The following is a 56,714-nucleotide window of genomic DNA, read 5'->3' as shown; positions in this document are numbered from 1 at the left end:
TGATTCAGGTGTCCGGATTTAACATTCTCAACGGCACTAGCGCCTCAAACGGCGGATTTATCTCCATCATGCTGAAGGACTGGAGCGAGCGCCCGCCGCTGGATGAGGTGATGGGCATGCTGCAGCGGCAGCTGCTGGCCCTGCCGGAAGCGACGATTATGGCCTTCGCGCCGCCGACGCTGCCGGGGCTGGGCAACGCCTCCGGCTTCGACCTGCGCATTCAGGCGCAGGCGGGGCAAAGCCCGGCGGAGCTGGAGCGCGTCACGCGCGAGGTGCTGGCAAAAGCCAACCAGCATCCGCAGCTGAGCCGCGTCTTCACCACCTGGAGCAGCAGCGTGCCGCAGCTGACGCTGACGGTCGATCGCGAGCGCGCGGCCCGGCTTGACGTGCCCGTCTCGCGCATCTTCAGCAGCCTGCAGACTGCCTTCGGCGGCACGCGCGCCGGGGATTTCAGCGTCAACAACCGCGTCTACCACGTGGTAATGCAAAACGAGATGCAGTGGCGCGAGCGCGCGGAGCAAATCAGCGAGCTGTTCGTGCGCAGCCGCGGCGGCGAGCGGGTGCGCCTGAGCAACCTCGTCACCATCACGCCAACCGTCGGCGCGCCGTTCCTGCAGCAGTACAACCAGTTCCCGTCCGTGTCGGTGAGCGGCTCGGCGGCGGCAGGGGTGAGCAGCAGCGCTGCGATGGCGGCAATGGGCGAGCTTCTGGAAGAGAACCTGCCTGCCGGGTACGACTACGCCTGGAGCGGCATCTCGTATCAGGAGCAGCAGACCGGCAATCAGGCCCTGTGGATTATGCTGGCGGCGATAGTGATGGCGTGGCTGTTCCTCGTCGCGCAGTACGAGAGCTGGACGCTCCCGGCGAGCGTGATGCTCTCGGTGCTGTTCGCCCTCGGCGGGGCGCTGGTGTGGCTATGGATCGGCGGATACGCCAACGACGTGTACGTGCAGATTGGCCTGGTGCTACTGATTGCCCTTGCCGCCAAGAACGCGATCCTGATCGTCGAGTTCGCCCGCGCGCGGCGTATGGACGGGATGACGATTGTCGATGCGGCGCGGGAAGGGGCGTCGCGCCGCTTCCGCGCGGTCATGATGACCGCCGTGTCGTTTATTATCGGCGTCCTGCCGATGATGCTGGCGACCGGAGCGGGCGCCCAGAGCCGACGCATCATCGGCACCACGGTGTTCAGCGGGATGCTGGTGGCGACCGTGGTTGGCATTCTGTTTATCCCGGCGCTGTTCGTGCTGTTTCAGCGCCTGCGCGAGTGGGTCCACGGCCTTACGGACTCGTCGCCCACAGCTCGCAGTGCTTCTGAACCAGAGAAATAAGCGAGCCGCCGTCGGCGATAAAGTCCCGCATGCGCTGCGCCTCGCTCTTGCCCTGTTTTAACAGCAGGGCGATTTCCTGTATCGCGCTCGTCGCGCCGAGCTTTTCGGCCGAGGGCGCAACCTGCTCCAGCAGCCACGCGCAGTCTTCCGCCACGGTTTTATGCTCCCCGGTATGCACGTCCGTCAGAATGCCCTCCAGCCCGTAGCGACACGCCTGAAAGCGGTTAAAGCGGTACAGCAGAAAATCTTTTTCCTGGTGCTTATAGGGCCGCGCGGTCAGCAGCCAGTGGGACGTCGCCTGGATCAGCCCGGCGATATTAATGGCGTGGCCGAGCGTCAGCGGCGTATCCATCACCCGCACCTCGACGGTGCCAAAGTGCGGGCTGGGGCGAATATCCCAGTGCAGATCTTTGATGCTGTCGATCATGCTGGTGGAGCTGAGCCGACGGAACAGCCCTTCAAACTCCTGCCAGCTGTTGACCCACGGCATCTGGCCGTTGTCCGGGAAGCCGGAGAAAATATTGAGCCGCGACGAGGCGAACTTCGTGTCGGTGCCCTGCATATACGGCGACGCCGCCGCCAGCGCGATAAAGTGCGGCACGAAGCGCGACAGGCCGTGAAGGAGGTAAATGGCGTCATCCCCGGTGCGGCAGCCGACGTGGACGTGCTGGCCGAACACCGTGGCCTGTAAAATCAGATAGCCAAAGCGTTCAAGGGTGACGTTATAGCGCTCGTTGTCGCAGACCTCCTGCCGCTGCCACTTCTGAAACGGATGCGTGCCGCCGCCGCAGATCTGGATATGCTGTTCCGCCGCCGCGCGCAGGATGCTCTGCTGCATCACCGAGAACTGCGCTGCCGCCTGGTCGATGTTCTGGCACACGCCCGTCGCAATCTCGAGCATGCTTTCGGTGATGTCGTGTTTGACTTCACCGCCTTTGATGTCATCTTTTACGGCGGCGATAAGGGCGGAGGAGTCCTGGCTCAGGTCATAGCCCGGCGGGTTAACCACCTGAAGCTCAAGTTCGATGCCCAGGGTAAAGGGTTCAGAAGCGTGGAAGTCGGGTAAGGGCATGGTGAGCTCCGTTGTCGGGTATGGAGAGAGTATAGACAACGGGTCATTCTGTTCGGAACAATCCCCTCGCCGTTTTGGGAAGAGGGGGAGGGGCAACCGCAGGCGGCGTGGCGTTACGTCAGTCAATCACCAACAAACGTGCTGACCGGTATGTTAAAACGCTTCGCCAGAGCCCGCATATGGTCAAGCGTCAGCGAGCGCTGGCCGCTCAGGATGCGGCTCACCAGCGACTTCTTACCAATCTCATTTTCCAGGTCGCTTTGCGTCAGCTTATGCTGGTCCATCAGCGTTCGCAGCAGCGCCACGCCTGAGGGTATGCTGGCTACCCTCGCGTTAAACTCCGCAAACTCCGGCGACGCGTTTTCGTACCTGTCGATCTTTGCCGTTAGCATATCGATGAGTGGATTATCAGGATCGTGCTCGATCAGGTATTCCACCAGATCCAGCGCGTCTTGATAGTCTTCTTTTGTTGGGTTTACGCTCAGGAAAGGCAGCAGCTTAGTCAGCGCGTTTGCTGCTTTGATAGTTTCTGCGTAGTTCATTCTTTCGTTCTCCGATACACATCTAAAAGCTTGTCGTATTCTGCATGCGTGCTGATGTGCTTAATGAAAATCTTTCCACGAGCGAAATCAGCAAAAAACATTACCCTCAGATGCCCACCGCCAACATCAATGACCCACCATTTATCCCGGTATTTCATTTTATCGAGGCTAGGGAAGCGCAATTTCATGTCGTTTGGAGTTGGGAAGTTATCCTTGCGCAGTACCCGGTAAAGATCTTCAAGCGCGATAGCCTGATTGGGGAATAGTCTACTCGCCTTTTCAAATGGCGCTCTGGAGACGACATGCATCCTTGCCTCTTATTTCCAGATTGGAAACATTATAGTCAATGCGTATTGAGTTGACAATGTGGAAACTTTGAATAGATGCGCCTTTATTTAAGATTGCTAAAAGTGCACCCGTCCGAAGAACGTTGGTACTGTAGGAGGAGAGGACAGGTGATGTGAAGGAGGAATTTTTCGTTTTGCGTGTAGCGTTCAGGCGATTTACGTATGATGGATGGTTGGCTAGCAGTTAAGTCTCGAAAAGGGAATGAGAGTGGTGTCCGCTTTGTGCCAGAAGCGGACCTCCGTTACCAGTCTGAAGAGGAAGTACAGAAATATTTAGGTCTGTTGGGTAATAATTACGATTTATAATAAAAACTTCTCTATTTCAGAATCCAGAAGTATAGGCATACGCAAGGATGCAATTATGAAATCCAAGAGTGCGTTAGTTTTAGAAGAACTCAGATCCAAATTACGTACTGCCTCTGTGGCACAAGTCGGTGGTTTCCGCCCTACAGCAAACCCAATTACATCCTGGTTTTTAAAAGGAGTCGCTCTTCCAGGTGAAGGGTTGCCAGTTTGGAAGGGGCAGCCGATGTTTCCGCTTCTCCAGATTCGCGTAGATGAGCTTCCCGTGATTCCTGAACAACTGAAGGGGATCGCGCTCTTAGTGCTTTATCATAATATGGAAAGCCATCCATTTGATAAACCTCATGGCGAGGGGTGGTTAATACGAGAATACGCCACCCTTGATGGGCTTGAGTTATTGCCTGCAATTAACACTCCATATCGCGCATTTCCGGTTCGGTGGGTGAGTGTCAATGATGATGCTCCGGGATGGGAGGATGCTTGGGATATTATTGACTTGTCTGACGTAAACGATGATGAGGATGCAAGTGATAGATTCTATGATGGTTTTAACCGGTACAGGGGAACCAAGGTTGGAGGATATCCAACGGAGATACAACATGGTGTGGGGATTCAAGATTTTGTCTTTCAAGTGGGGTCAGAAGAAAAAGTCAACTGGATGTGGGCGGACAATGGTATCGACTACTTTCACAAATCCCCAGAGGGATTCTGGACGTTTTCATGTCAGTTTTACTAGAAACTCAACGTCCTCTCATCGCTCACAGCAGACCTTGCGGCACTTCATGCGGTCCGCTCCGTGCCATTAACTAACTCATTCCTCCCATCGGCCTGTTGATTCTCAGATTTTCCGTCAGGTCACAGCTTGTCATACATAAAAAAAACGAGCCTATTGAGGATGTATATAACCACTTATTCGAGGTGCTTTTCCATATTTGTTATATGGTGGCAGGAAACTTATATGGCATAAGAGATCAAACGAACATCAAAAGGAATGACGTGATGTCGCTTTATGACCTCAGAACCGAAGCGCATGCATTACCGGAGGCCTGGCGCTCTCAGATATTAGGCCGCGTAGACACTGCAAATCTCAAAGTTTTACGAATGGATGAATGCCCGGTAATTGAAGAGGTACATGAATATGATGAGGGGTTACTGGTTATTGATGGACGGCTGGAGTTGAGCGTGAAAGGAAAAAAATTCTCCGTAACGTCTGGCCAGCTATATGTCGCCAAAGCGGGCGTTCCTCATACTGTGGAAGCGGGCAGTTTTGGCATACTGGTTATTATTGATTTACCCGAATCGTAGGCTGCATAAAGAAAGTTGGTCCGCTTTTTGGGCAGAGCAACTACCAAAAAAGAGAATTCAGTGTACTTTACCAGGCCGAAATTCTGATTCCCGTAGGCTAATTCCGGCTTGTCGTTTTCTTCGTTAGTGCGCCGAACTATACGACTCCTTCACATATTCGGCCAGCATCCACACCATGTCGTGCAGCAGCCCGGTCAGCTCTTTTGCCACGCTGGGCTGCAGCGTTCCGCCCATCACCGCCTGCGTTAACGCCAGCGCATAGTCCACCTGCGTTGCCGCTTCCAGCCAGCAGTCCGGCACGCAGGAGCCGCTCTTTTCCCCCGCAATCAGCTGCTCGACAAGGTACGGTGGAAGGTCGTCATCGCACCGTTCGCGAAGCAGCTTGAGGGCGACGAACAGTCGTTTATACAGCGTGGCGTTATTTTCATCGTGGTCTGATTCAACCAGTACGCTAACGTAAGCGGTACAGGCGTTGGCCAGTTCAAAAATGTCCGCGGACTGAGAAACGGGCTGTGTGAGGAGAGGGTGAACCACGCTTTCTTCTGAAAGCACGTATTTTGGGGATGAAATTGTTGTCATGTGTTTTTCCTTTTTAAACTAACTCCAGACCATCTCACGAGTTCCTACGCTAATGAGTGGTTACGCTGACGGAGGTAGGAATACCGCACACGACACAACGGCCAACCTTTCGGCTGCTCCGCCAGCGCAACCGTATCTTAACGGGTTGAGCGCTGCCGAGACATAAAAATGTCGTGTCTTGATATACGGGTTCCTACGCCCGGTTACGGGTGTGTCGTAACGCAGGCACTTTACGGCGATGTAGAAGGGAAGAAAAGAGATAACCTTGAATTACACAAGGTTACTTTTCAGGTTTGCGAGGCGCCTTCCAGAAAGTGCTCACCGTCAACGACCTCGAAACCAGAAAAGAACAATTTTTTAATATAACTAATTGTTTTAAATCGACAACGTTAAGCGTGCTGCAGCAAATCCCACCGGTTGCCATAGAGGTCCTCGAACACCACCACGGTGCCATACTCTTCTTCTCTTGGCGCTTCGCAAAAATGTACGCCAGCTGACTTCATGGCGTTGTAATCGCGCCAGAAATCATCGGTTTGCAGAAATAAAAATACGCGCCCGCCGCACTGGTTACCGATAAAGGCCTGCTGCGTCTCATTTGAGGCTTGCGCCAGCAGCAGGCTGCAGTCGCTGTCCGGGTCAGGCGATACCACCACCCAGCGTTTGCCCGGCTGCGGCGTATCTTCAACCAGCGTGAAGCCGAGCGTGTTGGTGTAGTAATCGATCGCTCTGTCGTAATCATCGACAACAATCGACACATAGCCCAGACGTTTTTTGGTCGTGCTCAAGGGACCTCCCCAATATGGCATTAATGGCATTGCCCTATTTTATCAAAGAACCCCGCGGACATCGCAGAATGTAAAAGCGGGGGAGGGATGATTGCCGATGTAACGAATAAACCCTCCGGCATTGCGCTCATTTCGCCGGGCCGCGTAGTGTATAATGCGGGCATAACACACCTATTCCATTGCCGTACTTAACCTTATGAATCTTAATCGCTTTTGCTATGCCCTCCTGATCATTGCGGCGTTCGCCAGCCTGCTGGCGCCGCATCCCATTCCCACGTGGCTGCTGCTGGCGAACGTCCTGACGCTGCTGATTTACGGCGGCGATAAGCTGGCGGCGCGCAGGGCGTGGCGCAGGGTGCCGGAGTCCACGCTGCTGGCGTTTGGCGTTGTCGGCGGCTGGCCCGGCGCGATTGTGGGCCAGCAGCTTTTTCGCCATAAAACGCAGAAGCAGCCGTTCAAAACCTACTTCATTATCAGCGTCATCGTGAGCGTCGCCGCGATGGCGGCGGCTTACACGTTCTACCCCTTTACCGCATAGCCCCTTTCCGCTTTCCCCCCTCTCCCGAGCCCTCTCCCTTGAGGGAGAGGAGGGCTGTGCCAGCCCAGGCGAGCAATAAGTAACCTGTTAATAAATCAGCACAATAAAAAATACTTCACGCAAAACTTAGACAAACCGATCGTATTGTCTAAGTTTTAAGTATGCAATAACGCTACGTTACTAACGGTCAGGATGTGACCCATGAGCACGCTGCCATCCGTCATCACTCGGTTTATTGATTACTACGCCATGCTCGACGCTCAGCCGCCGTCGGCGCTGGCCGGGATTTACCATCAGAATGCGGTGCTCGTCGATCCCTTCGGCGAACACGCGGGCCTTTTCGCCATTCAGCGCTACTTCACCCACCTGCTCGCTAACGTTGAAACCTGCCGCTTTCTCATCGATCCGCCCCTGCGCGACGAGCAGCGCGTCGTCGTGACCTGGACCATGCGCTGGTCGCATCCGCGCATTGCTGGAGGAGAGGTTCTGGATCTACCGGGCTGCTCGGTCGTGGACGTCCAGGACGAGCGCATCGTTCGTCAGCGCGATTATTACGACGCCGGAGAGATGATTTATGAACACCTGCCGCTGCTCGGCTGGGCGGTACGGGGCGTGAAGCGGAGGGTGCGCGCATGAAGACGGTGCTGATCACCGGGGCCAGCTCCGGCATTGGGGAAGGGCTTGCGAAGTCTTTTGCCGAGGACGGCTGGCACGTCATCGCCTGCGGGCGCGATGCGGCTCGCCTTGAGGCCCTGCATCAGCACAGCCCAAACGTGACGATACGCCTGTTTGACATGACGGACAGGGACGCCTGTCGCCAGGCGCTCGCGGGCATCGGTGCCGATCTGGTTATCCTCTGCGCCGGGACCTGCGAATACCTCGATCGCGGCGTGGTCGACGCGGCGCTCGTCGAGCGGGTCATGACCACCAACTTCCTCGGCCCGGTGAACTGCCTTGCCGCGCTTCAGCCGCAGATGCGGGCGGGTAGCCGCGTGGCGCTGGTCAGCTCCATGGCGCACTGGCTGCCGTTCCCCCGGGCGGAGGCGTACGGCGCCTCGAAGGCCGCGCTGAGCTGGTTTGCGCAGAGCCTGCGCCTGGACTGGGAGCCGAAGGGCATCGCCGTTACGGTGGTCTCGCCGGGCTTCGTTGATACGCCGCTGACGCGCAAGAATGATTTTGCAATGCCCGGACGGGTGAGCGTCGAGCAGGCCGTCGCGGCCATCCGGCGGGGGCTGGAACGGGGCAAAAACCACATCGCCTTTCCCGGCGGCTTTGGCCTGATCGTGCGCCTGCTGTCGGCGCTGCCTGCGTTTCTTCAGCGCGCGCTGCTGCGCAGGATGGTGCGCTCATGAACATCGCCATTATCGGCAGCGGGATCGCCGGGCTGACCTGCGCATGGCGGCTGGCCGGACATCATCAGGTCACGCTCTTCGAGGCGGGAGCTACGCCGGGCGGGCACACCGCCACGGTTGACGTCGAGACGCCCGAGGGGCGCTTCGCCATCGATACCGGCTTTATCGTCTACAACAACAGAACCTACCCGCGCTTTATGGGGCTGCTGAGCGAGCTGGGCATTGAGGGGCAAAAAACGCAGATGAGCTTCTCGGTGCACAACCCGCAAAGCGGTCTGGAATATAACGGCCACACGCTGGCCTCGCTGTTTGCCCAGCGCCGGAACCTGGTTAACCCGCGCTTCTGGGGGCTGCTGAAGGAGATCGTACGCTTCAACGCCCAGGCCAAACGGGCGCTTGGAGAGCCGATCGACCCCGGCGCGACGCTGGAAACGTTTCTGGAGACGCACCGTTTTTCCGCCTTTTTTGCGCGGCACTATATTTTGCCGATGGGGGCCGCCATCTGGTCCTCGTCGCTGCAGGAGATGCGCCGCTTCCCGCTGCCGCTGTTCCTGCGCTTCTTTGCGCACCACGGCCTGCTGGATATCACCCATCGTCCGCAGTGGTACGTGGTGCCGGGCGGCTCGCGGGAGTACGTCCGCGCAATGCTGGCTGCGCTCGGTGACCGCCTGACCCTGCACCTTAACGCGCCGGTTCAGCAGGTGTTCCGCCACGCGCGCGGCGTAAATATTCAGCTAGAGCATGAACGGCACGCGTTTGACGCGGTGATTTTTGCCTGCCACTCCGCGCAGGCGCTGGCCATGCTGGACGAGCCGACCGCCGCCGAACGCGAGGTGCTGGGCGATATCGGCTGGCAGCGCAACGAGGTAGTGCTGCACGGCGACCGGCGCTGGCTGCCGGATCGCGAGCGCGCCTGGGCAAGCTGGAACTACCGCCTGAGCGTGCGCGACCAGGCCAGCGCCTGCGTCACCTATAACATGAATATCCTGCAGGGGCTGCCCGAAGGAAGCCCGCTGTTCTGCGTCACCCTCAACCCGGACGCGCCCGTCGACGCGCGTTTCGTCTGGAAGCGCTTCGTGTATGAACATCCGCTGTTTAACCCCAAAAGCTGGCGCGCCCAGGCCCGGCGCGGCGAGATAAACGGCCACAACCGGAGCTGGTTCTGCGGCGCATACTGGTACAACGGCTTTCACGAGGACGGCGTGCGCAGCGCGCTTGACGTGGTCAACGCGATGGCCGGCGGGGAGGGCAACTAGCATGAACAGCTGCCTCTATCACGGCGTCCTGCGCCACCGCCGCCTGCAGCCAAAGCCGCACGCGTTTACCTACCGCGTGTTCATGGCATGGCTAGACCTGGACGAGCTTGATCACCTTCCTTCGGTCGGCATTGGGCGAAACCGCTTCGCCGCCGCGGCGTTTTATGATGCGGACTATCCGCTCGGCGCGCCGCTGAAGGAAAACGCGCTGAGCCGCCTGGCGAGCCTGACCGGCGAGCGCCCGGCGGGGCGCGTCATGCTTCTGACCCAGCTGCGCTATTGGGGCTTCCACTTCAATCCGGTCAACTTCTACTACTGCTACGACCCGGCGGGCGAGCTGCGCTGGGTGCTGGCCGAGGTGCGCAACACGCCCTGGAACGAGCGACACTACTATGCGGTTGAGGGGCAGGACGCGCGGCCCACGCAGAAAGCCTTTCACGTGTCGCCCTTTAACCCGATGGACATGGTCTACCGCTGGCGCTTTAACCACCCGGATGCCACGCTGCACATGCACATTGAGAACCATCAGCAGACGAAGGTGTTTGACGCCTCGCTGATGCTGGCGCGGGAGCCGCTCACGCGCCGCGCCCTGCGCTCGCTGCTGCTGCGCATTCCCCTTATGACGCTCAAAACCGTTTTTGCGATTTACTGGCAGGCGCTTCGGCTATGGCTCAAGCGCGTGCCGCTGTATAACCATCCCGCCCGCAGGAGTGAACGCTCATGACCGATCCCGTCTTTGCGCTTGAACCCGACGTCCCGCGCAACGCTCGCCTCGCGCGCTGGCTGCTTTTTCGCCTGCTGAGCGGGCTGCGCGGCGGCTCCATTACCGTGCGCGAAGGGGCGCAGACCTTCCACTTTGGCGACAGTGCCTCCGCCCTTCGCGCGCAGGTGCAGATCGTATCGCCGCGCGTTTACTCACGCCTGCTGGCCGGAGGCAGCCTCGCGGCCGCCGAGGCGTGGATGGACGGCGACTGGGAAACGGACGAGCTGACCGCGCTGCTGCACATCCTTGCCCTGAACGGCGACGTGCTCGGGCGGCTGGAAAAGGGCTTTCGCCTGCTGGGCAGGCCCGTCGAGCGGCTGCGCCACTGGACGCGACGCAACTCGCGCGCCCAGGCGCGTGAAAATATTGCCGCCCATTACGATCTCGGCAACGACTTCTACGCCCGCTTTCTCGACGGCGAGCTGCTCTATTCCAGCGCGCTGTTTACCGACGATAAGCAGGATCTGACCGCCGCCCAGCGGGCCAAAATGGCGCGGCTGTGCGACCAGCTGGCGCTTGCGCCCGGCGATAGGCTGCTGGAAATTGGCACCGGCTGGGGGGCGATGGCCGAATTTGCTGCCCGCCACTACGGCTGCCGCGTGACCACTACCACGCTGTCCCAGGAGCAGTACGCGTGGGCGAAAGCGCGGATTGCGCGCGCGGGGCTGGACGACCGCGTTGAGGTGCTGCTGTGCGACTATCGCGATCTCACCGGCGAGTACGACAAGCTGGTGTCGATCGAAATGATTGAGGCGGTGGGGCAGCGCTACCTGCCCGCGTTCTTCCGCACCTGTCAGGCGCGGCTGCGCCCCGGCGGCAGAATGGCGATTCAGGCCATTACCATTCGGGATCAGCGCTACCGCGACTACAGCAAAAGCGTCGACTTCATCCAGCGCTATATATTCCCCGGCGGATTCTTGCCGAGCGTCACGGCGATGAGCGAGCTGATGACCCGCCACACCGACTTTGTGGTCCGCAACCTGTTCGACATGGGGCCGGACTATGCCCGCACCCTGGCGCACTGGCGGCAGCGTTTTGTCCACGCCTGGCAGGAGATCGAGGCGCTCGGCTTTGACGAGCGCTTCCGCCGCATGTGGCTTTACTATTTTGGCTACTGCGAGGCGGGGTTCAACGCCCGCACCATCAGCGTGGTGCAGCTCACCGCGGACCGCGTATGAGGCGATACGGGCAGGTGATTCTGCTGGCGATCGGCTTCGATCTCTACTGGACGCTGGTGGTGCTGTTTCGCGAGCGCGGGCTGATCCTCTGGCTGGCGCTGGCGATCCTCGCGTGGCTGATGCTGCCGCCGCCCCATCGGCTTAACGCCGCGCTGCTGGCGGCGGTGGGCTGCGCGCTGGATTCCCTCTGGGCGCTGACCGGGCTGATTGCCTTTGCCGGGAAGGCGCTCATGCCGCTGTGGATGATCGCGCTGTGGCTGATGTTTGCCTCGGTCTGGACCGGACTGACGCGTGCGACGACGCTGCCGGGCTGGCTGCTTATTCTGTTGGCCACGGCAGGGGGGCCGGTCGCCTACCTGGTTGGCGAGCGTCTGGGCGGGATCGTTTTCCTGCAGCCCGCGGTTATCGTCATCGGCTGGATGGTGCCCGGCTGGCTGGTGCTGATGCTCTTTTTCCACTTCATGATGGGGCGACAACGATGAGGCTCGCATGGCTGTTGCTGCTGGCCCTGACGGTGACGGCTCCCGCGACGCGGGCGGCCGACTGGCTGAGCTGGCGCAAGGTGGGGGACGCCACGCTGACGTGGGGGCCGTTTACCGTATATACCTCCCAGCTGCTGACCCCTGATGGACGCTACGACGGGGCGACGCGCGACCGGGCGCTGGTCATTACCTACCGGCGCGACATCGATCGCGACGAGCTTGTCGAGGCCACCCGCGACCAGTGGGCGGCGATGGGCATTCTCCGGCAGGAGCCGCAGAGCGAGGCCTGGCTAGGCGCGCTGCGCGCGATCTGGCCCGACGTAACGCCCGGCGCGCAGCTGGCGTTTGTGCAAAAGGACGGGCAGGGGCAGTTCTGGTACCGCGCCGCCGGTTCGCAGCGCGGCTTTTCGGCGCTGGGGCCGCCGCAGCCGGAAACCTTCAGTACGCGGTTCCTGGCGATCTGGCTCTCCCCGCAAACGCAATATCCAACGCTGCGTCAGCAGCTGATCGGAGGTCAACCATGAAACGTTTCCTGATGTTTGGCGCGGCGCTGCTGATGCTGCTGGCGGGGTGTAGCACCGAGGTGGCCGACTACCGCCAGCAGCAGCCCGCCCTCGATATATTCAGCTATTTCAAGGGGAAAACCGAAGCGTGGGGGATGGTACAAGACCGCAGCGGCAGGCAGATCCGCCGCTTTCACGTGGAGATTACCGGCGACGTCGTGGGCGACACCCTCACGCTTAACGAGCAGTTTGTCTACGACGACGGCGAGAAGCAGCAGCGCGTCTGGCATATTCGCCGCCTGGGGAGCAATCGCTTCGAGGGCACGGCGGGCGATATTGACGGCGTCGCGAAGGGCGAGGCGGCGGGCAACGCGTTTCACTGGCGCTACAGCATGAACGTGAAGGCCGACGGCAAAACCTGGCTGCTGCACTTTGATGACTGGATGTACCTGCAGGACGACACGCGGCTGTTTAACAAAACGGAGATGACGAAGTTCGGCTTCCGCGTGGGCACGGTGACGCTGTTCTTCACGCGAAAACCGTAGGCATATTACGCAGGCCCTTTATCCAGCATCGCCAGAAAGCGCTTCACCGTGCGCGAGCGCTCGAAGCGCCGCCAGCAGATCGCAATGTCCGTATACAGCTCGGGCGAGGTGAGGGCGTGGTAGGTTACGTTCGGCGGGGAAATAGACGTCATCGACTGCGGCACCAGCGCGAACCCGCCTCCCGCCGAGACCATGCTCAGGGATGAGGAGAGCTGGGACGCCTGCAGCCTGTTGTGCATATTAATGCCCGCCCGCTCGCAGCAGCCATAGACGCGGTCGTACAAACCCGGCGCGACCTCCTGCGGGAACATAATCAGCGGCGTATCGCTAAGCTGTTGCAGCGCCAGCGCGCCGCTATCCGCCAGCGGGTGCGAACCGTGCAGCGCCACGACCATCGCCTCGCGATCGAGTATTTTCAGATCGAACGCCTTGCTGCTTTCGCACGGCAGCCGCACGAACGCTAAATCCAGCTCGCCTTCGCCCAGCCTGTGCATCAGCGTCGCCATGTTCGCCTCAACCTGATTGACCGTCACCGCCGGGTTCTGCTGCTGAAACTGGCGGATGAGGGTAAAGATCTGGGGATGAAAGGCGTCCGAGCTGGTGATCCCAATCGACAGGCTGCCGATCAGGCCGCGCGCAATGCCGCGCGTTTTCTCCAGCGCGGCGTCGCTCATCGCCAGAATTTTGCAGGCATCCTCGTAAAAGGCCTCTCCCGCTTCGGTCAGCTCTACGCCCCGCGTCAGGCGACGGAACAGCGGCGTGCCGACCTCATCTTCCAGGCGTTTGATTTGCTGACTGAGCGGCGGCTGGGAAATACCCAGCGCTTTGGCCGCTTTGGTGAAGTGTCGCTCGCGGGCTACCGCAACGAAATAGCGCAGGTAACGAAGTTCCATATCAAAAACGTCTCAAACCAGCAGGATTTCTATATTGGAACTCTGTGCTGAATCGGGTCAACATTTATTTAACCTTTCTAAAAAAGTTGAAGAGGACGCATGATGACCCATTCACCTGTATGTGACTGTGAGGAAAGCCTTTGCGAGACCCTGCGCGGGTTTTCAGCGCAACATCCTGACAGTGTGATATATCAAACATCGCTCATGAGCGCCCTGCTAAGCGGCGTTTATGAAGGGGAAACCACCATCGCCGACCTGCTCGCGCACGGTGATTTTGGCCTCGGCACGTTCAACGAGCTGGACGGTGAAATGATCGCCTTCAGCAGCCAGGTCTATCAGCTGCGCGCCGACGGCAGCGCCCGCGCCGCGAAGCCGGAGCAAAAAACGCCGTTCGCGGTGATGACCTGGTTCCAGCCGCAGTACCGCAAGGTCTTCGACGCGCCGGTCAGCCGCCAGCAGATCCACGACGTTATCGACCAGCAGATCCCCTCGGATAACCTCTTTTGCGCCCTGCGCATCGACGGCCATTTCCGCCACGCGCACACCCGCACCGTGCCGCGCCAGACGCCGCCGTACCGCGCGATGACCGACGTGCTCGACGACCAGCCGGTGTTCCGCTTCAGCGCGCGCGAGGGCGTGCTGGTGGGGTTCCGCACGCCGCAGCATATGCAGGGCATCAACGTGGCGGGCTATCACGAGCATTTCATCACCGACGATCGCCAGGGCGGCGGCCACCTGCTGGACTACCAGCTGGAGAGCGGCGTGCTGACCTTTGGCGAAATTCACAAGCTGATGATCGACCTTCCCGCCGACAGCGCGTTTTTACAGGCCAATCTTCACCCCAGCGATCTCGATGCGGCAATCCGCTCCGTCGAAAACTAACAGGAGAACAACCGTGAACAGTGAAAAACATTCTCGCCAGTGGGCGCACGGCGCCGACCTGGTCGTCAGCCAGCTGGAAGCGCAGGGCGTGAAGCACGTGTTTGGTATTCCCGGTGCGAAAATCGACAAGGTGTTTGATTCCCTCCTCGATTCGCCGATTGAACTGATCCCGGTACGCCACGAGGCGAACGCCGCGTTTATGGCGGCGGCGGTCGGGCGGCTGACCGGTAAGGCCGGGGTGGCATTAGTCACGTCGGGGCCGGGCTGCTCAAACCTGATCACCGGCATGGCGACCGCCAACAGCGAGGGGGACCCGGTAGTGGCGCTGGGCGGCGCGGTGAAGCGGGCGGATAAAGCCAAGCAGGTTCACCAGAGCATGGACACCGTCGCCATGTTTAGCCCGGTGACCAAATATTCCGTGGAGGTCAACGCGCCGGACGCCCTCGCCGAGGTGGTGTCGAACGCGTTTCGCGTTGCCGAGCAGGGCAGGCCGGGCAGCGCCTTCGTCAGCCTGCCGCAGGATATCGTTGACCAGCCCGTCACGGGCGCCGTCCTGCCTGCCAGCACCGCGACGCTGATGGGCCCCGCGCCGGAGGCGGCGATTAACGACGTCGCGAAGCTTATTCAAAGGGCGAAAAACCCGGTGATTTTGCTGGGCCTGATGGCGAGCCAGCCTGCCAACAGCGCCGCGCTGCGCAAGCTGCTGGAGAAAAGCCGCATCCCGGTCACCAGCACCTATCAGGCCGCCGGGGCGGTGAATCAGGAACACTTCACCCGCTTTGCCGGACGCGTCGGGCTGTTTAATAACCAGGCGGGAGATCGGCTGCTGCACCTGGCGGATCTGATTATCTGCATCGGCTACAGCCCGGTCGAATACGAGCCGTCCATGTGGAACCGCGGCGACGCGACTCTGGTGCACGTTGACGTGCTGCCCGCCTATGAAGAGCGTAACTACGTGCCCGACGTCGAGCTGGTGGGCGACATCGCGGCGACGCTTGACGCGCTGGCGGGGCGTCTCGACCACACGCTTGCGCTGAGCCCGCAGGCCACCGAAATCCTCGTCGATCGCCAGCACCAGCGCGATCTCCTCGACCGACGCGGTGCGTCGCTCAACCAGTTTGCCCTGCATCCGCTGCGCATCGTGCGCGCCATGCAGGACATCGTGAACAATGACGTGACGCTCACCGTCGATATGGGCAGTTTCCACATCTGGATCGCCCGCTACCTTTACAGCTTCCGCGCGCGCCAGGTGATGATCTCTAACGGCCAGCAGACGATGGGCGTGGCCCTGCCGTGGGCGATCGGCGCGTGGCTGGTCAACCCGGGCCGCAAGGTGGTCTCCGTCTCCGGCGACGGCGGATTCCTGCAGTCGAGCATGGAGCTGGAAACCGCCGTGCGCCTTAACGCCAACGTGCTGCACATCATCTGGGTGGATAACGGCTACAACATGGTGGCGATTCAGGAACAGAAAAAATACCAGCGCCTCTCCGGCGTTGAGTTCGGCCCGATCGACTTCAAAGCCTACGCGGACGCCTTCGGCGCAAAAGGCTTTGCGGTTGAAAGCGCCGATGCGCTGGAGCCGACGCTGCGTGCGGCGATGGACGTTGACGGCCCGGCCGTGGTGGCCATTCCCGTCGACTATAGCGATAACCCGCTGCTGATGGGCCAGCTCCATCTCAGCCAGATTTTGTGACTCAATATAAGGACAGAACGATGCAAAAGGTTGCTCTCGTAACAGGCTCCGGCCAGGGGATCGGTAAGGCAATTGCGCTGCGCCTGGTGAAGGACGGTTTTGCCGTGGCGATTGCCGATTACAACGAAGAGACCGCCAAAGCGGTTGCCGATGAGATCGAACGCAGCGGCGGCAGGGCCGTTGCCGTGAAGGTGGACGTATCCGACCGCGAGCAGGTGTTTGCGGCGGTAGAAAAAGCCCGCACCGCGCTGGGCGGCTTCAACGTGATCGTCAACAACGCGGGCGTGGCGCCGTCCACGCCGATCGAATCCATCACGCCGGAGATCGTCGACAAGGTATACAACATCAACGTCAAAGGGGTGATCTGGGGGATCCAGGCGGCGATTGACGCGTTTCGCAAGGAAGGGCACGGCGGCAAGATCATCAACGCCTGCTCCCAGGCGGGCCATACCGGCAACCCGGAACTGGCGGTCTACAGCTCCAGCAAGTTCGCGGTGCGCGGCCTGACCCAGACCGCCGCGCGGGATCTCGCCCCGCTGGGGATCACCGTTAACGCCTACTGCCCCGGTATCGTGAAAACGCCGATGTGGGCCGAAATCGACCGTCAGGTTTCCGAGGCGGCGGGTAAACCGCTTGGCTACGGAACGGAAACCTTCGCCAAACGCATCACGCTTGGCAGGCTTTCTGAACCGGAAGACGTGGCGGCCTGCGTCTCCTATCTTGCCGGCCCGGACTCCGACTACATGACCGGCCAGTCGCTGCTGATTGACGGCGGAATGGTATTCAACTAATAAAAAAATAAGCTCTGACATGATTTTCCCCTGCACCCGTGCAGGGGTTTTTTTTGTCTGTACGGACATTGTGCATTACACTGCGCGCTGCAAAAATTGAGTTAACGATCGACAGACGGGCGGAAGCAGCATGAACGGTACAATCACAACGTGGTTTAAAGATAAAGGCTTTGGATTTATCAAAGATGAAAACGGCGACAACCGCTATTTTCACGTGATTAAGGTCGCCAACCCCGATCTGATTAAGAAAGACGCGGCGGTGACCTTCGAGCCGACAACCAACAATAAAGGCCTTTCCGCGTACGCGGTGAAGGTGATCCCGGAAAGCAAACACCTCTACATCGCGGGCGAGCGCGTGAAGCTCACCTCGATCAAGTCCTTCGTGGTGTTCAGCGAAGAAGAGCCGGTCGATACCAAAATCGACAAGGAAAATGCGGTGCTGTCGGTGGGGCTGCTGATGAACAGCATCAAGCCAAAATCCGACAAAAAGCCGGGCGAAATGCGCACGGTGAAGAAGCTCGCGATTACCACCTTCCAGAATTCGACGCTGATCTTCACCGAAGATGAAATCGACATTGATGCCACGGTGAAACTGCTGAAGTAACCTTTTGCCGGGTGGCGGCTGCGCCTAACCCGGCCTGCCTTTTCCGGTCTTTTCGTTCTCTTTTTAACCTGCTATAACAAACTCCTTACCTTTCAGGGAGTCACCGCCGTGCCCGAACTCAACCAATTTGGTCAAACCGTTAACGATATCGTGCCCGGCTGGACGGGCGCGCGCGTCTTAACCCGCTCGCCGCTGTTCGGCCAGTACTGCCGTCTGGAGCCGCTGGACGTTAAGCGTCATGCTGCCGATCTCTATGAGGCTTATGCGCTGGGGGATGACGGCGACTGGACCTGGCTTGCCAGCACGAAGCCAGCAAACGTTGAGGCAACCGCCCACTGGGTGTTGGGAAAGGTCATGGACGATGCGCTGGTGCCCTACGCCGTGATTGATTTGCACACCGAGCGCGCGGTGGGGCTGGTGAGCTATATGGCCAACGAGCGGCTGCTCGGGTCGGTGGAGATCGGCCACGTCACCTGGTCACGGAAGATGAAAGGTTCCCGAATTGGCACCGAAACGGTATGGCTGCTGCTGAAAAATGCCTTCGAGCATGGCTACCGGCGGCTGGAGTGGCGGTGCGATTCCATGAACACCGCGTCGCGACGCGCCGCCGAACGGCTGGGTTTTGTTTGGGAAGGGCGTCTGCGCCAGAAGATGGTGCGCAAAGGGCGCAACCGCGATAGCGATATACATTCCATTATTGATGGTGAATGGCCTGAGCGCGATGCGGCGCTGCGCGCCTGGCTGGCCGCGGACAATTTTGACGGGGACGGGCGGCAGGTTAAGCGGCTGGAGGCATTTCGGAAATAAAAGGCTTGGCCCTCACCCCTGTGGGGAGCGATCGTCCCCTCTCCCCTATGGGGAGAGGGTTAGGGTGAGGGGGAACCCTCAGCGGCGAACCGGTGCGCCGTTTGCCACGTAATACGCCGCGGTGCTCTTCGCCAGCGGCTCGCGCCCGCGGATCGCATCGGCAATTTTCTCGCCGATCATAATGGTGGTGGCGTTCAGGTTGCCGGTGATGATTTGCGGCATAATCGACGCATCCACCACGCGCAGCCCTTCCAGCCCGTGAACGCGGCCTTCGCCGTCGACCACCGCCATCTCGTCGTAGCCCATCTTGCAGGTGCCGCACGGGTGGAAGGCGGTTTCGGCATGGTTGCGCACGAACTCATCCAGCTGCTCGTCGGTCTGGCACTCCACGCCCGGGCTGATTTCCCGGCCACGGTACTTGTCCAGCGCGGGCTGGTGCATGATCTCGCGGGTGATGCGGATCGCGTCGCGGAACTCCTGCCAGTCCTGCTCGTGGGACATGTAGTTAAACAGGATCGCCGGATGCTGGTGCGGGTCGCGCGACTTAATTCGCACGTGGCCGCGGCTCGGCGAGCGCATGGAGCCAACGTGGCACTGGAAGCCATGCTCTTTCACCGCGTTCGAGCCGTTGTAGTTAATGGCGACCGGCAGGAAGTGGTACTGAATGTTCGGCCATTCGAACTCTTCGCGGCTGCGGATAAACCCGCCCGCCTCGAAGTGGTTGCTCGCGCCCACGCCGGTGCCGCCAAACAGCCATTCGGCGCCAATCTTCGGCTGGTTCCACCACTGCAGGGCAGGGTAGAGGGAGACCGGCTCCTTGCACTCGTACTGGAGGTACATCTCCAGGTGATCCTGCAGGTTTTCGCCCACGCCGGGCAGGTCGTGCACCAGCGGGATATCGAACTGCTTCAGCAGCTCAGCATTGCCCACGCCGGAGCGCTGGAGGATCTGCGGAGACGCGATGGCGCCCGCGCACAGCAGCACCTCTTTCTTCGCCGTCGCTTTCGACGGGATAGTGCTTTCGCCTTCGAGCCACTCGACGCCCACCGCGCGCTTGCCTTCAAAGAGGATGCGGTCGGTCATGGCATGGGTGCGGATGGTCAGGTTCGGGCGTTGCTTTGCCTGGTCCAGATAGCCGCGCGCGGTGCTGGCGCGTCGGCCCTTCGGCGTGACCGTGCGGTCCATCGGGCCGAAGCCTTCCTGCTGGTAGCCGTTAAGATCCTCGGTGCGCGGATAGCCCGCCTGCACGCCCGCTTCCACCATCGCCTCAAACAGCGGATTCACGCCCGGCTTCGAGGTGGTGACGCTCACCGGACCGTCGCCGCCGTGGTAGTCGTTTGGCCCCACGTCGCGGGTTTCGGCCTTGCGGTAGTAGGGCAGGCAGTTGAGATAGCTCCAGTGCGCCAGGCCATCTTCCTTCGCCCAGTTATCGAGATCCATGGCGTTGCCGCGGATGTAGCACATGCCGTTGATCAGCGACGAGCCGCCCAGCCCCTTTCCGCGTCCGCACTCCATGCGGCGGTTGTTCATGTACGGCTCTGGCTCAGTTTCGTACGCCCAGTTGTAGCGCTTGCCCTGCAGCGGAAACGCCAGCGCGGCGGGCATCTGGGTGCGGAAGTCAAAGCGATAGTCCGGCCCACCCGCCTCAAGCAGCAGCACGGTGGTGTTTGGATCTTCGGTCAGACGCGTTGCCAGCACGTTGCCGGCAGAGCCGGCGCCGATAATGATGTAGTCAAATTGCAAATAAACCTCCCGGTTAAAATATGGACTGGAATTTACCCATCTCAACCTGGATGGACTTCACCTGGGTGTAGCTCTGGAGCGTCATCACGCCGTTCTCGCGGCCAATGCCGGAATGCTTGTAGCCGCCAACCGGCATCTCCGCGGCGGATTCGCCCCAGGTGTTGATCCAGCAGATGCCCGCTTCGAGCTGATGAATAGCGCCGTGGGCGCGGTTCAGATCGGCGGTGACGATGCCTGCCGCCAGCCCATAGTCGGTGTCGTTGGCGCGACGAATCGCTTCTTCGTCGGTTTCGTAGGTGAGGATGGACATCACCGGCCCGAAGATCTCCTCGCGCACGATGGTCATCTCGTCGGTGCAGTCGGTGAACACCGTCGGGGCCACCCACGCGCCGTTATCAAACCCTTCGCCCTTCAGCACGCCGCCGCCGCACAGCACGCGCGCGCCTTCCTCTTTACCTTTGGCGATGTAGCGCAGCACGCTGTCGCGGTGCGGGAAGCTGACCATCGGGCCAAAGTTGGTTTTTTCATCGAACAGATCGCCCGCGCGGATGCGGCCCACGCGCTCGATGATTTTCTGCTCAAACGCGGCCTTGCACTTCGCGGGCACGAACACGCGGGTGCCGTTGGTGCAGACCTGGCCGGAGCTGAAGAAATTGGCCATCATGGCAATGTCCGCCGCGAGATCGAGGTCGGCGTCGTCGAAAATAATCAGCGGCGATTTGCCGCCCAGCTCCATCGTCACCTCCTTCAGGGACGAGGCCGCCGAGTTCGCCATGACCTTTTTGCCGCTGGCGACGCCGCCGGTGAAGGAAACTTTGGCAATGCCAGGATGTTCGGTGAGGAACTGCCCGGTCTCCGCGCCCACGCCCGGCAGAACGTTAAACACGCCGTCCGGAACGCCCGCTTCGGTGTAAATTTCGGCCAGCTTCAGCGCGGTAAGCGGCGTCACTTCGCTCGGCTTGAAGATCATCGCGTTGCCTGCCGCCAGCGCCGGGGCTGATTTCCACAGGGCGATCTGGATCGGGTAGTTCCACGCGCCGATGCCCGCCACCACGCCCAGCGGCTCGCGGCGGGTGTAGACGAACGAGGTGTCGCGCAGCGGGATCTGGCTGCCCTCCAGCGCCGGGATCAGCCCCGCGTAGTACTCCAGCACGTCCGCGCCGGTGACGATATCGACGGTTGAGGTTTCGGAAAACGCTTTACCGGTATCGAGGGTTTCGAGCTTCGCCAGCGCGTCGTTGCGCTCGCGCAGGATATCCACGGCGCGGCGCAGGATGCGCGAGCGCTCCATGGCGGTCATCGCCGCCCAGATTTTTTGCCCGCGCTGTGCGCTTTCTACCGCGCGATCGACGTCCTCGCGCCCGGCGGCCTGTACGGTCGCCAGGACGTCACCGTTGGCCGGGTTGATGGTCTCGAAGGTGCGACCGCTGGTGGCCGATGTATAACCACCATTGATGTAAAGCTGCTGTTCTGCCATTCGGGACATAATTTCTCCTCGGTTAATCGGTCGGTAAATGCTGGCTGATAAAGTGGCCGGTAAGCGACTGGGCCAGGGTCTTATCCAGCGGTTTGCCGCTCAGGGCGGCGCGCAGCCACAGCCCGTCAATCAGCGCGGCGAGCCCGTAGCCCGCTTCCTGCGCCTGTTCGCGCGGCAGCTCGCGGCGAAACTCGCTGACCAGGTTCGACAGCAGGCGGCGGCTGCTGACCTGCTGTAAGCGGTAGAGCATCGGCTGGTGCATACTGCTCGCCCAGAAGGCCAGCCAGGCCTTCATCGCCGCGCTGCTGATCTGGGTTTCGTCAAAATTGCCGGCAACGATTGCCTGTAGCCGCTGCTCCGCGCTGCCGCCCGGCAGGGCGCGTAAACGGTTGAGTACCGCGTCGCGAAGCTGGCCGGTAATGTCGCGCATGGTCGCTTCCAGCAGGCCGTTTTTGTCCTTGAAGTAGTGACTGATGATCCCCGTGGAAACGCCCGCCCGACGGGCGATCTGCGCGATCGTCGCGTCGTGCATTCCCACTTCATTTATTGCTTCCAGCGTGGCGTTAATAAGCTGCCTGCGCCGGATCGGCTGCATCCCCACTTTGGGCATTTTTGCCACTCCATTCATCAGCGTTGGTAATACATTAAAGCGGTTTTTGATTGGACGTTCAATATAAAATGTGTCTTAATTGTTGCGGATTTGGATTTTAATAGTTACAAAAACAGTGGGGATACTGGATGACAGACCTTTCACAAGACAGAGAAAAAGACAAAATCAACCCGGTCGTTTTTTACACCTCCGCCGGGCTGATTTTGTTGTTTTCCCTGACGACGATCTTTTTTAGCGATTTTTCCGCCGAGTGGATTGGGCGTGCCCTGAACTGGGTGTCGAAGACCTTCGGCTGGTACTATCTGCTGGCGGCGACGCTCTATATCGTTTTCGTGGTGTGCATTGCCTGTTCGCGCTTCGGCTCCGTCAAGCTCGGGCCGGAGCAGTCTAAGCCTGAGTTCAGCCTGCTGAGCTGGGCGGCGATGCTGTTTGCCGCGGGCATCGGCATCGACCTGATGTTCTTCTCCGTGGCCGAGCCGGTCACGCAGTATATGCAGCCGCCGGAAGGGGCAGGGCAGACGATGGAGGCCGCGCGGCAGGCGATGGTCTGGACGCTGTTCCACTACGGTCTGACGGGCTGGTCAATGTACGCGCTGATGGGCATGGCGCTGGGATACTTTAGCTATCGTTATAATTTGCCCCTCACCATCCGCTCCGCGCTCTATCCGATTTTCGGCAAAAAAATTAACGGACCGATTGGCCACACGGTAGATATCGCGGCGGTGATCGGCACCATCTTTGGTATCGCCACCACGCTCGGCATCGGCGTGGTGCAGCTCAACTACGGGCTGAGCGTGCTGTTTGATATCCCGGATTCGATGGCCGCCAAGGCGGCGCTGATTGCGCTATCGGTGATTATTGCCACCATTTCGGTGACCTCCGGCGTGGACAAGGGCATCCGCGTGCTCTCCGAGCTGAACGTCGCGCTGGCGCTGGGCCTGATCCTGTTCGTGCTGTTTATGGGCGACACCTCCTTCCTCCTCAATGCGTTAGTCCTGAACGTGGGCGACTACGTGAACCGCTTTATGGGGATGACGCTAAACAGCTTCGCCTTCGATCGTCCGGTGGAGTGGATGAACAACTGGACGCTGTTCTTCTGGGCGTGGTGGGTGGCATGGTCGCCGTTTGTCGGCCTGTTCCTGGCGCGTATTTCGCGCGGGCGCACCATTCGCCAGTTCGTGATGGGCACCCTGATTATCCCGTTCACCTTTACGCTGCTGTGGCTCTCGGTGTTCGGCAACAGCGCGCTGCACGAGATCATTCACGGCAATGCGGGGTTTGCTCAGGAAGCGATGGCGCACCCGGAGCGCGGCTTCTACAGCCTGCTGGCGCAGTACCCGGCGTTCACCTTTAGCGCCTCCGTGGCGACCATCACCGGCCTGCTGTTCTACGTCACCTCAGCGGACTCCGGCGCGCTGGTGCTGGGCAACTTCACCTCGAAGCTGAAGGACATCAACAGCGACGCGCCGAACTGGCTGCGCATCTTCTGGTCGGTCGCCATCGGCCTGCTGACGCTCGGCATGCTGATGACCAACGGTATCTCTGCGCTGCAAAACACCACGGTGATTATGGGGCTGCCGTTCAGCTTCGTGATCTTCTTCGTGATGGCCGGGCTGTATAAATCGCTCAAGGTGGAAGACTACCGCCGCGTCAGCGCCAGCCGCGATACCGCGCCGCGTCCGCTGGGCGCGCAGGACCGCCTGAGCTGGAAAAAGCGCCTGTCGCGCCTGATGAATTACCCCGGTACGCGCTACACCAGGCAGATGATGGAAACGGTGTGCTTCCCGGCAATGGAGGAAGTGGCGCAGGAGCTGAAGCTGCGCGGTGCATACGTGGAGCTGAAAAACCTGCCGCCGGACGAGGGCGAGAACCTGGGGCACCTGGATCTGCTGGTGCACATGGGGGACGAGCAGAACTTTGTCTACCAGATTTGGCCGCAGCAGTATTCGGTGCCCGGATTTACCTACCGCGCGCGCAGCGGGAAATCGACCTATTACCGGCTGGAGACCTTCCTGCTTGAGGGAAGCCAGGGCAACGACCTGATGGACTACAGCAAAGAGCAGGTGATCACGGACATTCTGGACCAGTACGAGCGCCACCTGAACTTTATTCACCTCCACAGAGAAGCACCGGGCAATAGCGTGATGTTCCCGGATACCTGATTTCCTTCAAACGTCTTCCGTTGATCTGCGGGCAAGGTTGTTAGCAAACCTTGCCTTTTTTTTGCCTGCATAAAGCCGTGACCATTATTGTTAATTTGCGACGAGAAAATTGATCTGGGAACGACTATTAACTCAACTTATTGATTTTATTTATTTAAGTACGATTTTGGGAACTGACTGGAATGTTTTGAATGTAAAGAATGTTCAGTGTTTGTCAGCTTTCATTTAGGAAAATCGCAAAAGATGTCATGAAAAATCCTAATTTAACCCTATTAAGACTAGGTTTAACAGGGGCAGGATATCTTTGTAACTTATTGATTATAAAATCATGTTTATTTTTTGTAGGTTTTATTGCTAAGTATTCGTTAAATTTAGATAAATATATTGATGTGAAATTTTTGTTTCGAGATGCGGCAATAAAAAACATAAATGAAACATTTGTGTTTTTAAACTTAAAAAATCAAATAAAGTGGTTTTTTGTATCGCATTGAATGCATTTTGTGGTGTTTTGCTTTAATAAATTAGTCTCATTGTCACATTTTCTTCATTTTAATAACATTTCAGTGCATCAGATGAACACCGAAATCCTTTCGAATGGAGAAGACGCCGACATGGAAATGAGAATGATAAACTTCTAAGGAGTCTTTGTGCCTTTTGTCTCTGACGAGCTTCTGTATGGATACACGATTTTTCATCATCTTGAGTACCGGCTTTCAACAAGAACGCTTATCAATATCAAGAATGGACGTATTAAAAGATTCGGCATGACGAAAGCAAGACTGTTCGAGTATCTCCTGGCGGGGATGGATAACGAAATTGTCTACGATAATGACATCATCATACACGTGTTTGATGATTATGGACTACGGTGCTCGAAATCCTATTTGTTGTCCATGATGAAGAAAATCCAGAACGCATTTAATACCGTGGGATTTGAACGTTATCCTTTTACAAGAATCTATGGGAAAGCGTACAAAATCGACTGCGGTTCGTTAGAACGGATATATGTTGTAAAACCTTCTTCACATTGACGATGATAAATTTCATAAGGAATGAGTTTTGACGGCGCTATTAGTTTTTTCAAGAAGCTTTGCCATGAGGCAGGCAATTAAAACACTGAACTCAGCCAATAGAGAAATATTTTATTTTGACAATCGGCTGGAGTTCTTAGTAAGCGCGACCATTCTGGATAAATCTTACATTCTCATCGATACAATAGGAGAAAGTAGCGAGAATATCCGATGGCTCTATTATCGCCTTGCGGCGAGGGGGTTAATGCGCCTTACCTATTTTATTGCGCCCGAGGACAATGCGGAGAACGGCTTTTTAAAATTCTTCCGCCTTGTTACTACGCTTAAGGATCTCAAGCAGCTGTGCGAGCGCGCCTCTAAACATCGGGCGAATGAGAACCCCTGCGTATTAAAAGACGTGCTGTATCAGAGGCTGTCGACGCGACTGTCGGACGACCATTTGAACTTTCTCCTGAAAGTTTATGATAAATCGACGAGCCAGTGCCGAATTAAAAATAAATACGAAATTAACAAAAATTACTATGTTAGAAATCGACTGGCGTTAGGCAATGGTCTGGAGATGAAACAACTTATTTTACTTTTATCATCGCAAAGCCTGAGATGCTCATAACGATATAACGTCTATTTATTGGCTTAAACGAACATAAATTTAGCGGTCCAGTTCCGCTCTTCCTGCGCAACAGTGAACGTTGCGCAGATACCTTCAATCCTAAGGATATATAGCTATGCAAATGAAGTTAAACAGTGTCATTCGAAATATGGTTATGGCAGCAGCGGTTTCTGGAATAACCTTTGCCGCCAGCGCAGCCGATGGACAGATCAATTTTACAGGCACCATTCTGGATTCTGCCTGTACGATTGATACCAATACGGCGAACCAGACCGTTAACCTTGGCAAAATTCCAAAGAGCTCGTTCAACGCGGCCGGGGCCGTTGCTGCCGCAACCCGCTTTAGCATTGTGTTGAATAACTGCCCTGCGGCCGTCACCTCTGCCTCCGTTAAGTTTGACGGCACGGCGGACAGCAGCGACACCAATATTCTTGCGCTGAACAGCGGTCAAACGGCGAAAGGCGTCGGCGTGGCGTTCTATGAAGAAGATGGCATCACCGCAATCCCGCTGGCGACCCAGTCTAAGAGCATCACGCTTGACACCAGCACAGGCGAAGACCCTGCTAACAGCAACAAAATGACCTTCGTGGCGAAATATAAGGCAACGCAGGCTGCCGTGGTTGCGGGTACGGCAAACGCAACGTCAGATTTTACCATTACCTATCAGTAATAAGCCGGGCGTACCCAGGGTACGCCCCATTTTTTCCTGCCGGAATAACGGGGAAGTATGATGAGTCAACTTATTCGAACGATTGTATTATTAGGCGCTTGCCTGCTCTCCCTGCCAGGCCAGGCCAGCATAACCGTTGGCGGAACGCGCTTAGTTTATAATGGAGCTGAAAACGAAGCCTCACTCCCTGTGAGTAACAGTAAGGATGCTGTCCCCTATTTAATTCAGTCATGGATTGAATTAAGCGAAAACTCGAAGGAGCAGGTTCCTTTTATCGTCACGCCGCCGCTGTTCCGCCTCGACGGTGGTCATGAAAATACGCTGCGGGTCATTTATACCGGCGAGACGTCGCTGCCTGAAAACCGAGAGTCTGTATTTTGGCTTAACGTAAAATCAATTCCCTCAATGACCCGGTCAGATGAGAACAGGCTGCTTATTGCCGTTAAGACGCGCATGAAGCTTTTCTACCGGCCTGCGGCTCTGGCGTCGGAAAATGCGGGTGAGGCATGGACGCGATTAACGTTTGAACCGCGCGGCGAACGCCTGGTGATTAATAATCCGACGCCGTTCTACGTTTCTCTTTATTCATTAACGGTTGGCAATAAAACGATCGCGCCGCCGCCAATGATTTCCCCCTTGAGTTCCGTAACGGTCGCCGGCAGTGGAAAGCAGGTGGCGTGGAAAGCCATAAATGATTTTGGTGGCGTAACGACAGAAAAGCGCCAGATGCTGAAATAAAAAATATTAACAACACGCTATGTCACTCGCGCAGGTAAGCAAAGTGAATATTGTTTCTTATTCTCGATATGGTTTTTTCTCTGGCTCGTGGCCTCACCGCGTAAGTCGACTCTCGACGATAGCGCTTTTTATTTCGGGCGTTTTTCCCGCAGGCGCGGGCGAACTCTATTTTATGGCCGATGCGCTTGAAAAAATACACTCGACTTCCCAGGGCATCGATCTGGGCCGCTTCGAGCGCGGAGAGCAGTTACCCGGCACCTACAGGGTAGAAATTTGGCTTAATGAAAATTATATCCGAACGGAAAATATCTCTTTTGTTCCTGTAAACGGCATCGGGCTGGCGCCGGAACTTAACCGCAGAGAGCTTGAGTCGCTCGGCGTCAGGGTTAAAGCATTTCCTGAATTAGCCATGCTGCCGGTCGAGACGATTATTACCGATCCCGGCGCATTCATACCGGACGCTACCGCCCGGCTGGATTTTGACAGGCAAAGGCTGGACATCTCTATCCCGCAATCGGCGCTCAACGCGCGCGCGCGCGGCACCGTTGATCCGTCGCTCTGGAACCAGGGCATTTCTGCGCTGCTGGTCAATTACAGCATCAACGGGTCGCGCAGCTGGAGCCGGGACGGTGAGGCGCAGGATCAGCTTTATACCAACCTGCAAAGCGGTATTAACGCGGGGCCGTGGCGCCTGCGCAACTACAGCACCGTGACCAAGAACAACGGAAAACAGTCGTTTTCGTCGCTGAATACGACCCTGAGCCGCGACGTCCAGTTTTTGAGGGGGCAGTTCCAGGTGGGGGAAACCAGTACCCCAGGCGACGTGTTTGACAGCGTGATGTTTCGCGGTGCGCAGATTTTTTCCGATGACACCATGCTGCCGGAGAGCATGCGCGGCTTCGCTCCTATCATTCGAGGGATCGCCCGCACCAACGCCACGGTCACCGTGAAGCAAAACGGCTATACGGTCTATCAAACCTACGTGGCGCCCGGCAGCTTTGAAATTCGGGATCTCTATCCTACCTCGGCGAGCGGCGATTTGGACATTGTCGTCACCGAAGCCGACGGCAGCGTCCAGCATTTCGTACAGCCATTCTCGGCGGTTCCCGTCATGCTGCGGGAAGGCCGCGTGAAGTATGCGCTGAGCGCAGGGGAGTATCGAACAACGAAGCATGGCGCGGAAACCCCCTCATTTGGCCTGGGCACGCTGGCCTATGGCCTCTCCAACCATCTCACGCTGTACGGCGGCGTTTTGGGGGCGAGCAACTATGCGTCCGGCGTGCTCGGTACCGGCCTCAGCTTTGGCGACATTGGCTCGCTGTCGGCGGACGTTACCGTTGCCGACAGCCAGCTTGATGATGAGAAAAAACGCCGCAGCCGCGGGCAGTCCTATCGCGTGCAGTATTCGAAAACGGTGGCGACGACCGATACCACCGTGACGCTCGCCAGCTATCGCTACTCTACGGAAGGGTTTTATACCTTCCAGGAAGTGAATGAATTTAGCAGCCAGCGCTACAACAAGCGAAGCCGACTGCAGCTCAACCTCAGCCAGTCGCTGCAGAGCTGGGGAAACTTTTATATTTCGGCCTATCAGCAGGACTACTGGAGCAAGCGAGGCTATGAGCGCAACGTCAGCACCGGCTTTAACACCAGTATCAGCGACATCAACTACTCGCTCGGCTACACCTACAGTGAAACGCCGGGCAAAAATCGTAAGGACCAGATTCTGGCCTTTAGCCTGCAGGTGCCGCTGAGCAAATGGCTACCGCAAAGCTGGGCCAGCTACAGCGTGAATATGCAAAAGAACGGTCCTGAAACGCATCAGGTGGGGCTGAGCGGCACCGCGCTTGCCGATAACAACCTGAGCTACCTGGTCCAGCAGGGCTATACCTCGTCGGGCGGGGAGTCGAGAAGCGCCGTGAGTGGAACCTATAAGGGCGGCTACGGCACCGTGAGCGCGGGTTACAACTATAGCCGACAGAATAGCCAGCTGAACTTCGGCCTGCAGGGGGGGATCGTGGGTCATGAACACGGCGTGACCTTCTCGCAGCCGCTGGGAGATACCGTTGTGCTGCTGGAGGCGCAGGGCGCGCCCGGCGTAAGGGTACGCAACAACCCCGGCGTTAGAACGGACTGGCGCGGCTACGCGGTGGTGCCCTATGCCAGCGCCTACCAGGAAAACCGGATTGCGATAGACACCGGTTCGCTGGGACCGGACGTGGATGTGGCCGAATCCGTGGTCAACGTTGTGCCGACGCGCGGTGCCGTGGTGCGCGCGACATTCAACGCGCGAACGGGGTACAGGGCCTTGATCACGCTCCTGTATCAAAACTCGCCGGTGCCCTTTGGCGCAATGGTAAAGCTTAACGAAAGCGACACGATGAGCATTGTGGGAAGCGATGGCGAGGTTTATATGAGCGGCCTGAATGACGGGGACACTATCACGGTAAGGTGGGGGGCGAAAACCTGCCGCGCCAAAATAACCTTGAACGCCTTACCGGGGAAAATTCAGCGTACCACCGCGGCATGCCGTTAAATTTCTCATGGCCTCGATGCGCATGATGACTTTGGCGAGAGAAGGCCTACGCCTCACCTAAATGAAGGAACAGATGATGTCCACCGTAATGAAAATCGCGACGGCTGCAGTGGGAAGCGCTATATCTCTGAATGCTTTTGCGCTGTGTTCTGCAAACGACGTCGCGGTGAACGTTGATCGGAATATTGTCGTTCAGCGGGATGCGCCCGTTGGAACGGTTTTAGCGACGATCACCACCGTTAACCCCATGACGTGTGATCCTGAGGGCCAGCAAATTGGATATGATGGCTCGTGGTTTATTCAGCTCTCGGGGACGAATGCGGATTATGGCGCCTCGCCGCTGGCCAACGTGCGGGCGACGGAGGTTCCGGGCATCGGCATCCGCTGGAAGAACTTTTCCAGCACCACGCAAAGCAGCGAGTTTGTCACCCGGATGAACCTCAATAATGCGAGCTGGAGGCGAGGGATCCTCCAGAATGGCGTATCAACGTTCACGGATACCTTCGAGCTGATTAAAACCAGCACGACCCCCGCGACGGGCTCAATACCGGCGCTGACGCTAAATATGGAATACAGCACGCCGGTCAGTAATAACATTAAACGCCTGCCGCTTTATAAATATATCTTTTCGCCGATAAACATCAGCACTGCATCCTGTCAGATTCAAGATAAAAATTTGAATATCAATATGGGGATTGCGCTGTTGCCGAAGTTTAACGGCGTGGGCAGCACCCAGAATCCGGTAACGTTTTCCATCCCGCTGATTTGTGGTGAACAGACCGCGGTGAATGTAACGCTGGATAACGTCAGCCCGCTTGCCGATGCTGCCAACGGCGTTCTGGGGTTAAACAGCAGCTCGACGGCAAAAGGCCTGGGCATTCAGCTGAAATACAATGATGCGCCCGTACAGTTCGGTAAGTTAATTAAATACGGCACGACCACCTCGCCGGGGGAGGTGGTGAATATCCCCTTCAAGGCCGCGTATTACATGACTTCAGCGAATGCGCGGTCAGGCTCGGTGAGCGCCACGGCGTCCTTCACCCTGACCTACCGCTAGCACATTCTTCGCGGCGATAAGCGAAAGGGGGCCATCTGGCCCCCCTTTACCTCTGTCCGATCGTTATGCTTATTTCCCCAGCAGCTCCCTGCGCACAATGTCTGCCCCCGCGCTCAGCGCGGCCAGCTTGCCGCGCGCTACCCTGCGCGGCAGCGGCGCCATGCCGCAGTTGGTGGACGGATACAGCTTATCGGCATCCACAAACTGCAGGGCCTTGCGCAGCGTGGCCGCCACCTCTTCCGGCGTCTCGACGGCGTTTGTCGCCACGTCAATCGCGCCGACCATCACCTTTTTCCCGCGAATGATTTCAATTAAATCCATCGGCACGCGGGCGTTCTGGCACTCCAGCGAGATAATGTCGATGCTCGATTTTTGCAGCTTCGGGAACGCCTCTTCGTACTGACGCCACTCCGATCCCAGCGTTTTTTTCCAGTCGGTGTTGGCCTTGATGCCGTAGCCGTAGCAAATGTGTACGGCGGTTTCGCATTTAAGCCCTTCAACGGCGCGCTCCAGCGCGGCGACGCCCCAGTCGTTCACCTCGTCAAAGAAGACGTTAAACGCGGGTTCGTCGAACTGGATAATGTCCACGCCCGCCGCCTCAAGCTCTTTCGCCTCCTGGTTAAGGATGCGGGCAAACTCCCAGGCCAGCTTTTCGCGGCTTTTATAGTGGCTGTCGTACAGGGTGTCGATCATGGTCATCGGGCCGGGCAGCGCCCACTTGATCGGCTGCGCGGTTTGGCTGCGCAGGAACGTCGCATCTTCAACGAAGACCGGCTTCAGGCGCGATACCGCGCCCACCACCGTCGGCACGCTCGCGTCATAGCGATTGCGGATTTTCACCACCTCGCGCTTCTCAAAATCCACGCCGTTCAGGTGCTCAATAAAGGTGGTGACGAAGTGCTGGCGCGTCTGCTCGCCGTCGCTGACGATATCAATTCCCGCGTGGAGCTGGTCCAGCAGGGACAGGCGCAGGGCATCCTGTTTGCCCTCAATTAACGCCTCGTCCTGCAGTTTCCACGGCGACCAGAGCGTCTCCGGCTGCGCCAGCCAGGAGGGTTTCGGCAGGCTGCCCGCGGTTGAGGTAGGTAACAATCTTTTCATCATCAATAACCTTGTGTGTTCGGTAAATCAGAGCGCGTAATCGGCGGACCACTGTTCAAGAAGGGATTTATTCGGCTGAATGAAATGCGCTTCGGTAAATTTCCCCTGCTCAACGGCCAGGTGGCTGCGCTCCTCGCGATCGTAAACAATCCGCGTCAGGGAGTGGTCCGGGTTCGCCAGGCTGGGCTGGTAGCGCTCGCCCGCCGCGGAGTTGGCGTTGTAAATCTCCGGGCGATAAATCTTCTGGAAGGTTTCCATCGTGCTAATGGTGCCGATCAGCTGCAGCGGGCTGTAGTCGTTGAGCACGTCACCGGCGAAGTAAAAGGCCAGCGGCGCAACGCTGTTTTCCGGCATAAAGAAGCGAGCCTTCAGGCCCATTTTGCTGAAGTAGAGATCGGTGAGCGAGGGCGCATCCTGCTGGTATTCAGCGCCTAACACCGGGTGCACGTAGCCCGTGCGGGTGTAGACATTTTTGCTCGATACGCTCAGGCAGATCGTCGGCTGCTGTGAAAAATGGCGTTTATATTCATCCGAATTAACGAAATGCTTAAACAAATTGCCGTGCAGCACGCCGAAATTTTCCGGCAGGCTGAAGGTGTCCCGGTTTTTATTATGCTCGGGCAGCAGCACGCTAAAGTCATAGTCGCGAACGTAGGAGGAGAAATTATTCCCCACAATGCCCTCAGTGCGTTCGTTCGTCTTCCTGTCGATAATCGTGGTTTTCAATATTTCAATGGCCGGGAAGGTTTCGCCGCTGCCGTTAATATCCACCTCGGCAGAGATAATATCCAGCTCGACGGCATAGCGATCGCCGTTCGGATTATCCTTTCTCGCCAGCGAGTTAAAGCGGTTATTCATCATTAAAAGGGCGTTGCGCAGGTTTTGCTGACGGCTTTCTCCGCGCGCTAAATTCGCAAAGTTTGTGGTAATACGCGTATTTTTTGAAGGGTTATAGTCTTCATCAAAACGAATGCTTTTTATGGTGAAGGCAAAAGGTTTTGTCATCGTAAAGGGTGTCCCGGGCACGAATATAAAATCTGGTGCGATTCTATAAAACAATATTTTCAATATTGCCGAAGGTTAATAACATTACGTTATTTATGTCAGAGTCACCGGGCGGCGAACAGTGATTTAATTTCACTGAAGATGAACAAACTTCACGATGGGGAGAGGGCGGGGCGGCGGCACCCGTTCCGCGCAGCGTCACCCGTTGCGGCAAAAACCAATAATGATAACTATTTTCATTTAAATATAGCCTGTGCTATACAATATAGCTAAGGCTAATTTCGGTATCTTTTTAACCACTTCAGGAGACTTCTGCGATGCACCCAATGCAAGGATTGAAAGCGCTGCTGCTGAGCGCGCTGTTCATGGCGGCCACCTCCGCCGGCGCGCGAGCAGCGGAAAAATTCCAGGTCATCACCACGTTTACCGTCATAGCGGATATGGCGAAAAACGTGGCGGGCGACGCCGCAGACGTGACCTCAATCACCCGGCCGGGCGCGGAAATTCACGAGTATCAGCCGACGCCCGGCGACATTAAGCGCGCCCAGAAGGCGCAGCTGATCCTGGCCAACGGCATGAACCTTGAGCTGTGGTTTCAGCGGTTTTATCAGCACCTGAACGGCGTGCCCGAAGCCGTGGTGACGACGGGCATCACCCCGATGGGCATTTCCGAAGGGCCTTACGACGGCAAGCCGAACCCCCACGCGTGGATGTCTCCGGATAACGCGCTGATTTACGTCGACAACATCCGCGACGCGCTGGTGAAATACGATCCGGCCAATGCGCAGACGTACCAGCGCAACGCTGAAGCCTACAGGCAGAAGATCACCGCCACCCTCGAGCCGCTGCGCAAGCAGGTGGCGGCGATCCCCGCAGACAAGCGCTGGCTGGTGACCAGCGAGGGTGCCTTCTCTTATCTGGCGCGGGATCTGGGCATGAAGGAGCTGTACCTGTGGCCGATCAACGCCGATCGGCAGGGCACGCCGCAGCAGGTGCGCAAGGTGATCGACCTGGTGAAGAAACATCACATTCCGGCGGTATTCAGCGAGAGCACGGTTTCCGATAAGCCCGCCCGTCAGGTTGCGCGTGAGGCGGGGGCGCACTACGGCGGCGTGCTGTACGTTGACTCCCTGAGCGCGGAAGACGGCCCCGTGCCGACCTACCTCGACCTGCTCAACGTGACCACCCGCACGCTGGTGCAGGGCATCAACGACGGCATGAAGGAGTGATGATGCAAAAGGGGATTGACGTCACCGACGTGACCGTGACCTACCGCAACGGGCACACGGCGCTGCGCAACGCGTCGTTCAGCGTGCCGGGCGGCTCTATCGCCGCGCTGGTCGGGGTGAACGGCTCCGGTAAATCGACGCTGTTTAAGGCGGTTATGGGATTTGTCCGCCTTGCGGGCGGGAGCATCTCCATTCTCGGCATGCCGACGCGGCAGGCGCTGCGCAAAAACCTTGTTGCCTACGTGCCGCAAACGGAAGAGGTGGACTGGTCATTTCCGGTGCTGGTGGAAGATGTGGTGATGATGGGGCGCTACGGGCACATGGGCATGCTCCGGCGCCCGAAGGCGCACGACCGCCGAACGGTTGACGAGGCGCTGGCGCGGGTGGATATGCTCGACCTTCGCCACCGGCAAATCGGCGAACTGTCCGGCGGGCAGAAAAAGCGCATCTTCCTGGCGCGCGCCATCGCCCAGCAGGGGGACGTGATCCTGCTCGACGAACCCTTTACCGGGGTAGACGTGAAGACCGAGGCCAAAATTATCAGCCTGCTTCGCGAGCTGCGCGACGAGGGCAAGACCATGCTGGTGTCGACGCACAACCTGGGCTCCGTGACGGATTTTTGCGATTACACGGTGATGGTCAAAGGGACGGTGCTGGCAAGCGGGCCGACGGAGACGACCTTCACCGCGGACAACCTCGAGCGCGCCTTCAGCGGCGTGCTGCGCCACGTGGTGCTCAGCGGCTCGGAAGAGCGCATCATCACCGACGACGAACGACCGTTTGTGGCCCTCCGTCAGGAGGCGAAATGAACGCGCTGCTTGAGCCGTTTGGCTATGAATACATGCTGAACGCGATGTGGGTGTCCGCCATGGTCGGCGGCCTGTGCGCCTTTCTCTCCTGCTACCTGATGCTCAAAGGATGGTCGCTGATTGGTGATGCCCTGTCGCACGCTATCGTCCCCGGCGTGGCGGGGGCCTATATGCTCGGGCTGCCGTTCGCGCTCGGGGCGTTCCTGTCCGGCGGGCTGGCCGCGGGCAGCATGCTGTTTCTTAACCAGCGCAGCCGCCTGAAAGAGGACGCCATTATCGGGCTGATTTTCTCCTCTTTTTTCGGGCTCGGGCTGTTTATGGTGTCGCTTAATCCAGCCTCGGTAAATATTCAGACGATCGTGCTGGGCAATATCCTGGCGATCGCCCCGGAGGACATCGTCCAGCTGGCGATTATCGGCGCGGTGTCGATGCTGGTGCTGCTGGTGAAGTGGAAAGATCTGATGGTCACCTTTTTCGATGAGAACCACGCGCGCGCTATCGGCCTGCGCCCGGAGCGGTTAAAAGTGCTTTTCTTCACGCTGCTGGCGGTATCCACCGTCGCGGCGCTGCAAACCGTCGGCGCGTTTCTGGTGATCTGCCTCGTCGTCACGCCCGGTGCCACCGCGTGGCTGTTAACCGATCGTTTTCCGCGCCTGCTGATGATAGCCGTCGCCATTGGCAGCATCACCAGCTTCCTCGGCGCGTGGGCCAGCTATTATCTGGACGGCGCGACCGGCGGTATTATCGTGGTCGCCCAAACGCTGCTGTTCCTGCTGGCGTTCGTCTTTGCTCCTAAGCACGGCCTGCTGGCGAGCCGCAGGCGCGCGCTGGAGGCACACCCATGATCGCGCTGCTCCTTGAACCGTTCCAGTTTGCGTTTATGAACAACGCGCTGCTGATTTCGCTGGTGGTGGCAATCCCCTGCGCGCTGCTGTCTGTTTTTCTGGTGCTCAAGGGCTGGGCGCTGATGGGCGACGCCATGAGCCACGCGGTCTTTCCCGGCGTGGTGCTGGCGTGGATGATGGGCCTGCCGCTGGCGCTGGGCGCGTTCGTGGCCGGCCTGTTCTGCGCGGTGGCGACGGGCTATCTGAAAGACAACAGCCGCATCAAGCAGGACACGGTGATGGGGATCGTCTTCTCCGGCATGTTCGCCGTCGGGCTGATTTTATACATCGCGGTAAAGCCGGAGGTGCATCTCGACCATATTCTGTTTGGCGATATGTTGGGGATCAACGACGTGGACATGCTGCAAAGCGGGATCGTGGCGGCGGGCATTGCGCTGATTATCGGCCTGAAGTGGCGCGACTTTCTGCTGTTCTGCTTTGATTACCAGCAGGCTCAGGCCAGCGGGCTGCGCACCCGCTGGCTGCACTACGGCCTGCTGTGCATGGTCTCGCTGACGATTGTGGCGACCCTGAAGGCGGTAGGCATTATTCTGTCGATCTCGCTGCTGATTGCTCCGGGCGCGATTGCCGTACTCCTCACCCGGCGCTTTCACGCCGCGCTGCTGGCGGCAACGGCGATTTCGATGCTGACCTGCGTCAGCGGCGTTTACCTCTCCTTCTACATTGACAGCGCGCCCGCGCCGACCATCGTGGTGCTGTTCGCGCTGGTGTTTATCGTCACCTTTACGGCGACCAGCCTCAGCGCGAAGCGGCGGGAGCAGAGTGCAGCAGCGTGATCAGCATGCTGCCCTCGCGAAGCCAGGGCAGCCTGAACGTGAAGCCTTCCTCAAAGCCTGCCAGCGGGCGGGCGAGAGCCAGCGTCAGGCTCTCGTCGTCCAGCGCGGTGACGCGGGCGCAGTCAAAGCCCATCATCTCGCCGACCGTGGGATAAAGCGCTTTAAACAGGCTCTCTTTGGCGCTGAACGTCAGCGTCAGGGCCTGGGCAAAAGGCAGCGCCGCCGCGCGCAGCAGGGGCTCCTCGGCGGGGCCGATAATGCCATCCTTAACGTCTTCGGCTTCGTCTGCGGGAAGTATGATTTCGCCATCGATGCCCGTGAGGGCGTTCGTCGACACCACCGCCAGCGCGCAGCGCGACGTATGGCTGATGCTGCCGCTAAACCCGGCGGGCCACAGCGGCTCGCCGCTGCTGCCGATTCCCGGTACAGCCGTAATGCCGTGCGCCGTTAGCGCTCGGGCGGCGGCGATGCGTCCGGCCAGGTGTTCGGCTTTACGCTTTGGGGCAGCGTGTGAAAATTCCGCATGGTGAGGGAGCCAGAGGAGATCGGCGTGGGTGAAGGTTTCAGGAGCGAAGTCGACGCGGTGAACGGTGTGTCCGGCAAGAGAAAATGTCCTGTGGGCTGTGTGCATGGTTTTCCTTCTGAATTGTGCAGCCTGATGCCCTCACCCCGGCCCTCTCCCACAGGGAGAGGGAGCGAACATAAAAAATGGCAACGTCGTTGCCATTTTGCTTTTACCTAGAAGCGCGTATTCACGCTCATATACCAGGTCCGACCCGGTTCATTATACGTATACGCCCCCGCACCGTACATATACGCGCCGGTCGCGGCGTTGCCGGTGGTCTGGGCGTTACCCGCGCGCCACTGGCGCTTGTCGAAGACGTTATCCACGCCGCCGGTCAGGCTGACGTTTTTGGTCATGTCCCAGGTCGCGCTCAGGCCGACGATGCTGTAAGGGCTGACTTCGTCTTTCTCCGAGCCGGTAACGGGCTGGCCCTTGTAGTTGTATTTCTTCGGCTGCTGCTTGCCGTACCAGGTGAAGGTCGACTGCAGCGACACGTCCTGATGCACCTGCCAGCTCAGCGTGGAGTTCAGGGTGTATTCAGGAATGATCGACAGGCGGTCGCCGGTCTCCTTGTTTTTGCTCTGCAGCATGTAGGTGATGTTGTTGGTCCAGTTAATCGTGTCGCTAACCGGCACGTTCAGGGAGCCTTCCAGGCCTTCCACCACCGCCTTCGGCACGTTTTCCCACTGGTAAATATCCGTGGTGACTTTGCCGGATGAGGTTTGGCCGATGGGCGCATAGCCCGCCTCAATCTTGTTGCGGTAATCGTTGCGGAACCAGGTCACGCCCGCCAGCCAGCCGTCGTGTTTCCACTCAAGGCCAATCTCCTTGTTGATGCTGGTTTCGGCTTTCAGATCGTCATTACCCATCATGTAGCAGCCCACGCCGTCGGAGCTTGCATAGCAGCCCTGGCCTTTGCTGTAGAGTAGGTAGTTCGGGTTCGTCTGGTACAGGCTCGGGGCTTTGTAGGCGCGCGCGATGCCCATCTTCAGGGTGAAATCATCGCCCAGGCCCTGAGACAGGTTCAGGGACGGGCTCCAGTTGTTGCCCACGATCGTGTGGTGATCGAAGCGCAGCGCCGGGGTCAGCATGGTGCTGTCGGTCAGCTCCATGTTGTTTTCCGCGAACAGGGAGAAAATCTCCGCCGAGGTGTACGGGCTGCGGTCGTCGCTCATGCCCGGAATGGTGCCGCCCTGCTGGGTCTGGGTGAAGGAGGTCGAGTCCTTCATGCGCTGCTGGTTCCACTCAGTGCCCAGCGTCAGGTTCTGGTTGACGAGGAAATCAATCGGCAGGTTGATTTCGCTGTGCAGCATCACGTCGGCCAGGTCGGTATCGGTAAATTTATCGCTGCTGAACAGCCCCTCCAGGCCGCCCGCCAGCCCCTCGCCGAGACGGGAGTTGCGCGTATGTTCGTACTGCGCCCAGTTGCTGGTGGTGATGCCGTTATCCCAGCCGCCGTTCCAGGTCACGGCGTAGTTCTGGCGATAAATACGGTTGGTCTCTTTACCGTAGTTTTTCTTCACCAGCGCGTTGTCGTTGTTGGTGTTCTGGGTATCGCCCGCGTAGAGGTTGTTCTGGCGGCTGTAGCCCGCTTCAAACTCCAGGGACTGCATTGGGGCGAAGTCCCAGCGCACCACGCCGTTGATGTCTTTATTCTCCACCCCTTCACGTCCGGCAGGAAGCGTATTGGCATAGGTGCCGGTGCGTTCAGACTGGTGGCCCTGGTTAATGTCCCACGCGTCGGCCTGGGTTTTATCCAGGTTGCCAAACATGCGGAAGCTGAAATCGCCGCCCAGCGGGCCGCTGAGGCTGAAGTTGGTACGTTTCGTTGAGCCTTCGTCCTTGTGCTCGGGCGCGTTGAAATAGGTGTTCCAGGAGCCATGCCACTGGTTATCGAATTTTTTGGTGATGATGTTCACCACGCCGCCCGCGGCACCGTTGCCGTAGCGCGCGGCGGCAGGACCGCGAATGACCTCAATGCGTTCGATCATCTCCGGCGGTACCCAGCCCGTGTCGCCGCGGGTGTCGCGCTCGCCGCGCCAGCCCAGGCGAATCGAGTTGCGGCTGGTCACCGGCTTGCCGTCAATCAGGATCAGGGTGTTTTCCGGCCCCATGCCGCGAATGTCGATTTGGCGGTTGTTGCCGCGCTGGCCGCTGGTGGAGTTCCCGGTGAGGTTGACGCCGGGCATCGTGCGGATGATTTCAGCCACGTCGCGGGCGGGCGGGTTTTTACGGATTTCATCGGCGGTAATGGTGGAGACGCCCGGCGCCTGCAGGTTTTGCTCGGCTGCGGTAATCACCATCGTATCTTCGTGCTGTGCGGCGGCCTTGTCGTCGGCCAGCGCCGGCAGCGCAACGCCGTAAATCCCTACGTTGACCAGCAAGGCCAGGGAGTGAATCTTCTTATTCATTGTACGTCCTGCTTTTCGTGCCGCATCCCCTTGGCTCCATTCCCGAAGGGGAGAGGAGGCGGCAAGTTGTCATCCGCCTGTTGCGTAAGCAGCCCTGTCCTCGAGCGCACACAACGCGTGGCATGGTTATTTTATGAGCGCGCTTCCCACAGCGCGGGCACTACGCTATTGCAAATGCAAATAGTTATCAATAATATTATCAATAAAATTTGTCTTGTAACAAAAAAAGACGCGTAAGGCATGAGGTTATAAGGGTGACGGCGTTAACAACGGGAAGTGAAGCCTGGTGGCAGTCGAAGCACGGGCCCGAATGGGTACGTGAAAAGGAGAAATATCGCGTCACGTTCTGGTGGCGCGACCCGGCGGGCGCGCAGGACGCCTCACCGATAAAGCGCGTCTGGCTGTACGTCACCGGCGTGACCGATCACCATCAAAATGCCCGCCCGCAGTCGCTGGCGCGCATTCCTAATACCGACGTCTGGCAGTGGCAGGGCGAGTTCAGCCCCGAGTGGCGCGGCAGCTACTGTTTCATCCCCTCCGTAAATGAAGATGATTTTGCCGATGCGGTGTTTGCCGGCGAGCAGCCTGACCGCGCGGCGCTGCGCGAAGGCTGGCGAAAATTACTGCCGCATGCGGTTTCTGACTCCCTCAATCCCCACAGCTGGCGCGGCGGGCGCGGCCATGCGGTCTCCGCGCTTGAAATGCCCAACGCCCCCGAGCAGCCCGGCTGGAACCGTCCCGATACGCCATTTAACCCGCCCGCTCTTATCGACTGGCGCAGCGAGCGGCTGGGCAACCGTCGCCGCGTCTGGATCTTCACCACCGGTGAAGCGACTCCGGACCGTCCGCTGGCGGTGCTGCTCGACGGCCAGTTCTGGGCCGAAAGCATGCCCGTCTGGCCCGCGCTGGCGTCGCTTACGAACGCGGGAAAGCTGCCGCCCGCGGTCTACGTGCTGATCGACGTCATCGATACCGCGCACCGCAGCCGCGAGCTGCCCTGCAACCCCGATTTCTGGCTGGCGGTGCAGGACGAACTTCTTCCCCTGGTAAAAACGACCGCGCCGTTCAGCGACCGCGCTGACCGCACCGTCGTGGCGGGGCAAAGCTTCGGCGGCCTGTCCGCCCTATATGCCGCACTCGGCTGGCCGCAGCGCTTTGGCTGCGTGCTTAGCCAGTCCGGCTCCTACTGGTGGCCGCACCGCGGCGCGGCGCAGGACGGGCTGCTCGTCGAACAGCTGAAGGCCGGTGAGAAAACCGCAGGCGGCCTGCGCATCGTCCTTGAGGCCGGGCGCAACGAGCCGCTGATCTTCCGCGCGAATCAGGCGATTTACGCCGAGCTTCAGCGCGCGCAGCAGGTTGTCTGGCGCGAGGTTGACGGTGGACACGACGCGCTGTGCTGGCGCGGTGGGCTAACGCAGGGCCTGATGACCCTGTGGCAGCCGCTTACTCAATAACGGAGCCTGTATGCAATTCAGCAATCCTTTCGATGATCCGCAGGGACTTTTCGCCATTTTGCAAAATGACCAGGGGCAATACAGCCTGTGGCCCCAGCAGTGCGCGCTGCCGGCGGGCTGGCGCGTGGTGTGCGAAGCGCAGTCCCAGGAGGCCTGCCAGCAGTGGCTGGCCGGGCGCTGGCAAACCCTTGAACCGACCTGGTACGCGAGGGAGAGCGCATGAACCGTCTTCCTCTCGTCGCCGCCCAGCCGGGCATCTGGATGGCGGAACAGCTTTCCACGCTGCCGAACGCCTGGAGCGTGGCGCACTACACCGAGCTACACGGTGACATTGACGCGCCGCTGCTGGCGCGCGCCGTTGTGGAAGGAATGAGGCAGGCCGACACGCTGCGCACCCGCTTTGCCGAGGATAACGGCGAGGTGTGGCAGTGGGTGGACGACGCCATGACGCTGCCCGAACCGCCTATCGTTCGCGTTGATTCCCACGCCGCCGCCGTGGCGCTGATGGAAGCCGATCTCAACCAGAATCTGCGCGTCGACGGCGGCCAGCCGCTGGCCTTTCATCAGCTGATTCAGGTCGGTGAACGCCGCTGGTACTGGTATCAGCGCTATCACCATCTGGTGGTGGATGGCTTCAGCTTCCCGGCCATTACCCGCCAGATCGCCGCTATTTATCGCGCGTGGCAAAACGGGGAGCCAACCCCCGCGTCGCCGTTTACGCCATTTGCCGAGGTGGTAGAAGAGTACCAGCGCTACCGCGACAGTGACGCCTACGCGCGCGACGGTGCCTTCTGGGCCGAACAGCGCAGGCAGCTTCCTCCTCCGGTGTCGCTCTCCTCTGCGCCGCTCCCGGGACGGGCGGCAACGACCGATATTCTGCGCATGAGGATCGCGGCCGACGGCCACGCGTTTCGCCAGCTTTCGCAGGCGGCAGGGCCGGTGCAGGGCACCGATCTGGCGCTCGCGCTGGTGGCGCTATGGCTTGGCCGCCTGACCGGGCGGCTGGACTATGCCGCCGGATTTATCTTTATGCGCCGCATGGGTTCCGCGGCGCTGACCGCGACCGGCCCGGTGCTGAACGTGCTGCCGATGGCGGTGAACATCGCGCCGCAGGAGAGCCTGCCGGCGCTGGCGATGCGCCTTGCGGGCCAGCTGAAAAAAATGCGCCGCCACCAGCGCTACGACGCCGAGCAGATCGTTCGCGACGCCGGAAAGGCGGCGGGAGATGAGGCGCTGTTTGGTCCGGTACTGAACGTTAAGGTGTTCGACTATCAGCTGGATATCCCGGGCGTTGAGGCCATCACCCACACGCTGGCAACCGGCCCGGTGAACGATCTTGAGCTGGCGCTGTTCCCGGACGAACAGGGCGGCCTGAGCGTTGATATCCTTGCCAATAAGCAGCGCTACGACGAGGCGACGCTTGCCCGCCACGCGGCCCGCCTGAACGCGATGCTGGTGCAGTTTGCGGCGAACCCGGATCTGCGCTGCGGCGAGGTGGAAACCGTTTCTGCGCAGGAGTACGCCCAGATCGCGCGTATTAACGATACCGGGGTGGCGCTGCCGACCACCACGCTCGCGGATCTGGTGGAAGAGCAGGCGCGCAGAACGCCGGAGGCCCCCGCGCTGGCGGATGCGCGCATTGCGCTGAACTACCGCGAGATGCGCGAGCAGGTCGTCGCGCTCGCAAACCTGCTGCGCGCGCGCGGCGTGAAGCCGGGCGACAGCGTGGCGGTGGCCCTGCCGCGCTCGGTGTTCCTGACGCTGGCGCTGCACGGCATCGTCGAAGCGGGCGCCGCGTGGCTGCCGCTGGACACCGGCTACCCGGACGACCGCCTGCGGATGATGCTGGAGGACGCAAAGCCGTCGCTGCTGATTACAACCGACGAGCAGCGCTCGCGCTTTCGCGATCTGCCGATTGCCTCTCTTAGTTACAACATGCTTTTACCTGCTGCGGGCAGCGAGCCTCTGCGGCTGGCGAAACCGGAGCAGACGGCGTACATCATCTTCACCTCCGGGTCGACCGGGCGTCCGAAAGGGGTGATGGTGGGGCATACCGCCATCGTTAACCGCCTGATGTGGATGCAGAACCACTATCCGCTCACCGCGCGGGACGTGGTGGCGCAAAAAACGCCGTGCAGCTTTGACGTCTCGGTCTGGGAGTTCTGGTGGCCGTTTATCGCCGGGGCGAAGCTGGTGATGGCCGAGCCGGACGCGCACCGCGATCCGCTGGCGATGCAGAGCTTCTTTGCGCAGCACGGCGTCACCACCACCCACTTCGTGCCGTCGATGCTGGCGGCGTTCGTCGCCTCCCTCACGCCGGAAAACGTCGGCTGTTGCAGGACGCTGAAGCAGGTGTTTTGTAGCGGCGAGGCCTTGCCGACGGCGCTGTGCCGCGAGTGGGAACAGCTCACCCACGCGCCGCTGCACAACCTCTACGGCCCAACCGAAGCGGCGGTCGACGTAAGCTGGTATCCGGCGTATGGCCCGAAACTGGCGGCGGTGGAGGGCAACAGCGTGCCGATCGGCTTCCCGGTGTGGAACACGGGGCTGCGCATTCTGGATGCGATGATGCGCCCGGTGCCGTTCGGCGTGGCGGGCGATCTCTACCTGACCGGGATCCAGCTGGCGCAGGGGTATCTGGGGCGGCCCGATCTCACCGCCAGCCGCTTTATCGCCGATCCGTTTGCCCCCGGCGAGCGCATGTACCGCACGGGCGACGTCGCCCGCTGGCTGGACAACGGCGCGGTAGAATATCTGGGACGCAGCGACGACCAGCTTAAAATTCGCGGCCAGCGCATCGAGCTGGGCGAAATCGACAGGGCGATGCTCTCCTTGCCTGACGTGGCGCAGGCCGTGGCGCACGCGTGCGTCTTCAACCAGGCGGCGGCCACGGGGGGGGATGCCCGCCAGCTGGTGGGCTACGTTGTCGCTGAATCGGGTTTACCGCTGGATCGCGATGCGCTGCTGGAATCGCTTAAGGCGCAGCTCCCGCCGCACATGGTCCCGGTGGTGCTGGTGCAACTCAGCGCGCTGCCGTTAAGCGCCAACGGTAAGCTCGACCGCAAGGCGCTGCCGCTGCCGGAGCTGACGAGTAAAACCTCCGGCCGCGCGCCGGAAACGGAAACCGAGCACGCCGTGGCGCAGGCGTTTTCCGCGCTGCTGGGCTGCGAGGTGAACGATATTGACGCCGATTTCTTTGCCCTCGGCGGTCACTCGCTGCTGGCGATGCGCCTGGCGGCACAGCTCAGCCGGACGTTTGCCCGCAGGGTCACGCCGGGGCAGATCATGGTTGCCTCGACGGTCGGCCAGCTTGGCGCGCTGCTGGATTCTCAGATGAGCGACGAGCAGGCGCAGCGTCTTGGCTATGAAACCCTGCTGCCGCTGCGCGAAAGCACCGGCCCGACGCTGTTCTGCTTCCATCCGGCGTCCGGCTTTGCCTGGCAGTTCAGCGTGCTGGCGCGCTACCTCAGCCCGCGCTGGTCGATTACCGGCATCCAGTCCCCACGCCCGAACGGGCCGATGCAGCAGCGTGGGGATCTGGACGGCGTGATTGAGCATCACCTGAACACGCTGCGCAAGCAGCAGCCGCAGGGCCCGTACTATCTGTTCGGCTACTCGCTGGGCGGTACGCTCGCGCAGGGCATCGCCGCACGTCTGCGCGAGCAGGGCGAAGCGGTGGCGTTCCTTGGCCTGCTGGATACCTGGCCGCCGGAAACGCAGAACTGGGCGGAAAAAGAGGCCAACGGCCTCGACCCGGAGGTGCTGGCGGAAATCGAGCGCGAGCGTCAGGCGTTTATCGCCGCGCAGCAGGGGCAGGGCAGCAGCGAGCTGTTTAACGCCATCGAGGGCAACTACGCCGATGCGGTGCGCCTGCTCACCACCGCGCACAGCGCGCGCTTTGACGGCAAGGCGACGCTGTTTGTCGCCGAGCGCACGCGCACGATGGATCCGCAGGCCGCCTGGGCGCCGTGGGTAGCGGAGCTTGAGGTGTACAGCCAGGACTGTGCCCACGTGGACATCATTTCACCGCAGGCGTTTGAGAGGATTGGGCCGGTGCTGAAGGAGATATTGGGATAACGTCAAAAGCCCCTCACCCCAGCCCTCTCCCCAAAGGGGAGAGGGTGTAATCGTCCCCTTTCCCCTTTGGGGAGAGGGTCAGGGTGAGGGGTGAGGGCATCAAACCGCACGTTTACCCAACGGCACCACCAGCGGCGTGCCCGCCACCGGATCGTCAATAATCATGCAGCGCATGCCGTAGATCCGCTCGATCAACTCTGGCGTTACTATCTCCTTCGGCGCGCCCTGCGCAACGATCTCGCCGTCGCGCAGCGCAATCAGGTGCGTGGCGTAGCGGCACGCCTGGTTTAAATCGTGCAGCACCGCCGCCAGGGTATAGCCCTGCGTGCGGTTCAGCTCGCTCAGCAGCTCAAGCAGATCGATCTGATGGCTGATGTCCAGCCAGGTCGTCGGCTCGTCCAGCAGCATGATCGACGTTTCCTGTGCCAGCACCATCGCAATCCACGCCCGCTGCCGCTGCCCGCCGGAAAGCGTGTCCACGCTCTGCAACGCAAGGTCGGTTATCCCCGTCGCCTGCATCGCGCGGGTGACCGCCGCGTCGTCCTCTTTGCGCCAGCGGGTGAACAGCGGCTGGTGCGGATAGCGCCCGCGGGAGACCAGCTCCTGCACCGTAATGTCCCCCGGCGTGGTGGCGTTTTGCGCCAGCAGCCCGATGCGCCGCGCCACCTCTTTGCTGGCAAAGCGCTGGATCTGCTCTCCGTCGAGGAACACGCAGCCCTCGGTTGGCGTCATCAGGCGGCTGAGGGTGCGCAAGAGGGTTGATTTGCCGCAGCCGTTCGGGCCGATAATCGCCGTAAAGTGGCCGTCCGGAATGGAAACGCTCAGGTCGCGGGCAATGATTTTTTTGCCGTAGCCGAGGGTTAAGCTTTCGCCGCGCAAGCGGGTTGTTGAATCGGTCATTTCCTGCGTGACTCCTGAACGAGCAAGACGATGAGGTAAATCCCGCCGAGGCTGACGGTCACTACGCCCACCGGAAGTTGATAAGGCATAAACAGACGCTGGGCGCAGAGATCGGCGGCCAGCAGCAGCAATGAGCCGCACAGCGCCGCCTGCATTAAGCCCCAGCGCGCCGTGCCGCTGACCCGCCGCGCGATGTGCGGGGCCACCAGCGCAATAAACGAAATCGGCCCGGCAATCGCCGTGGCGGCGGCGGTGAGCAACACGGCCACCAGCATCAGCATCAGCCGCGAGCGCTCGACGCTCACGCCCAGCGCGCAGGCGCTGTCGTCGCCCATCTCCAGCAGGCGCATGCGGCGCACCAGCAGCAGCGCGCCGATAAACATCAGCATTATCAGCGGTGCGGCGGGCCAAACCTTGCCCCACGTCAGCCCGTTGAGCGAACCGGCGTACCACAGCCCGGCCGAGACCGCCGTCTCCAGCGAGGCCTGCAGCAGGAGCCAGGTGTTGAACGCCATCAGCATGGCGCGCACGCCGATGCCGATAATGATCAGGCGGAAGGTGTCGATGCCGTTGCGCCAGGCCAGCGCCCAGATGACCAGCGAGGTTAAAATCCCGCCCGCCATCGCCGTCAGGGTGATGGCCGTCAGGTGCTGGCCAAACAGCACCATCGCCACCAGCACGCCGCTCCACGCTCCGGTGTTAAGGCCCATGACGTCCGGGCTGCCGAGGGGATTACGCATCAGCGACTGGAAGATCGCGCCGCTGACGCCGAGCGCCGCGCCGACCAGAATCGCCATCGCCACGCGCGGCAGCCGCCACTCGGTCACGACGAGGGTGATGTTGCGCGGCGCATGGCCGACCAGCGCGCTAAAGACCTGGGTAAAATCGAGCGTCACCGCACCGCTGCGCAGGCTCCAGACGGCCAGCAGCAGAATGGCGAGAGCCAGCAGGGCGACGCTGGTGATTAAACGACGAGACGGGCCCATCATGTGCCACCTCCGCGCCTGCGTCGTACAAGGAAGATCAGCACCGGCGCGCCGATAAAGGCGCTTACCACCGACACGCGCAGCTCGCCCGGCACCAGCAGGCGGCCCAGCACGTCGGCAAACAGCAGCAGGGCAGGGGTCGCGAGCAGCGTGACGGGAAGCGACCAGCGGTGATCCGCCCCGACCAGCCAGCGCGCCATGTGCGGCATCATCAGGCCGATAAAGGCAATCGGGCCGACGACAGCGGTGGCGCTGCCGCACAGCACGGTAATCGCCAGCAGGCCAATGAGCTGCGTGCGCGCCACGCGGTTGCCGAGCGCGGTGGCGGTGTCGCTGCCCAGGCTCAGGCTGTTGAGCGCCCGGCTTAAGCACAGCGCGACGGCGGCGGCGAGGGTTACCGGGATGACGACGACTTTGAGGGTTTCAAGGGTGCGGATATCCAGCGATCCCGCCTGCCAGAAGCGCAGCCGATCGTAGACGTCCGGGTTGAGCAAGGCGATGCCGTTGGTCATGCCTTCCAGCACCGCGGCCAGCGCCACGCCTGCCAGCGTCAGGCGCACCGGGCTAAGCTGCCCGCCGCCCTGGCTGCCGGTAAAGGCCACCAGCAGCGACGCCGCCAGCGCGCCGCAAAACGCCATCGCCAGCTGTTCGGTGGGCGACGAAAGGCCGAACAGCGCCGCGCCGAGAACAATGGCAAAGCTGGCCCCGGAGTTCACGCCCAAAATGCCGGGGTCCGCGAGCGGGTTGCGCGTAAGGGTTTGCATCAGCGCCCCGGCAAGGCCGAGCGCGCCGCCGGCCAGCAGCCCGGCAAGGGTGCGGGGAAGACGCGCGTCCAGCACGATGGTGCAGTCGGCGCTGCTGCAGGTGCCGGAGAGCGCGTCGAAAATAACGGAAGCGGGCAGCGGCTTCGCGCCGACCAGCAGGCTGAGTGCAATCGCAAGGATTAGCAGCAGCAATAAAACGGGCACGGCAAGGGCGCGCACCGCCGAAGAGGAAAACGACATAGCAACATCCATGATTTGATAATGATAGTGATTATCGTTATCTATCTTATTTGGCTATGTTAGCATGTGCGCCCATGGAATGGGTAGAAATAGACTCAAGGCTTTGTCATGAATCAAAAATCCTGGCTGCTTAACCTCAGCCTGCTCAAAACGCATCCGGCGTATCGCGCCGTTTTTATCGCCCGCTTTATCTCCATTTTGTCCCTCGGCCTGCTCGGCGTGGCCGTGCCGGTGCAGATCCAGGCGATGACGCACTCCAGCTGGCTGGTGGGGCTTTCCGTAACCCTAACCGGCGGAGCGATGTTTATCGGCCTGATGGTCGGCGGCGTGCTGGCGGACCGCTACGAGCGTAAGACGCTTATCCTGCTGGCGCGCGGGACCTGCGGCGTCGGATTTGTCGGGCTGTGCCTGAACGCCCTGCTGCCGGAGCCGTCGCTGGTAGCGATTTATGCGCTCGGCCTGTGGGACGGCTTTTTTGCCTCGCTTGGCGTGACGGCGCTGCTGGCGGCGACGCCCGCGCTGGTCGGGCGCGAAAACCTGATGCAGGCGGGGGCGATTACGATGCTCACCGTGCGCCTCGGCTCGGTGATTTCGCCGATGGTCGGCGGGCTATTGCTGGCAACCGGCAGCGTGGCGTGGAACTACGGGCTGGCGGCGGCGGGAACGTTCATCACCACGCTAACGCTGCTGCGCCTGCCGCGGCTGTCGCCTCCGCCGCAGCCGCGCGAGCATCCGCTGACGGCGCTGATGGCGGCGATTCGCTTTCTCTTCAGCAACCCGCTCATCGGCGGCATTGCGCTGATCGGCGGCCTGCTGACGATGGCGAGCGCGGTGCGCGTGCTGTACCCGGCGCTGGCGGGCGAGTGGCGGATGAGCGCCTCGGAGATCGGCATTCTGTATGCGGCTATTCCGCTGGGGGCTGCGTTCGGCGCGCTGACCAGCGGCAACCTGGCGCAGAGCGCGCGCCCGGGGCTGATTATGCTGGCGTCGACGCTGGCGTCGTTTATCGCCATCGGCTTCTTTAGCCTGATGCCCGTCTGGGCGCTGGGCGTGATGTGCCTGGTGATTTTCGGCTGGCTGAGCGCCGTGAGTTCGCTGCTCCAGTACACCCTGATTCAAACCCAGACGCCGGAAGGCATGCTGGGGCGCATCAACGGCCTGTGGACCGCGCAGAACGTGACGGGGGATGCCATTGGCGCGGCGATCCTCGGCGGGCTGGGAGCCGTGATGACGCCGGTGGCCTCGGCCAGCAGCAGCGGGTTTGTCCTGGCGATTATTGGCATGATTTTACTGGTGACGCTGGCGGAATTGCGCCGGTTCAGGCAGGAGATTGTGTTGAACGACGGTACGGCCTGATGCCCTCTCCCGAAGGGAGAGGGAGGGATAATGCCTACTTAAACAACGTATTCAATCTGTGTAATACCAGCATCGCGCTGTAATAATCCAGGCGGAACGTCTCCGTGCCCAATGCCCAGACGCGTTTGTTCCGCACGGACGGCAGGTGCGCCAGCAGCGGGTTGGCGTAAATCGCCGCGACGTCCTTCTCGTCTCCGGCAAACAGAAACAGCCCTTCGCCGTTCAGGCCCGTTGCCAGGTTTTCCCCGCCCAGCTGGATGATATCGTGGCGTTTGCCCTGGCTTGTCGAGGTATGCAGCCCGGCCGGCAGCTCTGCCAGCGTGAAGCCGAGCTGGTGCAGAAGCTGGCCCTGCGCGGACTCGGCGGTCCACAGGTTCGCGCTGTGCGCGGCGGCGGTGTAGACGATGGCGTTCACCGGCTGCGGCGGCATCTTCATCTGTTGTTTCACCTGCGCCAGCTGCGTATCAAACTCTGCTACGCGCGCGCTGGCCTGCTTCTCGTGCCCGGTTATCGCGCCGAGCTGCGTCAGCAGATCCTGCCAGCTTTTATCATCGTAGTTAATCACCAGCGTCGGGGCGATGGCCGAAAGCTGATCGTACAGCGCCAGCGCGGAATCCCCGCCGGTGGCGCTGATCAAAATGAGGTCCGGCATCTGGGCCGCCACCGCTTCGGCGCTGGGCTCGCCGATGTACAGCCGCGCAACGTTACGCTGCTTCGCAATCTCTCCCCACTGGCGCAGGAAGCCCTGCGCATCCGCCACGCGGTTGTTGGGCGCGGTGGCGCCGCTGGCAACAACCGGCGCGTCAATTGCCAGCAGGGAGCCGGTCAGCGTCACGCTGGTGGAGACAATGCGCGTCGGTTTGCTTTCAAGCGTGTGGACGCCGCGGGCGTCGGTGACCTCACGAGGCCAGTCGGCGGCGGTAGCTGCGGTAAGTCCTAAAACAAAAAGCCCGGTGAAAAGAAGGGCGTTTCGGCAAAGCGCGGAGAATTTCACGGCACGTGATCCTGTTTTTATTGAAGTTAATGCTTCTCATTTTCATCACTCCGCCGCCGCGATGCAAGCGATAGTCGCACAAGTTGCGCGCTCGGCGGTTGACAGTGAGGCGGTGTGGGATTAGGTTAGCGGTCGAAAATATAAATGATAATCATTATTGCTACTTTTATCATTTTAAGGAGGATGATATGGATACGTCATTGGATGAGGACATCCAGCACACCGCGACCACGCTGCAATCAGACAGCTTTTTCTTTATGTCGCCTTACCGCAGTTTTACCACGTCAGGCTGCTTTGCCCGCTTTTCTGAACCCGCCCTTGGCGGCGACGATCCGGCCGGGCGCTTCCAGCAAAAGCTCGCTCAGGCTTTCCAGAACGCAAAGGCCAGCGGCATTGCTCACCCGATTTTGGTGGGCGCTATTCCGTTCGATACCCGCAAGCCGTCTTCCCTGTTTATTCCCAAACAGTGGCACACCTTCTCGCGCCCGGCGCGCCAGCAGTCCGCGCGCTATTTTTCCGGCGCGCAGGCGCTCAGGGTTGCGCAGCGCACCGAGATCCCGCCGCAGCCCGAATTTGAAGAGATGGTGGCCCGCGCGGCGGCGCTGACCGCCACGCCGCAGGTGAATAAGGTGGTGCTGTCGCGCCTGATTGATATCGCCACCGACGCAAACATTGACGCCGGGGCCCTGCTGGAGCGCCTGATCGTCCAGAACCCGGCGAGCTATAACTTCCACGTACCGCTGGAAGACGGCGGCGTGCTGCTTGGCGCAAGCCCGGAGCTGCTGCTGCGCAAAGAGGGGACGCATTTTAGCTCGCTGCCGCTGGCGGGCTCCGCGCGACGCCAGCCGGACGACGTGCTCGACCGCGAGGCGGGCCACAGGCTGCTGGCGTCGGAAAAAGATCGCCACGAGCACGACCTGGTGACCCAGGCGATGAAGGCCGTCCTTGCCCCGCGCAGCCGCCACCTCAGCATGCCTGCTTCACCGCAGCTGATCGCCACGCCGACGCTGTGGCACCTGGCCACGCCGGTGGAGGGCGATGCGCGCGACGACGAAAACGCGCTGACGCTGGCCTGCCTGCTGCACCCGACGCCCGCGCTGAGCGGCTTCCCGCATCAGGCGGCAAAAGAACTCATTGCCGAGCTGGAGCCGTTCGATCGCGAGCTGTTCGGCGGCATCGTCGGCTGGTGCGACAGCGAGGGCAACGGCGAGTGGGTGGTCACTATCCGCTGCGCGCGCCTGCGCGAAAACCGGGTTCGCCTGTTTGCGGGGGCGGGCATTGTTCCGGCCTCTTCTCCGATCGGCGAGTGGCGGGAAACCGGCGTAAAACTCTCCACCATGCTGAACGTTTTTGGCCTGCACTGAGGGATCCCCATGACTATTCCGTTTACCCGCTGGCCCGAGGATTTTGCCCGCCGCTACCGCGAAAAAGGCTACTGGCAGGATCTGCCGTTAACCCACATTCTGACCGATAAAGCGGACAGCGACGCGGTGGCGATTATCGACGGTGAGCGCCAGCTAACCTACCGCCAGTTTCATCAGGCGGCGAACAGCCTTGCCGCCGCGCTGCAGGCGCAGGGCATCAAGCGCGGCGAGACCGCGCTGGTCCAGCTTGGCAACGTGGCCGAGTTTTACATCACCTTCTTTGCGCTGCTGCAAATTGGCGTCGCGCCGGTCAACGCGCTCTTTAGCCATCAGCGCAGCGAGCTGAACGCCTACGCTGCGCAGATTAAGCCCACCGTGTTGATTGCCGATCGCGATCACTCCCTGTTCGCCAATGATTACTTCCTCAACGCCTTTGTAGACGAACACCGCTCGGTGCGCGCGGTGCTCCTGCGCGGGGGTAACGGCGAACGCGCGCTGGAAGCGGCGATTGCCCGCCGCGCGGACGGCTTTATCCCGACCCCGACGCCCGCCGATGAGGTCGCGTTCTTTCAGCTCTCCGGCGGCAGCACCGGCACGCCGAAGCTGATCCCGCGCACGCATAACGACTACGACTACAGCATCCGCCGCAGCAACGAAATCTGCGGCATCACTGCCGAAACCCGCTACCTGAACGCGCTGCCCGCGGCGCATAACTACGCCATGAGCTCGCCGGGGTCGCTGGGCATTTTCACCGCGGGCGGCCGCGTGGTGCTGGCGAACGATCCGAGCGCCACGCTCTGCTTCCCGCTGATTGAAAAACATCAGATTACCGTCACCTCGCTGGTGCCCCCGGCGGTCAGCCTGTGGCTGCAGGCGATCGCCGACGGCGCGGGCAACGCGCAGCTTGCCTCCCTGACGCTGCTTCAGGTCGGCGGCGCGCGGCTCTCCGCCACCCTCGCCGCACGCATTCCGGCAGAGATCGGCTGTCAGCTTCAGCAGGTGTTCGGCATGGCGGAAGGGCTGGTGAACTACACCGCCCTCGACGACGCGCCGGAGCGGATTATCAACACCCAGGGCCGCCCGATGTGCCCGGACGACGAGGTGTGGGTCGCCGACGAGAACGGCAATTCGCTGCCGCGCGGGCAGGTGGGGCGCTTAATGACGCGCGGGCCGTACACCTTCCGCGGCTATTTCAACAGCCCGGAGCACAACGCCAGCGCCTTTGACGCCGACGGCTTTTACTGTTCGGGCGATCTGATCGCCATCGACGAGCAGGGCTACATCACCGTGCAGGGACGCGAGAAGGATCAGATCAACCGCGGCGGGGAGAAGATCGCCGCCGAGGAGATCGAGAACCTGCTGCTGCGCCACGAGGCGGTGATCCACGCCGCGCTGGTCAGCATGGACGATGCCCTGCTGGGCGAGAAAAGCTGCGCGTATCTGGTGGTGAAGCAGCCGCTGCGCGCGGTCGAGGTGCGTCGCTTCCTGCGCGAGCAGGGCGTTGCCGAATTTAAGCTGCCGGACCGCGTGGAGAGCGTCGACGCGCTTCCGCTCACGCCGGTTGGCAAAGTCGATAAGAAACAGCTGCGCCTGTGGCTCGCGGAACGCACACAGGGCTGAGGAAAACATATGGCTATCCCAAAATTAACCGCATACGCGCTGCCAGCGGCGGCAGAGCTGCCGACCAACAAGGTGAACTGGGCGTTTGAGCCCGAGCGCGCGGCGCTGCTGATCCACGATATGCAGGAATACTTCCTGAACTTCTGGGGCGAAAACAGCCCGATGATGGCGCAGGTAGTGGCGAACATCGCTAAGCTTCGCGCGTACTGCAAAGAACACAACATTCCGGTCTACTACACCGCCCAGCCGAAAGCGCAGAGCGATGAAGATCGCGCGCTGCTGAACGACATGTGGGGGCCGGGGCTGACCCGCTCGCCGGAGCAGCAGCGCATCGTTGCCGAGCTTGCGCCCGACGAGGCGGATACCGTGCTGGTGAAGTGGCGCTACAGCGCGTTCCACCGCTCGCCGCTGGAGCAGATGCTGAAAGAGACCGGCCGCAACCAGCTGCTGATTACAGGCGTCTATGCGCACATCGGCTGCATGACCACCGCCACCGACGCCTTTATGCGCGACATCAAGCCGTTCTTTATTGCCGACGCGCTGGCGGATTTCACCCGCGACGAGCACCTGATGTCGCTCAAGTATGTGGCCGGGCGTTCTGGCCGCGTGGTGATGACCGACGAGCTGCTGCCGTCCGTACCGGCGTCGAAAGCCGCGCTGCGCGAGGCGGTGCTGCCGCTGCTGGACGAATCCGACGAGCCGATGGACGATGAAAATCTGATCGACTACGGCCTGGACTCGGTGCGCATGATGGCGCTGGCCGCGCGCTGGCGCAAAGTGCACGGCGATATCGATTTCGTGATGCTGGCAAAAAATCCAACAATCGACGCCTGGTGGGCGCTGCTCTCCCGCGAGGTGAAGTGATGGCGTTTGATTTTACCGGCAAAAATGTATGGGTCACGGGGGCCGGAAAAGGCATCGGGTACGCGACCGCGCGGGCGTTTAGCGAGGCGGGCGCGCGGGTGACCGGGTTCGACCTGGCCTTCCCGCTGGACGATTACCCGTTCGCAACCGAAACGCTGAACGTGGCGGACGCCGTGCAGGTCCGCGACGTTTGCGGGCGCCTGCTTGGCCGCGTCGAGCGCCTGGACGTGCTGGTCAACGCGGCGGGCATTCTGCGCATGGGGGCGACGGAGCAGCTTACGCAGGAGGACTGGCAGCAGACCTTTGCGGTCAACGTTGGCGGCGCGTTTAACCTCTTCCAGCAGACGATGGGCCAGTTTCGCCGCCAGCAGGGCGGGGCGATCGTTACCGTGGCGTCCGACGCGGCGCACACCCCGCGCATCGGCATGAGCGCCTACGGCGCGTCGAAGGCTGCGCTCAAAAGCCTGGCGCTGACCGTCGGGCTGGAGCTGGCGGGCAGCGGCGTGCGCTGTAACCTGGTATCGCCGGGCTCAACGGACACCGACATGCAGCGCACCCTGTGGACCCGCGACGACGCGGAACAGCAGCGCATTCGCGGCTTTGGCGAGCAGTTCAAGCTCGGCATTCCGCTCGGCAAAATCGCCCGTCCGCAGGAGATTGCCAGCACCGTGCTGTTCCTCGCGTCGGACGCCGCCAGCCATATTACCCTGCAGGATATCGTCGTGGACGGCGGTTCCACGCTGGGGGCGTAAGATGATCTGGAAACGGCATTTATCCCTTGAGGAGCTCAACGCCACCAGCCTGAACACGATGGTGGCGCATCTCGGCATCGTTTATACCCGCATCGGCGACGAGACGCTGGAAGCGGAGATGCCGGTGGACGCGCGCACCCATCAGCCGTTTGGCCTGCTGCACGGCGGCGCCTCCGCGGCGCTGGCGGAAACGCTCGGCTCGATGGCCGGGTTTCTGATGACCCGCGACGGGCAGAACGTGGTGGGCACCGAGCTGAACGCCACGCACCACCGGGCGGTGTCGCAGGGAAAGGTGCGCGGCGTGTGCCAGCCGCTGCATCTGGGGCGTACCAGCCAGAGCTGGGAGATTGTGGTGTTCGACGAGCAGGGAAGGCGGTGCTGTACGTGCCGGTTGAGTACGATGGTGCTGGGGTAGCTTTGTGCGGCCTGCTGCCCTCACCCTAACCCTCTCCCACGGGGAGAGGGGACGGTATGGTGCAAAATTAAAGCATAGAGACTACGCGTTTGAGTAATCGAATCCTCGGTTCAATCGACGCCTTATCCAGCCACTCCGCCGGGCTGTGGAAGCCCGCGCCAATCGGCCCCAGGCCGTCGAGGGTCGGAATGCCGAGTAAAGTATGTGCCAGCCGCTACATCTGGGGCGTACCAGCCAGCGCCAGGAGATTGTGACGTTCGACGAGCAGGGAAGGTAGTGCTATACCTGCTGGTTGAGCACGGTGGTGCTGGGGTTGGCCCTATATGAGAATAACTCGCTATAGATGAATCATAGTGAGTTGAAATGCGTTTCATGCTGATGGATTTGTGAGCAAAATTTTCCTAAAATACATCCCGAACATACAATATCGATAGCCAAGAAGACTCGTTATGATTATCCTGCGCGCAGGAATTATATGAAGGGAATTTTCAATGAAATCGATAGGGTATATTACAGGATTGTTTTCTGTAACCATAATATTATCTGGGTGTGCAACTTATTGGGGGAAGGTTCCTTATATTTCTCCGCCAGAATCAGAGGAAAATACGGCTAATGTGAGGATGATTGGTAACCCGCCTGGGTTTACTATTAGTCAGTTTGGTAATAAGCCTGGAGCGGTTGATTACACCAGCTTAGTAATTTTAAGACCAACTCATGACATGGGGTTTCCTAAGGTAAATAACGATCCGGAGCGTTATAAAGAAACATATTATGATGCCAAAGTTTATGCAGGGACGCCAACGCGGGTTGGATTCAAATATATTTATGGTTGCAGCGATGTGGGGCACACCTTTATCCCTCAAAAAGGAGAAACATATGAGTTTAGACTCTCGATAACTGATAAAACAGGCTATTGCGTCTTGTATGCCACGCATTTGAAGT

General features: G+C 60.1%; 54 protein-coding genes and 2 pseudogenes (1 of these 56 running past the window's edge). 38 read left to right on the top strand and 18 right to left on the bottom strand.

Features of this window, described 5'->3' with window-relative positions; genetic code table 11:
* Nucleotides 1-1,331 carry the 3' portion of an efflux RND transporter permease subunit gene (locus DBY73_RS20335; protein WP_112012991.1) on the top strand. Its footprint begins 1,804 nt before the window's first position, so 1,331 of the gene's 3,135 nt are visible here — the last part of the coding sequence; its start codon lies beyond the left edge, outside the window; its stop codon occupies nt 1,329-1,331.
* On the opposite strand, the gene DBY73_RS20330 is transcribed toward DBY73_RS20335, so the two are convergent.
* The 3 genes from DBY73_RS20330 to DBY73_RS20320 all read right to left on the bottom strand — a co-directional run bounded on the left by DBY73_RS20330 (nt 1,282) and on the right by DBY73_RS20320 (nt 3,253).
* Nucleotides 1,282-2,403: a YbdK family carboxylate-amine ligase gene (locus DBY73_RS20330; protein ID WP_112012989.1), complete on the bottom strand. Its 1,122-nt coding sequence runs from the start codon at nt 2,401-2,403 to the stop codon at nt 1,282-1,284. The two genes, DBY73_RS20335 and DBY73_RS20330, sit on opposite strands and share 50 nt — an antisense overlap.
* Before the next feature lie 122 nt (nt 2,404-2,525).
* Nucleotides 2,526-2,945: a helix-turn-helix domain-containing protein gene (locus tag DBY73_RS20325; RefSeq protein ID WP_112012988.1), complete on the bottom strand. Its 420-nt coding sequence runs from the start codon at nt 2,943-2,945 to the stop codon at nt 2,526-2,528.
* Nucleotides 2,942-3,253: a type II toxin-antitoxin system HigB family toxin gene (locus tag DBY73_RS20320; RefSeq protein WP_112012986.1), complete on the bottom strand. Its 312-nt coding sequence runs from the start codon at nt 3,251-3,253 to the stop codon at nt 2,942-2,944. The genes DBY73_RS20325 and DBY73_RS20320 overlap by 4 nt, the downstream gene beginning before the upstream one ends.
* Before the next feature lie 400 nt (nt 3,254-3,653).
* Between DBY73_RS20320 and DBY73_RS20315 the strand changes: the two genes are divergently transcribed.
* Entirely contained in the window at nt 3,654-4,331 is a 678-nt protein-coding gene (locus tag DBY73_RS20315) for a DUF1963 domain-containing protein (RefSeq protein WP_112012984.1), read from the top strand.
* Between the two features lie 263 nt (nt 4,332-4,594).
* On the top strand, nt 4,595-4,900 hold the full coding sequence (locus DBY73_RS20310; protein WP_112012982.1) for a cupin domain-containing protein: 306 nt from the start codon (nt 4,595-4,597) through the stop codon (nt 4,898-4,900).
* A gap of 123 nt (nt 4,901-5,023) precedes the next feature.
* Here DBY73_RS20310 and DBY73_RS20305 read toward each other — a convergent pair whose 3' ends face one another.
* Both DBY73_RS20305 and DBY73_RS20300 read right to left on the bottom strand, forming a co-directional pair.
* Nucleotides 5,024-5,479, bottom strand: a complete 456-nt coding sequence (locus DBY73_RS20305) for a hypothetical protein (protein WP_112012980.1) — start codon at nt 5,477-5,479, stop codon at nt 5,024-5,026.
* A gap of 389 nt (nt 5,480-5,868) precedes the next feature.
* Nucleotides 5,869-6,264: a VOC family protein gene (locus tag DBY73_RS20300; protein WP_112012978.1), complete on the bottom strand. Its 396-nt coding sequence runs from the start codon at nt 6,262-6,264 to the stop codon at nt 5,869-5,871.
* Between the two features lie 196 nt (nt 6,265-6,460).
* On the opposite strand from DBY73_RS20300, the gene DBY73_RS20295 reads away from it, so the two are divergent.
* The 9 genes from DBY73_RS20295 to DBY73_RS20255 all read left to right on the top strand — a co-directional run bounded on the left by DBY73_RS20295 (nt 6,461) and on the right by DBY73_RS20255 (nt 12,881).
* The gene (locus DBY73_RS20295; protein WP_112012976.1) at nt 6,461-6,802 is read left to right on the top strand and encodes a DUF1294 domain-containing protein; all 342 of its coding nucleotides are present in this window, start codon (nt 6,461-6,463) and stop codon (nt 6,800-6,802) included.
* A gap of 201 nt (nt 6,803-7,003) precedes the next feature.
* Nucleotides 7,004-7,438 carry a nuclear transport factor 2 family protein gene (locus tag DBY73_RS20290; RefSeq protein ID WP_112012974.1) on the top strand — a complete coding sequence of 145 codons (435 nt, stop codon included), beginning with the start codon at nt 7,004-7,006 and terminating at the stop codon, nt 7,436-7,438.
* Nucleotides 7,435-8,154, top strand: coding sequence for an SDR family NAD(P)-dependent oxidoreductase (locus tag DBY73_RS20285; RefSeq protein WP_112012972.1), 720 nt, complete (start codon nt 7,435-7,437; stop codon nt 8,152-8,154). Before DBY73_RS20290 ends, DBY73_RS20285 begins: the two co-directional genes overlap by 4 nt.
* A complete protein-coding gene (locus DBY73_RS20280) occupies nt 8,151-9,410 on the top strand; it encodes an FAD-dependent oxidoreductase (protein ID WP_112012970.1) in 1,260 nt (419 codons plus the stop codon). The genes DBY73_RS20285 and DBY73_RS20280 overlap by 4 nt, the downstream gene beginning before the upstream one ends.
* Before the next feature lies 1 nt (nt 9,411).
* Nucleotides 9,412-10,134 carry a DUF1365 domain-containing protein gene (locus tag DBY73_RS20275; RefSeq protein ID WP_112012968.1) on the top strand — a complete coding sequence of 241 codons (723 nt, stop codon included), beginning with the start codon at nt 9,412-9,414 and terminating at the stop codon, nt 10,132-10,134.
* Entirely contained in the window at nt 10,131-11,351 is a 1,221-nt protein-coding gene (locus DBY73_RS20270; RefSeq protein WP_112012966.1) for a cyclopropane-fatty-acyl-phospholipid synthase family protein, read from the top strand. The genes DBY73_RS20275 and DBY73_RS20270 overlap by 4 nt, the downstream gene beginning before the upstream one ends.
* Complete coding sequence (locus tag DBY73_RS20265) at nt 11,348-11,833, top strand: DUF2878 domain-containing protein (RefSeq protein WP_112012964.1); 486 nt, start codon at nt 11,348-11,350, stop codon at nt 11,831-11,833. Before DBY73_RS20270 ends, DBY73_RS20265 begins: the two co-directional genes overlap by 4 nt.
* Nucleotides 11,830-12,357, top strand: a complete 528-nt coding sequence (locus DBY73_RS20260) for a hypothetical protein (protein WP_112012962.1) — start codon at nt 11,830-11,832, stop codon at nt 12,355-12,357. Before DBY73_RS20265 ends, DBY73_RS20260 begins: the two co-directional genes overlap by 4 nt.
* Nucleotides 12,354-12,881: a DUF3833 domain-containing protein gene (locus DBY73_RS20255; protein WP_112012960.1), complete on the top strand. Its 528-nt coding sequence runs from the start codon at nt 12,354-12,356 to the stop codon at nt 12,879-12,881. The genes DBY73_RS20260 and DBY73_RS20255 overlap by 4 nt, the downstream gene beginning before the upstream one ends.
* Nucleotides 12,882-12,886: 5 nt before the next feature.
* On the opposite strand, the gene DBY73_RS20250 is transcribed toward DBY73_RS20255, so the two are convergent.
* Complete coding sequence (locus tag DBY73_RS20250; RefSeq protein ID WP_112012958.1) at nt 12,887-13,774, bottom strand: LysR family transcriptional regulator; 888 nt, start codon at nt 13,772-13,774, stop codon at nt 12,887-12,889.
* A gap of 102 nt (nt 13,775-13,876) precedes the next feature.
* Here DBY73_RS20250 and budA point away from each other — a divergent pair, with 102 nt between their 5' ends.
* The 5 genes from budA to DBY73_RS20225 all read left to right on the top strand — a co-directional run bounded on the left by budA (nt 13,877) and on the right by DBY73_RS20225 (nt 18,551).
* Nucleotides 13,877-14,656 carry an acetolactate decarboxylase gene (budA, locus tag DBY73_RS20245; protein ID WP_112012957.1) on the top strand — a complete coding sequence of 260 codons (780 nt, stop codon included), beginning with the start codon at nt 13,877-13,879 and terminating at the stop codon, nt 14,654-14,656.
* A 13-nt stretch (nt 14,657-14,669) separates the two neighbouring features.
* Nucleotides 14,670-16,349 carry an acetolactate synthase AlsS gene (gene alsS / locus DBY73_RS20240; RefSeq protein WP_112012955.1) on the top strand — a complete coding sequence of 560 codons (1,680 nt, stop codon included), beginning with the start codon at nt 14,670-14,672 and terminating at the stop codon, nt 16,347-16,349.
* A gap of 20 nt (nt 16,350-16,369) precedes the next feature.
* Nucleotides 16,370-17,140, top strand: a complete 771-nt coding sequence (locus tag DBY73_RS20235) for a (S)-acetoin forming diacetyl reductase (protein WP_112012953.1) — start codon at nt 16,370-16,372, stop codon at nt 17,138-17,140.
* Nucleotides 17,141-17,270: 130 nt separating this feature from the next.
* Nucleotides 17,271-17,744: a cold shock domain-containing protein gene (locus DBY73_RS20230; protein ID WP_112012951.1), complete on the top strand. Its 474-nt coding sequence runs from the start codon at nt 17,271-17,273 to the stop codon at nt 17,742-17,744.
* A 108-nt stretch (nt 17,745-17,852) separates the two neighbouring features.
* A complete protein-coding gene (locus tag DBY73_RS20225) occupies nt 17,853-18,551 on the top strand; it encodes a GNAT family protein (RefSeq protein ID WP_112012949.1) in 699 nt (232 codons plus the stop codon).
* 78 nt (nt 18,552-18,629) lie between these two features.
* Here DBY73_RS20225 and betA read toward each other — a convergent pair whose 3' ends face one another.
* From betA to betI, 3 genes are read right to left on the bottom strand one after another with little or no spacing between them, the layout of a single operon-like run.
* Entirely contained in the window at nt 18,630-20,294 is a 1,665-nt protein-coding gene (gene betA / locus DBY73_RS20220) for a choline dehydrogenase (RefSeq protein ID WP_112012947.1), read from the bottom strand.
* 13 nt (nt 20,295-20,307) lie between these two features.
* Nucleotides 20,308-21,780: a betaine-aldehyde dehydrogenase gene (gene betB, locus DBY73_RS20215; RefSeq protein ID WP_112012945.1), complete on the bottom strand. Its 1,473-nt coding sequence runs from the start codon at nt 21,778-21,780 to the stop codon at nt 20,308-20,310.
* A 13-nt stretch (nt 21,781-21,793) separates the two neighbouring features.
* Complete coding sequence (betI, locus tag DBY73_RS20210) at nt 21,794-22,381, bottom strand: transcriptional regulator BetI (protein WP_112012943.1); 588 nt, start codon at nt 22,379-22,381, stop codon at nt 21,794-21,796.
* 128 nt (nt 22,382-22,509) lie between these two features.
* Between betI and betT the strand changes: the two genes are divergently transcribed.
* The 6 genes from betT to DBY73_RS20170 all read left to right on the top strand — a co-directional run bounded on the left by betT (nt 22,510) and on the right by DBY73_RS20170 (nt 31,185).
* Nucleotides 22,510-24,543, top strand: a complete 2,034-nt coding sequence (gene betT, locus DBY73_RS20200) for a choline BCCT transporter BetT (protein ID WP_112012941.1) — start codon at nt 22,510-22,512, stop codon at nt 24,541-24,543.
* A gap of 1,059 nt (nt 24,544-25,602) precedes the next feature.
* The gene (locus DBY73_RS20190; protein WP_258458752.1) at nt 25,603-26,184 is read left to right on the top strand and encodes a hypothetical protein; all 582 of its coding nucleotides are present in this window, start codon (nt 25,603-25,605) and stop codon (nt 26,182-26,184) included.
* A 115-nt stretch (nt 26,185-26,299) separates the two neighbouring features.
* Entirely contained in the window at nt 26,300-26,854 is a 555-nt protein-coding gene (locus DBY73_RS20185; protein WP_045281639.1) for a fimbrial protein, read from the top strand.
* Between the two features lie 60 nt (nt 26,855-26,914).
* Nucleotides 26,915-27,592: a molecular chaperone gene (locus tag DBY73_RS20180; RefSeq protein WP_112013023.1), complete on the top strand. Its 678-nt coding sequence runs from the start codon at nt 26,915-26,917 to the stop codon at nt 27,590-27,592.
* Nucleotides 27,593-27,764: 172 nt separating this feature from the next.
* On the top strand, nt 27,765-30,128 hold the full coding sequence (locus DBY73_RS20175; RefSeq protein ID WP_112012938.1) for a fimbria/pilus outer membrane usher protein: 2,364 nt from the start codon (nt 27,765-27,767) through the stop codon (nt 30,126-30,128).
* Between the two features lie 76 nt (nt 30,129-30,204).
* Nucleotides 30,205-31,185, top strand: a complete 981-nt coding sequence (locus tag DBY73_RS20170) for a fimbrial protein (RefSeq protein ID WP_258458751.1) — start codon at nt 30,205-30,207, stop codon at nt 31,183-31,185.
* Nucleotides 31,186-31,254: 69 nt separating this feature from the next.
* Here the strand turns inward: DBY73_RS20170 and DBY73_RS20165 are convergent, their stop codons facing one another.
* A complete protein-coding gene (locus DBY73_RS20165; protein WP_112012934.1) occupies nt 31,255-32,286 on the bottom strand; it encodes a methionine synthase in 1,032 nt (343 codons plus the stop codon).
* A gap of 27 nt (nt 32,287-32,313) precedes the next feature.
* Complete coding sequence (locus DBY73_RS20160; RefSeq protein ID WP_112012932.1) at nt 32,314-33,291, bottom strand: DUF1852 domain-containing protein; 978 nt, start codon at nt 33,289-33,291, stop codon at nt 32,314-32,316.
* A gap of 365 nt (nt 33,292-33,656) precedes the next feature.
* Here DBY73_RS20160 and DBY73_RS20155 point away from each other — a divergent pair, with 365 nt between their 5' ends.
* The 4 genes from DBY73_RS20155 to DBY73_RS20140 are packed head-to-tail and all read left to right on the top strand — an operon-like array spanning nt 33,657 to nt 37,010.
* Entirely contained in the window at nt 33,657-34,520 is an 864-nt protein-coding gene (locus DBY73_RS20155) for a metal ABC transporter substrate-binding protein (protein ID WP_258458755.1), read from the top strand.
* The gene (gene sitB / locus DBY73_RS20150; RefSeq protein ID WP_309300361.1) at nt 34,517-35,329 is read left to right on the top strand and encodes an iron/manganese ABC transporter ATP-binding protein SitB; all 813 of its coding nucleotides are present in this window, start codon (nt 34,517-34,519) and stop codon (nt 35,327-35,329) included. The genes DBY73_RS20155 and sitB overlap by 4 nt, the downstream gene beginning before the upstream one ends.
* A complete protein-coding gene (gene sitC / locus DBY73_RS20145) occupies nt 35,326-36,174 on the top strand; it encodes an iron/manganese ABC transporter permease subunit SitC (RefSeq protein ID WP_112012926.1) in 849 nt (282 codons plus the stop codon). The genes sitB and sitC overlap by 4 nt, the downstream gene beginning before the upstream one ends.
* A complete protein-coding gene (locus DBY73_RS20140) occupies nt 36,171-37,010 on the top strand; it encodes a metal ABC transporter permease (RefSeq protein ID WP_112012924.1) in 840 nt (279 codons plus the stop codon). Before sitC ends, DBY73_RS20140 begins: the two co-directional genes overlap by 4 nt.
* Here DBY73_RS20140 and entD read toward each other — a convergent pair.
* A complete protein-coding gene (gene entD / locus DBY73_RS20135; protein ID WP_112012922.1) occupies nt 36,973-37,641 on the bottom strand; it encodes an enterobactin synthase subunit EntD in 669 nt (222 codons plus the stop codon). The two genes, DBY73_RS20140 and entD, sit on opposite strands and share 38 nt — an antisense overlap.
* Nucleotides 37,642-37,748: 107 nt before the next feature.
* The gene (locus tag DBY73_RS20130) at nt 37,749-39,986 is read right to left on the bottom strand and encodes a TonB-dependent siderophore receptor (RefSeq protein ID WP_112012920.1); all 2,238 of its coding nucleotides are present in this window, start codon (nt 39,984-39,986) and stop codon (nt 37,749-37,751) included.
* Between the two features lie 254 nt (nt 39,987-40,240).
* Here DBY73_RS20130 and fes point away from each other — a divergent pair, with 254 nt between their 5' ends.
* The 3 genes from fes to entF are packed head-to-tail and all read left to right on the top strand — an operon-like array spanning nt 40,241 to nt 45,517.
* Nucleotides 40,241-41,440: an enterochelin esterase gene (gene fes, locus DBY73_RS20125; protein WP_112012918.1), complete on the top strand. Its 1,200-nt coding sequence runs from the start codon at nt 40,241-40,243 to the stop codon at nt 41,438-41,440.
* 10 nt (nt 41,441-41,450) lie between these two features.
* Nucleotides 41,451-41,663 carry an MbtH family NRPS accessory protein gene (locus DBY73_RS20120; protein WP_112012915.1) on the top strand — a complete coding sequence of 71 codons (213 nt, stop codon included), beginning with the start codon at nt 41,451-41,453 and terminating at the stop codon, nt 41,661-41,663.
* A complete protein-coding gene (gene entF / locus DBY73_RS20115) occupies nt 41,660-45,517 on the top strand; it encodes an enterobactin non-ribosomal peptide synthetase EntF (RefSeq protein WP_112012913.1) in 3,858 nt (1,285 codons plus the stop codon). Before DBY73_RS20120 ends, entF begins: the two co-directional genes overlap by 4 nt.
* A 99-nt stretch (nt 45,518-45,616) precedes the next feature.
* On the opposite strand, the gene fepC is transcribed toward entF, so the two are convergent.
* Genes fepC through fepD form a run of 3 tightly spaced genes read right to left on the bottom strand, consistent with a single transcriptional unit; the run spans nt 45,617 to nt 48,407 of the window.
* Nucleotides 45,617-46,417 carry an iron-enterobactin ABC transporter ATP-binding protein gene (gene fepC / locus DBY73_RS20110; RefSeq protein WP_112012911.1) on the bottom strand — a complete coding sequence of 267 codons (801 nt, stop codon included), beginning with the start codon at nt 46,415-46,417 and terminating at the stop codon, nt 45,617-45,619.
* Nucleotides 46,414-47,403 carry an iron-enterobactin ABC transporter permease gene (gene fepG, locus DBY73_RS20105; RefSeq protein WP_112013021.1) on the bottom strand — a complete coding sequence of 330 codons (990 nt, stop codon included), beginning with the start codon at nt 47,401-47,403 and terminating at the stop codon, nt 46,414-46,416. Before fepG ends, fepC begins: the two co-directional genes overlap by 4 nt.
* Nucleotides 47,403-48,407, bottom strand: coding sequence for a Fe(3+)-siderophore ABC transporter permease (fepD, locus tag DBY73_RS20100; protein ID WP_112012910.1), 1,005 nt, complete (start codon nt 48,405-48,407; stop codon nt 47,403-47,405). The genes fepG and fepD overlap by 1 nt, the downstream gene beginning before the upstream one ends.
* A 108-nt stretch (nt 48,408-48,515) precedes the next feature.
* Between fepD and entS the strand changes: the two genes are divergently transcribed.
* On the top strand, nt 48,516-49,763 hold the full coding sequence (gene entS, locus DBY73_RS20095) for an enterobactin transporter EntS (protein ID WP_112012908.1): 1,248 nt from the start codon (nt 48,516-48,518) through the stop codon (nt 49,761-49,763).
* A 34-nt stretch (nt 49,764-49,797) separates the two neighbouring features.
* Here entS and fepB read toward each other — a convergent pair whose 3' ends face one another.
* A complete protein-coding gene (gene fepB, locus DBY73_RS20090) occupies nt 49,798-50,757 on the bottom strand; it encodes a Fe2+-enterobactin ABC transporter substrate-binding protein (protein WP_112012906.1) in 960 nt (319 codons plus the stop codon).
* A 188-nt stretch (nt 50,758-50,945) separates the two neighbouring features.
* Between fepB and entC the strand changes: the two genes are divergently transcribed.
* Genes entC through entH form a run of 5 tightly spaced genes read left to right on the top strand, consistent with a single transcriptional unit; the run spans nt 50,946 to nt 55,772 of the window.
* Complete coding sequence (entC, locus tag DBY73_RS20085) at nt 50,946-52,121, top strand: isochorismate synthase EntC (RefSeq protein WP_112012904.1); 1,176 nt, start codon at nt 50,946-50,948, stop codon at nt 52,119-52,121.
* Between the two features lie 9 nt (nt 52,122-52,130).
* Complete coding sequence (gene entE, locus DBY73_RS20080; RefSeq protein WP_112012902.1) at nt 52,131-53,741, top strand: (2,3-dihydroxybenzoyl)adenylate synthase EntE; 1,611 nt, start codon at nt 52,131-52,133, stop codon at nt 53,739-53,741.
* 9 nt (nt 53,742-53,750) lie between these two features.
* A complete protein-coding gene (locus DBY73_RS20075) occupies nt 53,751-54,605 on the top strand; it encodes an isochorismatase (protein WP_112012900.1) in 855 nt (284 codons plus the stop codon).
* Complete coding sequence (gene entA / locus DBY73_RS20070; RefSeq protein WP_112012899.1) at nt 54,602-55,357, top strand: 2,3-dihydro-2,3-dihydroxybenzoate dehydrogenase EntA; 756 nt, start codon at nt 54,602-54,604, stop codon at nt 55,355-55,357. Before DBY73_RS20075 ends, entA begins: the two co-directional genes overlap by 4 nt.
* A gap of 1 nt (nt 55,358) precedes the next feature.
* The gene (gene entH, locus DBY73_RS20065; protein ID WP_112012897.1) at nt 55,359-55,772 is read left to right on the top strand and encodes a proofreading thioesterase EntH; all 414 of its coding nucleotides are present in this window, start codon (nt 55,359-55,361) and stop codon (nt 55,770-55,772) included.
* Between the two features lie 67 nt (nt 55,773-55,839).
* On the opposite strand, the pseudogene DBY73_RS22340 reads toward entH, so the two are convergent.
* Nucleotides 55,840-55,977, bottom strand: a pseudogene (locus DBY73_RS22340) (M20 family peptidase); the annotation flags it as partial.
* Between DBY73_RS22340 and DBY73_RS20055 the strand changes: the two are divergent.
* Together DBY73_RS20055 and DBY73_RS20050 are read left to right on the top strand one after the other, a co-directional pair.
* A pseudogene (locus DBY73_RS20055) lies at nt 55,975-56,049 on the top strand (thioesterase); the annotation flags it as partial. The pseudogenes DBY73_RS22340 and DBY73_RS20055 sit on opposite strands and share 3 nt — an antisense overlap.
* A gap of 214 nt (nt 56,050-56,263) precedes the next feature.
* Nucleotides 56,264-56,714, top strand: a 451-nt coding sequence (locus DBY73_RS20050) for a hypothetical protein (protein WP_112013019.1), incomplete at its 3' end; no start/stop codon positions are given.

The sequence above is a fragment of the Enterobacter sp. RIT418 genome (assembly GCF_003057745.1).
GTDB lineage: Bacteria > Pseudomonadota > Gammaproteobacteria > Enterobacterales > Enterobacteriaceae > Enterobacter.
The sequence above is the reverse complement of the archived record's forward strand: the minus strand, read 5'-3'. Positions and strand labels throughout refer to the sequence as shown.

Bases quoted from the DNA above. Each gene is read 5' to 3' on its own strand.
- DBY73_RS20330 (WP_112012989.1), bottom strand. From the start codon at position 2,403: ATGCCCTTACCCGACTTCCACGCTTCTGAACCCTTTACCCTGGGCATC.
- DBY73_RS20325 (WP_112012988.1), bottom strand. From the start codon at position 2,945: ATGAACTACGCAGAAACTATCAAAGCAGCAAACGCGCTGACTAAGCTG.
- DBY73_RS20320 (WP_112012986.1), bottom strand. From the start codon at position 3,253: ATGCATGTCGTCTCCAGAGCGCCATTTGAAAAGGCGAGTAGACTATTC.
- DBY73_RS20315 (WP_112012984.1), top strand. From the start codon at position 3,654: ATGAAATCCAAGAGTGCGTTAGTTTTAGAAGAACTCAGATCCAAATTA.
- DBY73_RS20310 (WP_112012982.1), top strand. From the start codon at position 4,595: ATGTCGCTTTATGACCTCAGAACCGAAGCGCATGCATTACCGGAGGCC.
- DBY73_RS20305 (WP_112012980.1), bottom strand. From the start codon at position 5,479: ATGACAACAATTTCATCCCCAAAATACGTGCTTTCAGAAGAAAGCGTG.
- DBY73_RS20295 (WP_112012976.1), top strand. From the start codon at position 6,461: ATGAATCTTAATCGCTTTTGCTATGCCCTCCTGATCATTGCGGCGTTC.
- DBY73_RS20290 (WP_112012974.1), top strand. From the start codon at position 7,004: ATGAGCACGCTGCCATCCGTCATCACTCGGTTTATTGATTACTACGCC.
- DBY73_RS20285 (WP_112012972.1), top strand. From the start codon at position 7,435: ATGAAGACGGTGCTGATCACCGGGGCCAGCTCCGGCATTGGGGAAGGG.
- DBY73_RS20280 (WP_112012970.1), top strand. From the start codon at position 8,151: ATGAACATCGCCATTATCGGCAGCGGGATCGCCGGGCTGACCTGCGCA.
- DBY73_RS20275 (WP_112012968.1), top strand. From the start codon at position 9,412: ATGAACAGCTGCCTCTATCACGGCGTCCTGCGCCACCGCCGCCTGCAG.
- DBY73_RS20270 (WP_112012966.1), top strand. From the start codon at position 10,131: ATGACCGATCCCGTCTTTGCGCTTGAACCCGACGTCCCGCGCAACGCT.
- DBY73_RS20265 (WP_112012964.1), top strand. From the start codon at position 11,348: ATGAGGCGATACGGGCAGGTGATTCTGCTGGCGATCGGCTTCGATCTC.
- DBY73_RS20260 (WP_112012962.1), top strand. From the start codon at position 11,830: ATGAGGCTCGCATGGCTGTTGCTGCTGGCCCTGACGGTGACGGCTCCC.
- DBY73_RS20255 (WP_112012960.1), top strand. From the start codon at position 12,354: ATGAAACGTTTCCTGATGTTTGGCGCGGCGCTGCTGATGCTGCTGGCG.
- DBY73_RS20250 (WP_112012958.1), bottom strand. From the start codon at position 13,774: ATGGAACTTCGTTACCTGCGCTATTTCGTTGCGGTAGCCCGCGAGCGA.
- budA (WP_112012957.1), top strand. From the start codon at position 13,877: ATGACCCATTCACCTGTATGTGACTGTGAGGAAAGCCTTTGCGAGACC.
- DBY73_RS20235 (WP_112012953.1), top strand. From the start codon at position 16,370: ATGCAAAAGGTTGCTCTCGTAACAGGCTCCGGCCAGGGGATCGGTAAG.
- DBY73_RS20230 (WP_112012951.1), top strand. From the start codon at position 17,271: ATGAACGGTACAATCACAACGTGGTTTAAAGATAAAGGCTTTGGATTT.
- betB (WP_112012945.1), bottom strand. From the start codon at position 21,780: ATGTCCCGAATGGCAGAACAGCAGCTTTACATCAATGGTGGTTATACA.
- betI (WP_112012943.1), bottom strand. From the start codon at position 22,381: ATGCCCAAAGTGGGGATGCAGCCGATCCGGCGCAGGCAGCTTATTAAC.
- betT (WP_112012941.1), top strand. From the start codon at position 22,510: ATGACAGACCTTTCACAAGACAGAGAAAAAGACAAAATCAACCCGGTC.
- DBY73_RS20185 (WP_045281639.1), top strand. From the start codon at position 26,300: ATGCAAATGAAGTTAAACAGTGTCATTCGAAATATGGTTATGGCAGCA.
- DBY73_RS20180 (WP_112013023.1), top strand. From the start codon at position 26,915: ATGAGTCAACTTATTCGAACGATTGTATTATTAGGCGCTTGCCTGCTC.
- DBY73_RS20175 (WP_112012938.1), top strand. From the start codon at position 27,765: ATGGCCGATGCGCTTGAAAAAATACACTCGACTTCCCAGGGCATCGAT.
- DBY73_RS20170 (WP_258458751.1), top strand. From the start codon at position 30,205: ATGTCCACCGTAATGAAAATCGCGACGGCTGCAGTGGGAAGCGCTATA.
- DBY73_RS20165 (WP_112012934.1), bottom strand. From the start codon at position 32,286: ATGAAAAGATTGTTACCTACCTCAACCGCGGGCAGCCTGCCGAAACCC.
- DBY73_RS20160 (WP_112012932.1), bottom strand. From the start codon at position 33,291: ATGACAAAACCTTTTGCCTTCACCATAAAAAGCATTCGTTTTGATGAA.
- DBY73_RS20155 (WP_258458755.1), top strand. From the start codon at position 33,657: ATGGCGGCCACCTCCGCCGGCGCGCGAGCAGCGGAAAAATTCCAGGTC.
- sitC (WP_112012926.1), top strand. From the start codon at position 35,326: ATGAACGCGCTGCTTGAGCCGTTTGGCTATGAATACATGCTGAACGCG.
- DBY73_RS20140 (WP_112012924.1), top strand. From the start codon at position 36,171: ATGATCGCGCTGCTCCTTGAACCGTTCCAGTTTGCGTTTATGAACAAC.
- entD (WP_112012922.1), bottom strand. From the start codon at position 37,641: ATGCACACAGCCCACAGGACATTTTCTCTTGCCGGACACACCGTTCAC.
- DBY73_RS20130 (WP_112012920.1), bottom strand. From the start codon at position 39,986: ATGAATAAGAAGATTCACTCCCTGGCCTTGCTGGTCAACGTAGGGATT.
- DBY73_RS20120 (WP_112012915.1), top strand. From the start codon at position 41,451: ATGCAATTCAGCAATCCTTTCGATGATCCGCAGGGACTTTTCGCCATT.
- entF (WP_112012913.1), top strand. From the start codon at position 41,660: ATGAACCGTCTTCCTCTCGTCGCCGCCCAGCCGGGCATCTGGATGGCG.
- fepC (WP_112012911.1), bottom strand. From the start codon at position 46,417: ATGACCGATTCAACAACCCGCTTGCGCGGCGAAAGCTTAACCCTCGGC.
- fepG (WP_112013021.1), bottom strand. From the start codon at position 47,403: ATGGGCCCGTCTCGTCGTTTAATCACCAGCGTCGCCCTGCTGGCTCTC.
- fepD (WP_112012910.1), bottom strand. From the start codon at position 48,407: ATGTCGTTTTCCTCTTCGGCGGTGCGCGCCCTTGCCGTGCCCGTTTTA.
- entS (WP_112012908.1), top strand. From the start codon at position 48,516: ATGAATCAAAAATCCTGGCTGCTTAACCTCAGCCTGCTCAAAACGCAT.
- entC (WP_112012904.1), top strand. From the start codon at position 50,946: ATGGATACGTCATTGGATGAGGACATCCAGCACACCGCGACCACGCTG.
- entE (WP_112012902.1), top strand. From the start codon at position 52,131: ATGACTATTCCGTTTACCCGCTGGCCCGAGGATTTTGCCCGCCGCTAC.
- DBY73_RS20075 (WP_112012900.1), top strand. From the start codon at position 53,751: ATGGCTATCCCAAAATTAACCGCATACGCGCTGCCAGCGGCGGCAGAG.
- entH (WP_112012897.1), top strand. From the start codon at position 55,359: ATGATCTGGAAACGGCATTTATCCCTTGAGGAGCTCAACGCCACCAGC.